Source organism: Zhongshania aliphaticivorans, from assembly GCF_902705855.1.
Lineage (GTDB): Bacteria > Pseudomonadota > Gammaproteobacteria > Pseudomonadales > Spongiibacteraceae > Spongiibacter > Spongiibacter aliphaticivorans_B.
In genome coordinates this window covers 519,043-563,033 of sequence record NZ_CACSIJ010000011.1, presented here as the reverse complement: position 1 = coordinate 563,033, position 43,991 = coordinate 519,043, and the positions used below count along the sequence as shown (strand labels likewise).

Sequence of the window (43,991 nt, the reverse complement as noted above, 5' to 3'; positions counted from 1 at the left end):
ACCCCCATCGGCCCCCCCCCTCCGAATGCCATTAACACCGTATCGTCAGTTATGTCGGTGTAGTGACGGATTCCGTCCGCAATCTTACCCGCCCAAGCATCCATCATTTGGGTACATGCCTGTGGCAAGGAAAGCGAAAGCGGCTCGGCTACGTGACGAAGAATGGCCGCCTCGGCCTTATCGTATTTAAGCGCCAATTTGCCGCCAAAATAGGTCTTAGGATCAAGTAAACCCATCACTAGCAATACATCAGTAATGGTCGCTTTATCGCCTCCCATACCAAAACACGCAGGCCCCGGTGCACCACCAACGGATTCTGGCCCAACTTTAATCATGCCACCTTCAGCGCGGATGATTGAACCACCGCCAACACCGACGCTCACAATCTCTGCGAGGGGATCGCTGCAGCGAACGCCCTCAATCAATCCCAAGCGGCTGGCGATAATTTTGTTATCTTCAACTAATCCGATATCAGTCGTAGTCCCACCTACATCGATGGTAATTACCCGGCGATAGTCGTAATACCGGCTATAGGCTAAGGCCCCTTCTGCACCGCCCCGAGGGCCGGAACTGTATGTTTTAAGGGCAATGGTTTTTGCAACGCGACCGGAATACCCGTCATTCCGATATACCAAGAGTGGATTACGGGTACGAAAATGACTCAGCTCATTTTCAGTGTTGTATAAAAATCGCTCCATTGCTGGATGCAAAAATGCGTTAAATAAAGCCGTCCAAAGTCTCACGTTAGGATTCGCATGCCGGCACAACGCACTTGAATAAAGCACTGGCACCGACCCCAATAAATGACGAGGGAAGGACCGCAGTATTGTTTTACGCAAGGCGCTTTCTTGGTCAACAAAGTCGTCATCACAAAAGGCCACAACTATCCGGCTTGCGCCGGCAGCAGAGAGCCGACCGACAGCTTCAGTCAAACACTTTTGGTAGGCTTGCGGCTCCAAATTCATATCGAGCACCGCCACCCTATCTCCCAGCAGGTCTGCAAATAAAGCCTGCTGATGATCGTCCTCACAGCACCAGTCACGATCAGCCGTATTGAGCAATAGTCCGAGAGACGGGCCCTTGCGCTCAACCAAGGCATTGGTGCCCTGAGTGGTGCTATAGCGAATATGATCCGTAGACTGCAACAAGGCCTTTAGGTCTTCATGACCATAAATATCTTCAGAGATCTTCTTTAAACCTTCGAAAAAGCATTTACTAAGATCAAAGGGCGTTGTAATTGTTTTGGTGTGATAAGAGGTATCACCATCCAAGACCCAAATATCGGTCAGCGTGCCGCCGTTATCAATATTGATAAGTTTTCCCATGCCATATCTCTTCTTATCTGGTTATGTATTGCATTCTCGCCATCAGGGCGCGCTCAGCCAACTACCCAAATGAGCAGTTCTTACATATGCTCCGATCACCCCGAAAACGACTATAGATGCGGGGCATTATGGGCAGGTAAACTAAGGAGAAAGCACTACCCCTATGGGTAGATGATTAAGGTGGGGGTTTAGGGTAAAAATAATGTCCGTGCCAAACCCAGCAACCGTTGCGCAAAGGCATTTAAATTGCAGGTATACGATTCGCTAGACATAAACACCCATCAATACAAATAAGAAATAGGATTACGTTATGAGTAGCCCCACCCAATGCCAGTATTGGCGCTTTGATATTCGCCCAGAAGTTAATATCAGCAATGACACTTTCAGCCTTCAGGAGCGAGCGCTAGGCAGTCTTGAGGAGGGCCAGATTCGGGTCAAAAATATTATTCTGTCTATGGATGCAACCAACCGCCTTTGGCTGGGCGAGCGCGAAGAACTGTATATGGAGCCGGTTAGCTTAGGTGACAGCATGAAGGGCTTTGGCCTGTGCGAGATTGTTGAGTCTCGTAGCCGTGGGTTTAAAGTAGGACAGTTAGTCACGGCACTGACCGAATGGGCTGAGTATTCGACACTTGAAGCCAGCGCAGTGCAGCCCTTTTCCGCACCGACTGATATGCCATTAGATTTGGCGTTTGGGGTAATGAGTATCGCCGGACCAACGGCATACCACGGCCTACTTAATATCGCCCATCCAAAACCAGGCGAAACCGTGGTAGTCACTGCCGCATCCGGCGCAGTGGGATGTATTGCGGGACAAATTGCAAAGCTTAGCGGTTGTCGAGTCGTCGGTACTGCAGGTAGCAACGAAAAATGCCAATACTTAGTTGAAGAACTTGGTTTTGATGCGGCAATCAACTATCGCAGCGCAAACTATGAACAAGCGCTGGCCGCCGCATGTCCAAATGGTATAGACATACAATTTGAAAATGTCGGCGGTAGTATTTTAGACGCCTGCCTAAAACGAATGAATAATGGCGGACGTGTTGTTATTTGCGGCTTAATTTCCATGTATAACTCCACAGAAAATGTACCAGGCCCATATATGTTTCACAATAGCATCATGAAACGTCTAAAAATTGAGGGCTTCGTCATACTCGATCACGCCGCCGACTTTCCCGTGATGCAGCAGCATTTAGCTCGCTGGTTACAAGATGGCTCTGTCAAATTCAAGCTACATTGCCACGAAGGACTTGAACATGCCTCAACTGCATTACAAAGCTTGTATACAGGCGAAAACAACGGCAAGGTATTGGTTAAAATATAAGTGCAATTAAACAGCTAAATTTGTGGCGCCAGCTTAAACACAAGACTAGCAACACGGCTATCTAGTAGCATGCAAGATTAAAATAAACCAAGTAGACTGGCATAGCGCGGCATCAAGCACGATAGTGCCGCTTCACTATACGCTATAAATAATAGTACATTTATGCTGACCAATTTAAGTAACAAGTCCATTGGCTTATCGCATCATAAATTCCAAGCACCGTTGGGCGAGCAGAAACAGGTTCTCCGCAGCGAACTGCTCGCACGTATAAGTAAATTAGAAGCGACACAGTGTGTTGTTATTCAAGCTCCCGCCGGACACGGTAAAACCACCCTCCTAAAACAAATTCTTAGTGCTAGCCGAGCCGATGGGAAATTAACGGCATGGCTAAAAATTGATGAAACAGACAACGATCTTAACCGACTATTATTGCACCTAGACAAAATTGCAGGCGACCTAGAAGAGAGCCATCAAGCTCAGCATGCTGCTGCGCTGAAGGAAAACTCATTACCTAAGGGCCGCGCCGAACGGTTTAATAATAGACTCGCGGAAATTGGCACAGAGATACACCTGTTCATTGATGACTTTCAATTTATTGAAGAACCCGAGATTGAACTACTCTTCCGACATATACTGAAAAGCCTACCGAACTCGGTAAGAATATTTATTGCATCTCGCTCATTACCCAAAATAGGGCTGACTGAGCTACAAGTAGTACAACGTCTCGAACTGCTGCGATTTGAAGAAATTAAGTTCTCCCTTCAGGAAACAAAAGACTTCTTTCAAATTGAACACCAACTGAGCCTGAGCGATGACGATCTATCTATTATTTACAATAGATCCGAAGGCTGGGCCGCAGCACTGCAATTATTTAGGCTCACTCTCGCAAAGCGCAGTGTCAAAGACTCATTAAATAATTTGGAATCTTACACGCCATTTCAAATTACTGAATATCTTGCCAGCAACGTTTTACAGCAGCAAGCAACAGATACACAGGACTTTTTACTGTATTGCTCGCTGCTACCGAAAATTTGTGCGTCGCTGTGCGAAAAAATCACCGGCCGCAAAGATTCCCAAGAAACCTTAGAGAAGTTGGAACATCAAGGCCTATTTTTAAACAATATCGACAACGAAAACCATTGGTTCCAATTCCACAGGCTATTTTCCGACTACTTAAAGGAAGTATTGCGAAAGCGCTCCCCTACGCGCTGCCGACAAATTCACAATGATGCTGCGCGCTGGTTCTTAGAGCACGAGCTCTATGAGGATGCACTATTCCACGCCGTAGAAGCGCAAGACTTTGAGCTTGCAACACATTCGATGGATATTTGGGCAACGGATCAAATAACCAGCGCCTGCCTACACTCCGTTGAACGCTGGGCAGAAAAAATCCCGTTACAACATATTTTTGATCGGCCAAGCCTAATCGTCAAAATAACCTGGGCGCTCACATTTCTAAGACGTCGAGCCAAGGTACTCCCCTATTTAGATGAACTAAAAAAGCTCGGCGAGAAAAAGTTAGATTGGCAATTTTCCATAGAACGTCAAATCACTATGGCGGTAGTTGAAATGGCACTTGATCACCTCGATCAAGCATTTGAAAATGTCGCAAATATCAAAACGGAAAATCACGAAGCCAGAGGGTTCTGGGCGTTTGAACTTGGCGCCGCTGCAAATATACAAGCTTGCCGAAGAATTGCGTATGGTAATTTTTCTGCGGCACGTTATCACATCGCTGTGGGCAGAAATCACAATCATGGCGATAGCGCACCGTTTCTGGCCGGATACAATACTGGTTTAACCATCATAAGTAGCTACCTACAGGGAAGCATCAATGAAGCTTACGAACGCAGTATTTCAGTTCTAAAAACAAAGGGACTTAATATAGAAGAATCATACGCCGCCACAGCGGCAGTCTGCTGCACACTATTCCCACTCTATGAAAAGAACGATTTCGACACGGCCATTAAGGTCTTTGAGCAGTATCACCAAGAAATCAATACAGGATTGCTTCCAGATTTCGTATCTGCGGCCTACCTGCCGATGATTAGGATTTACGACGTAAAAGGTGAACGCAGCAAAGCAAGAGAACTACTAGATACATTAGAAGACATCGCTATCAGTGCAAACTGGCCGCGAATCATCCAACTTTGTAATTGGGAACATATCCGCCGAGAATTACTAAGCGATAGCAGTCAGAAAAATATGGCTATTAGTAAATCAACAGGCGATGCGGAATTAAATTTTGAAGCGCCCCCTTTCCTAAGTTTTTCTGACGCGTTAGAGAATCCATCCATTGCTCGCCTTCGGCTTGAGATCCATACTTGCCCAACTGATGAAACCAGTTCAAAGCTCCAAGATGCTATTCAACAGGCACAAAGCCACAATCTAATTCCAAGAGAAATTAAGCTCCATATTCTCAATGCCATATTAAATATCAACAAGGGAAACAGTGCTCAGTCTAGCAGCGAACTCAAAACAGCGATGACTCTTGCGGCTGAATACGGCGTAGTTAGAAGCATTCTAGACGAGGGACCAAAGGTTATTCAGCTACTTAAATCTCATTTGAATGGAAGCTGGTCGAGCACATTGAATCATTATATAAAATTCTTGCTCAGCCACTGTGAAGAAACCGTAGACATTTCAGAAACAGAAACCGAACTTTTAGAGGCTCTCACATCACGAGAAATGCAAATTTTGTCACTCCTTGCTAAGGGCGAAACCAACAAAAATATTGCTCGCAACCTCTTTGTTTCAGAAAACACCGTTAAATTTCATTTAAAAAATATTTTTAACAAATTGAATGTGAGCACGCGTACACAGGCGATTAATAACGCAACCATGCTGGGGCTTATTTAGCATCTGGTAGAACCCGACCTGAAAGAAAAAGTTATCCAACCCTCCGATTCGTGCATAGATTGGCAGCTACTGTAGAATTGGCAGAAATATTACCCGTGCACGAATCAAGGCAACTGCTCCTTCTTTGAATTTTTTAGAATACTGCTTGTAACTGCATTTCTGTCCCATGATGACACTCCAATAATTGACGGGTATTATCTCTTATTGAAGTGTCCGGTTCATTCAACCAGAACAGTTTCCATTTTACGGCGATTAGCCTTTGTATCCTTAAGGGTGGTTTGTTCGCGACAGCGTGAACCGTTAACCCTAAAGTCAAAAAACAGACAGCCAGTTTCTTCACGGACCCTAACCTTACCCATAGCACTTCCCCCCCGAAGCCAAGGGAATAGCAATGCTATCGCTCTGAGATAACCCCATATCACGCTCAATGTTTTCCCAAATATATAGAATCTTCCGCCCGCCAAACGGACGAATGTAGTGCGTTCCTTCGAATAAAACCGAATCCTTCAGAACACTACGAATTGTCGTAGGCTCATAATGAATCCGCTCAGATAGACCATCAGTAGTAAGGTAGGTATAACTCATGTATATTTCCTTCATCGCAAGTCGATTTTTAGCACCCCACGTCGAGTTTACGCGACGTTTTGGTTTTATACCACGACAAATATCGATAATCAACAACCAATGTCAATTATATTCGACAGGTGTCTATTTTGATTAGAATACGATTAAAAGAAATGCTGGCCGAAAAAGAATTTCGTGATGGGCGAGTCATAACCCTAAACGAAGTATCCAAGGCTACCGGCATACACCGAGCAACGCTTTCTAAGATTGCGAACGAAAAGGGATGTAATACCGNAACTGACAATATTGATGCGCTTTGCAACTACTTTGAGTGCCGTGTTGAAGACCTGTTAGTACACCTTCCTGAGCCAGCGCCCAAGGTCGACTAACTGGTCATTTTTGCTAAATTATCATTTATTTTTATTCAGCACTTGGGCGCAAAATGGGCACGATTTGGGCACAGTATGGGCACAAGGTGGTCACAGACAAAAAGTAGAGACGAAAAAAAAGCGCTGCATATCTGCAACGCTTTGATTTTCTTCGGAATTTGATGGTGGGCCGTGATGGATTCGAACCATCGACCAATTGGTTAAAAGCCAACTGCTCTACCACTGAGCTAACGGCCCCGAAAGAGGCGCTTATAATACGGATTTCTAAATAAAAAACAAGCACCTACGCATAAAAAATGCAGATATATTACTACTTGCTATATCGCGTCGGATCGATTACCCCAGCTTGCTCAAACCCTTCACGCCGAAGGTAGCAGCTATCGCAGCGCCCGCAGGCCTCACCGCTGTCATTAGCGCTGTAGCACGACACAGTTTGTGCGTAGTCTACACCTAGGGCTGCGCCTGCTTTTACAATGTCGGCCTTGCTGAGCTTCATCAGCGGTGTGTGGATGTGCATGCCATGACCTTCCACTCCAGCCTTAGTCGCGACATTCGCCAAGACTTCAAACGCTTCGATGAAGGCTGGACGACAGTCTGGGTAGCCCGAATAGTCCACTGCATTCACACCAATAAAAATATCATCTGCGTCCAGCACTTCTGCCCAGCCAAGCGCTATCGATAAAAAGACGGTATTTCTAGCCGGAACATAAGTAACGGGAATACCTGCTGCGCCAGCGTCAGGTACGGCTATATTCATATCTGTTAATGCTGAGCCGCCAATACTGCTCAGGTCTAGCCGTATGACTTTAAACTCTTTGGCGCCACCCGTTTCAGCAACTTGTTTAGCGGCGACCAATTCTGCGCGGTGACGCTGCCCATAATCAAATGCTAGGGCATAGCACTCGTAGCCCGCCGCCACCGCCTGAGCAAGCACTGTTGCGCTGTCTAAACCACCAGATACCAGTACCACCGCTTTTTTCGCCAAAACTATTCCTCTACTTCTGCTAACACGCTACTCAGGCGTATTTATTTAATGTCCTGCCGCGTCATTCCACAGCAATTTATGTAGTTGCATTTGAAAACGCACGGGCAAGTTATCTTCTACAATCCAATTGGCTAAGTCGGTCGCACTTAGCTGACCAAAGCTCGGTGAGAATAGTACTTCCCCCGCTTTTTCTGACAATTTATTGGCATCTAATTGAAAGCGCGCCCAGTCGTAATCTTCTCGATCACAGAGAACGAATTTAATTTGGTCGTGAGCAGTGATGAAGGCGATATTATCCATAAGATTGCGATGTACTTCACCGGAAGCTGGTGTTTTTAGATCCATCACCTTTGAAACGCGAGGGTCGACTTGGGCAACGCTCAATGCACCACTTGTCTCTAGCGACACTTGATAACCCGCATCACATAATGCTGAAAGCAGTGTATGGCACTCTGGCTGAGCTAGGGGTTCGCCACCAGTCACACAAACATAACGAGGCTTATACGAGGCGACTTCCGTTAAGATGTCGTCCAATTGACGACGCTCACCGCCATGAAAGGCATATTCGGTGTCGCAGTAAACACAACGTAATGGGCAACCCGTCAGGCGCACAAACACCGTCGGCAAGCCCAGGGTACGAGATTCACCCTGAAGAGAATAAAAGATTTCAGTGATGCGTAGGGTATTTGCGTTCATGCAGGCTGGCTACCGGATGCTGGATTTTTACCGGAGATCAGCCGCGCAAGCCTTGCTCCGCGAAAATCAAAAATTCTTACGGAGAAATTCGCGCGATTTATTCACCGCAGAGTTTCCGGTATTACCATAACGATCAATGACATGGGTCAGCATTTCCTGCGATTTTTTCTTGTCGCCATTTAGGAAATACACAGTACCCAATTTATACATGGCTGCAGGGACCTTGCCATGATCGGGATAATCGGTCAGCAGGCGCTGAAACGCTTCGGTAGAAGCGGGTAAATTTTGAGGTTTAATAGCGACGTATAACTCGCCGAGCCAATACCATGCGTTTGGCGTGTAACGCCCCGCAGGATATTTTTCTGCATAGGCTAAAAAAGCCTCAATTGCTTGGCCATATGAAGCGCTTTTCACCAAATCATAGGCTGTTGCGTAATCTGATGACTCATTGCCATCGAGAACAAGTGAAGAACCCGATGCAGCAGCTGTTGCCGCTGGGGCATTTGGATTGCTTGATTCGGCCATTTCTACATCGGTTGTTGCCGACGTGACGCTTGGATCAATTTCAGCTGCATCGCCCATCGCGCTACTGGCACTTCCGCCAGCGCTCAATCGACGGTCAATATCAATATAACGATCTAAACTCTGCTGTTTAAGCTGGCGTAACTGATGCCCTTGTTCTTCCACTGTTCCCCGCAGCGCCATAATTTCCTGGCGCAGGAGTTGCAGCTGCTGATACATCTCCCCTTCCATACCTCGACCCGATTGAGCATCAGACCGAGAGGAACTTACATCAACAACTGGGGCTTGCGCCCAAAGCTGCGCCGACAAGCATGCTGCCGGCAGCAGCAAAAACAGTGGTTTTATAAACTGCATCAGTACGCCTTATTAATTACTTCAGTTCTACACGACGGTTTTGCGAGTATGTTGATTCAGACTGACCGAATGCAACTGGGCGCTCTTCACCGTAGCTAACGGTTTCTATACGGTAGCGTGGAATGCCATTAATTGCCATGTAATCAGCAACTGAAATTGCACGACGCTCAGCCAACGCTATATTGTACTCACGAGTGCCGCGCTCGTCAGCATGGCCTTCCAAACGGACTGGGCCAGTGGTCTTTTTAAGACGTACAATTTGCGCGTCCAATGCTTTACGTGCTTTTACTGTCAAAGTAGCTTGGTCGAATTCGAAATAAAATACAGTTTCGAGGTTCGCCATGTCGTCAGAGTTGTACGAATCATTCATTGAATCAGTAGATTCTGTATACGTACTTACTTTGTCAGCACCTTCTTGGCCGCTAGCATCAGTGTCAGTTGAAGCGCAACCAGCTAACAACGCGCTAAAGAAAGCTACACCCAAAAACATATTTTTTGCTTGGTATTTCATGGCATTTTCCCGTCAAGTTTTGTTTAAACATTTCCAACCATACAATATCCATTGTCTGATCGGTATTTCATTTTCCGGCTTCTACTTCATTGAAGAAAAGGCGACCAAGCCGGTTCGCGCACATCCCCGAATCGCGACGGCAATCTGTACTTCACACCGCCGTCTATCGATACTGCCGCCAAGACCCCCTTGCCATCATACTGCGTAGCGTACAATAACATACTGGCGTTTGGCGCCACACTAGGTGACTCGTCCAAATTAGTCGTAGTGAGAATTTCGACACGGTTGCGCTTTAAATCTAAGACCGCAATGTGATAATTACCATTCTCTCTATGTACCATGACCAATCCTAAGCCATCTGCCAGCACCCTCGCCCTGGCATTATAGTCACCTTCAAATGTAACTCGTTCCACTGATCCGCTACTAACATTAACCTTATAAATCTGAGGCTTACCGCCACGGTCAGAGGTAAATACAATCGACTTACCGTCCGGCATCCATGCTGGCTCAGTGTCGATGGCAAAGTGATTTGTTACGCGCTGCAAATCACCGCTCGCCAAATCCATTACATATATATCGGGGCTGCCATCCTTTGACAGCACCATCGCCATTTTTGCTCCATCCGGTGAAAATGCAGGCGCACCATTTAAACCTTTAAATGACGTAAGTTGTGTACGCGCATTAGTTCGCAGGTCCTGGATATAAATAGCAGGACGCGTTGTTTCAAAAGATACGTAGGCAATTTTCTGACCATCGGGCGACCACGTCGGCGCCATAATTGGCTCTCGACTGTCAAATAACACCGATTCATTGGCTCCATCGATATCGCTTTTCAGCAAACGGAAGCGGGTTCGGTTACCCCCTTCGCGAACAGCGGAAACATAAAGCAATTGCGTACGAAAAGCACCACGAATATTTGTGAGTTTTTCATATATTTTGTCACTAACGGTATGCGCAAGGTATCTAGGCTTATCAATACTGACCGATTCTTTACCGGTCAGTATGACGCGCTGAGTATTCACGTCTAAAAGTTCGTAATTTGCTGTTACCGTACCGGTAACCTCTTGAGAGAGTGTGCCCACTACAACGTAATCAACGCCAAGACTTTTCCAATCGCGATAATACACTTCCGTAGCGTTGCGTGGCCGCCCCAACATATCACTACGACTTAAGGGGGAAAACTGACCGCTACGATGTAGGTCGCTCTCTACTATAGATGCAATATCTTCCGCAACAGTCAAACCTGACTGCCAGCCAAAAGGCACTATCGCTATTGGAACGGGATCATCCTTACCCTTATTTATTTCAATGGTAAGGTCAGCCATAGAAACACTGCTGGCCGCCAAAAATATTAGTGCTGTAATAATCCGTATCAACATTACCGCCTCAAATCTTGGGGTGAGAAATTAATATTAAAACGCCGAAAATTTTTCTCGTAGGCGCCCATATCCTCTGTAGCCAAATTGGCTAGCTCTTCAATCCTACCTAAGCGCGTCACCGCTCTAGTTACCGACAAATCAAATGCCTGATCACCGCTACCTTTAATAATTTGATGACCTACGATTTCGCCTGTAGGTGTCGTCATGATCTGAATTGTAGCCTGCATACCATTACGAGCAGACAATGGTCTCGACCAATTATCTTGAATCAGTTTTTGAATCAAATCGCCATACGTAGACGCGAGTTCTCCCTCATCTACTAAATCGTCTTCCGAGGCCAAGGCATCTGCCAGCTCTTTTTGCTGCTGACGCCGTATCTCCTCTTCCAGGGCACGCTGTTTAGCCTCTTCCCGCGCCTTTTCCTCAGCCTTCTTCTTGCGAATTTCTTCCGGCGTCGGCCCTTTGGGCTTGGGCTTTGGCGTCGGTTTTGGCGCTGGCTTTTTCACCTCTAGTTTGGGCTCAGGCTTTTTCACCGGTTCTGGCTTTGGCGCCGGTTTAACCACAGGCTTAGGTGTTGGCTTTGGCGCCGGAGCAGGCTTAGCAGGACGCGACACCGGTTTCTCAAGCACCAGCTTTGCCTGAATTGCTAGAGGTTTGGCTTTCAGCTCAATAACTCGGCTGTCCTTGGGTATCCCAAATAATAAAAAGCCAATAGCCACGCCATGTAAAACTACCGTTACCGCCGCCGGCACCAATTTAATATCATTCATCGCGCTTATTTCGCTCCGCTGCGCGACTGTGGTTCCTCGGTAATTAAGCCGATAGATGTCGCGCCGGCACCCTGTAGGGCAGCCATTGCAGCAACAACACTCGCATAATCCACCGCGCCATCACCTTTTACCATCACAGGAGTCTTTGGCTTATTGCGTAATATCTTACCTAACTTATCGCCAATTTCTGCAAGCTCTACCGGCTCGCCTTGTTTTTCTGGATCACCAAGCGTTACGTAATATTTGCCTGCTTTATCCACCGAAACCACAATAGGGTCGTCATCGGTTTGCGGAACCGGCTCAGTGGATGCTTGTGGTAAATCTACCTGCACCCCTTGCACCAACAAAGGCGCCGTCACCATAAATACGATCAATAACACCAGCATGACATCAATATAAGGAACCACATTAATGTCTGACATGGGTTTGCGTTTATTTCGCCGAGACATAGCCAGTGCTCCTAATCTCGCGAATGAATCTGGCGATGCAGAATGCTAGAGAATTCTTCAGAGAAGGTATCGTACTTACCTGCAAAGGAGTCCACTTTTGAAGAGAAGCGGTTATAAGACACAACAGCTGGGATCGCCGCAATCAAACCCATTGCTGTTGCCACCAATGCCTCCGAAATACCCGGCGCAACCGTTGCCAGCGTGGCCTGCTGTACTTGGCCAAGGCCGTGGAAGGAACCCATAATCCCCCACACGGTTCCAAGCAAACCGACGTAAGGACTGGTTGAACCAACCGTCGCCAAAAATGGTAAGCCGTGTTCCATGGCCTCTTCCTCACGAGACAACGCAACGCGCATTGACCGCTGACAAGCTTCCATCATGGCGTCGGAATCGAGTTTCTTTTTGGCCAACCGCGTAAACTCTTTAAATCCGGCGCGAAAGACACTTTCCATACCCATAACAACGCGCTTGTCACCGCCCTCGGTATACAGGGTATTCAAATCCGTACCCGACCAAAATCGCGATTCAAAACGGGCTATTTCAGTCTGCGCTTGATTGAAATACATCACCCGCTGGGCAATTTGATACCACGACACTACCGAGGCCAGCAGTAAAATCAGCATAATAAGCTGCACAAACAAACTGGCTTGGCTAACTAAATGCCAAATGGAAAGCTCTTGTCCCACAGTTAACTCCCGTCGTTTCTTGTTTTCACACTATATGTTTTTAAAGAGTAAGCACTGATAACAATGCTTCCGGTATACGCTTTGGTTTTAAAGCTACCTTGTCCACACAAGCCAATTTGACTTGGGCGCTACACAGTACTTCATCACCACGATAAACGTGTTGATCAAAGCTTAATGATGCTTTTGCCGCCGCTATGACCTTGGCGGTAACAATTAGTTGCTCATCTAGCTTAGCTGATCGCAAATATTTTGTAGTTAGGTCCGTCACGACAAACATCAAAGACTCATCAATGAACGCCGCTTTATGAAATCCAAGAGCACGCATGTATTCTGTACGTGCACGCTCAAAAAACTTTAAATAATTAACGTAAAAAACGATACCACCTGCGTCCGTGTCCTCCATGTAGACCCGCAAGGGCATTTTGAATTCCATCAACCCTTACCGCCAATTTCGGTAATATCGCCGCTTTTAGGCAATTCTAAGCCAAAATGCCGATAAGCATGATTCGTGACTACCCGCCCTCTTGGTGTTCGCATAATAAAGCCTTGTTGAATCAAATAGGGCTCTAAAACGTCTTCGATAGTGCCGCGCTCTTCACTTATTGCCGCCGCCAAACTGTCTACGCCTACCGGCCCGCCATCAAAGCGCTCTATCATCGCCAATAATAAACGGCGATCAAGATGATCAAAGCCACTACTGTCTACATTTAGCATATTTAGTGCCTGATCTGCGATGTCCTTACTCACCACACCGTCAGACTTCACCTCAGCATAGTCACGCACACGACGCAGCAAGCGATTAGCGATGCGCGGTGTTCCCCGTGACCGCAAAGCGATCTCATGGGCGCCCTCACTATCTAGCTGCATACCTAAAATATTGGCGGATCTCGCAACAATCGTGGCGATATCTTTTACACCATAGAACTCTAAACGCTGCACGATGCCGAAGCGGTCCCGCAGCGGCGAGGTTAACAAACCCGCACGAGTCGTCGCCCCCACCAAGGTAAACGGTGGTAAATCTAATTTAATCGAGCGCGCTGCAGGGCCTTCACCAATCATTATATCCAGCTGGTAATCTTCCATCGCCGGATAGAGTATTTCTTCTATATTTGGGCTGAGCCTGTGAATCTCATCAATGAACAAGACGTCGCCGGCATCAAGATTTGTCATCAACGCGGCAAGGTCGCCGGCTTTTTCCAATACCGGTCCAGAGGTTGTTTTAAGCGACACCCCCATTTCATTGGCTAAAATATTTGCCAACGTGGTTTTACCCAAGCCCGGCGGGCCAAATATTAAAGTGTGGTCCAATGGCTCATTGCGCATCCGCGCCGCGCTCACAAATATATTCATTTGCTCGCACACCGCAGGCTGACCAATATAATCAGCTAATGTTTTAGGCCGGATAGCCCTATCGAAACGCTCTTCTAATGGTTCGCTGGCATCGGGCGCCACAAGGCGGTCTATTTCTATCATGTCAGATTGCGGTCTTCACTTGATCATGTTTTTTAAAGCGGCACGAATCAACTCTTCGCTACTCGCGTCATCCGTTTTTAGGGCACTAATCGCCTTGCTCGCTTCTTGGGGCTTATAACCCAAGGCCACCAGCGCGGCTTCCGCTTCAGTAATATTCACTTTTGCCGTGATGACTGCGCTAGTGGTATTACTCGTCGACGCAGACAAGTCCCAATCTTTCAAGCGGTCGCGCATTTCAATGACAAGGCGCTCTGCCGTCTTTTTACCCACCCCCGGCAATCTTACCAAGGCAGCAGTATTAGCCTCTTTCACGCATTGAACAAACTCATCGCTGTCGATACCAGACATGATAGTCAGCGCCAACTTTGGACCAACACCGTTAACCTTGATCAAATCGCGAAATAGGCGCCGCGAGGTCACATCGCTAAATCCAAACAACTGCTGAGCATCTTCGCGAACTATAAACTGGGTGTAAAGTGACACCACTTGCCCAAGTGCGGGCAAGCCATAAAGTGTCGTCATAGGCACCTGCACCTCATAACCTACGCCATTCACGTCTATTACGATTTCTGGAGCTTGCTTTTCTATCAGTACGCCACGTAATCGGCCAATCATCGATATTTCCTGTTATTTAAGGCGACCACGGCGCAGACGCATCGCCGGTTCAGCAGCCATACTTTGCAGTCCTTGACGCGCATTGGCATGACAAATTGCTGCGGCCAAAGCATCGGCGGCATCTTCTTGCGGCATCGCAGGCAGCTTGAGTAATATTTTAACCATATGCTGTACTTGCGCTTTGTCTGCAGCGCCGGTGCCGACTACTGCCTTTTTAATTTGCCTTGCGGTGTATTCCGCCACCAGCAATCCGTTACTAACACAGGCGACCACGGCGGCGCCCCGCGCCTGCCCTAGCTTAAGCGCCGAACCGGCACTTTTAGCCATAAAGACTTCTTCTACCACTGCCTCAACGGGAGAGTATTCAGCAATAATAGTGCATAAACTTTTAAAAATAATATCTAGGCGCGCAGGTAAGGCACCCTGAGGCAGCCGAATAACACCGCTGGTGATGTAGCGGTGATGATTACCATTTACCTCTATTACACCGAAACCAGTTTTCTGTGATCCGGGGTCGACCCCCAAAATAATAGCCATAGATCCTAATGCATTCGCTTCTTACTGACACAAGGAAGGAATGAGCACGCTATTCATACCCTAGGCGCAAAACCTAGCAGCACAGATAAGCTGCACATCTATTAATCCTGAAAATTGGGGTCAACAAATACGCGCGTACAGCGCAGGCCGTCCCCGCGAGTATTATGCACAGATTTAAAGGAATAATGACACGCTAGTAACAGTGGCGTGTGAATGACATTTTGGTTATCCCCACTGCCACACAGGCAGTGGGGGCAAGTACTGCTTGCTGTCAGCGCTATTATTTTTCTTCTAATTTACGCAAACGGATATTTAACTCACTTAGCTGCTTAGCCTCTACCACACCCGGCGCGTCGGTCATAACGCAGGCTGCACTCTGGGTTTTTGGGAAGGCGATCACGTCGCGAATCGATTTAGCTCCCGTCATCAGCATCACCAAACGGTCTAGACCAAAGGCCAAACCACCGTGTGGTGGCGCACCGTATTTCAGAGCATCTAACAAGAAGCCGAATTTCTCTTCTGCTTCTTCAGGCCCAATGCCCAATACACGGAATACCGCTTTCTGCATATCGCTGCGATGAATACGGACTGAACCACCACCCAGCTCGGTGCCATTCAGAACCATGTCATAGGCGATAGACAAGGCTTCGCCTGGCGCTTTTTCAAGTTCTTCAGGCGTGCACGACGGCGCAGTAAATGGATGATGCAAAGACGTCCAGTTGCCACTGCCATCCTGCTCAAACATCGGGAAGTCTACAACCCACAGTGGCGCCCACTGGCAGGTGTATAATTGGAGATCTTCGCCCAATTTACAGCGCAGAGCACCAAGGGCTTCATTTACAATCTTGGTGGTATCAGCGCCGAAGAAGATAAGATCGCCGTTTTCCGCCTCTAAGCGTTCCAAAATTGCCGCGCGCACTGGCTCAGGCAAAAACTTCACAATCGGTGATTGCAGACCGTTTTCCAGATCAGATTTATCGTTAACCTTGATGTACGCCAAGCCCTTGGCACCGTAGATACTAACAAACTTCGTGTATTCATCGATTTTCTTACGTGTCAGCGCCTCATTACCACCTGGTACTTTCAGCGCAGCAACACGGCCATCGGCACTCTTGGCTGGGCCTGAGAACACTTTAAATTCAACGTCCTGCATCAGATCGCCGACATCAACCATTTCTAATGGAATACGCATATCCGGCTTGTCGCTACCAAAACGCGACATCGCCTCTGCGTACTTCATGGTTGGGAAGCTACCGAGATCGATATCCATCACTTCTTTAAATAGATCGCTAATCATACCTTCGGTGACGGCCATGATCTGCTTGTCATCCATAAAGGAGGTTTCAATATCGATCTGGGTAAATTCCGGCTGACGGTCTGCCCGCAAGTCTTCGTCACGGAAGCACTTGGCAATTTGATAATAACGGTCGAAACCAGACACCATTAATAACTGCTTAAACAACTGTGGCGACTGCGGCAAAGCAAAGAATTTGCCTGCATGAGTACGGCTAGGCACCAAATAATCGCGAGCACCCTCTGGCGTGGCGCGAGTCAAAATAGGGGTTTCGATATCGAGGAAGTTCTGGCTGTCTAGGTAGCGGCGCAATACCGAGGTAATCTTTGCACGCAAGCGCAATTTGTCAGAAATCTGCGGCCGACGTAAATCTAAGTAGCGGTAACGCAGGCGTACATCCTCACCTACGTTAGTGTGGTCATCTAGCTGAAATGGCGGCGTTTCTGACTCATTCAGAATTTCCAGCTCTTTACCGAGTATTTCAATCTCACCGGTTTTCATATTGGCGTTAACGGTCGCGCCGGCACGCGCACGAACTCGGCCGCGAATACGCAGTACATATTCACCACGAACACGGTCAGCCGTGCGGAAATGCTCTTCGGTATCAGGATCAAATACGACCTGAACAATACCTTCGCGGTCGCGCATATCGAGGAAGATTACCCCGCCATGATCTCGACGACGGTCAACCCAGCCACACAGAGTGACCTCTTGATCTATATGTTCGCTACCCAAGCTGCCGCAATAATGACTGCGCATGTGTTCTATTCTCTCTATATCAAAATGTATCTAACTTATTCCATCAGCACTTTACTTTCGGTGCCAATCACTCGGTTTTGCAAGCACTGATGTCAACGCTCGCTAATTTGACCTCTAGGCCTCTGACGCTGACGACGAACCACCAGCAGAGCCTTCGCCCGCTAAATTTTTCTTTTTGGCACCGCTTTTAAAATCAGTCTCGTACCAGCCGCCGCCTTTTAGACGAAAACCCGCTGCCGAGATCTTTTTCACCAGCTCGGCAGCACCGCATTCTGGGCAATCTGTCAAAGCAGGATCACTCATTTTTTGCAGCGCCTCATGCTCATGCTGACAGGCCTTGCACTGATATTCATAAATAGGCATTGGAAAACTCCCAAAACTCAAAGCACACAAAAGAAGTCATATCGAGCCAAGCGGCGCAAAAGGAGCCGGATTATAACGCAAAGCAGGGCTGGCAATAAATGCAGCTGTGAATATGAAGGGGAAATAAACTGTTAGAGTGGGAAAATCAGCCCCGAGCACATGAAAATATGCCGAGGCTGAAGAAGATTTAGCTTAGATAGCGAAATCTTTCAGTTTTTTCAATGGACGAACCTTAACCGCAACACTCGCGGGCTTGGCTTTAAACATCGTTTCTTCACCAGTAAATGGATTAATCCCTTTACGAGCTTTGGTCGCAGGCTTTTTAACCGTCGTAATTTTCATCAAGCCTGGGATAGTGAACTCACCCAAGGCACGTTTTTTCACACTGCGCTCAATCAGTACTTCCAGCTCTTCTAAAACATCACCTACCTGCTTGCGAGTTAGGTTGGTGTTTTCTGCGATCTCGGTGAGAATTTGAGTTTTGGTCATTTTCTCAGAGATAGCGGTAGTTTTGCGCTTAGGTGCGGCAGCAGCGGCAGCAACCTTCGCTTTAGCTGGAGCTTTTTTTGGGGCAGCTTTTTTGGGAGCAGCTTTTTTAATCGCCATTAGAGTTTTCCTGTATCACACGTTAAGTTTTATTGGCCTAAAACAGTTATAAGCACCAACCAGCAATACCGCATGCCAATCACGAATCTGTGCCTGCGACTATCTATAGTAGATTGTGCCCACCAATACAAGATTATTACGGTATTTTTCGTTCAAAACACTGTAAAAAAGGCGTTTTTTGTATGCCACGCCAAATTATTAAATTTCGACCGAAGCTTTTTACGCTCTGACTTACTCAACCATCAGCGCCAAACCACTATTAGCATAAGCTCCACGGAGCTGTATTAAGTGCTCATTCAAGGTATCTACCGCATACGGTATGGCGGGATGCAGCCCCCAAACGGGTTTTGGCCACGCCACATCGGTGGAAAATCTAGCAATATGGTGGATATGCAGCTGCGGCACCATATTGCCAAGCGCGCCGACGTTAAGCTTTTCTGCGACAAACTCACGGCGTAACACCGCACAAGTTATATTAGATTCTTGGAGATATAACTGCTGATCCGCTGCGTTCAAATCGCAAACCTCACGCATTCCCTCCCGCTTTGGCACCAAGATCAACCACGGATACTGGCAGTCATTCATTAACAACACTCTGCACAGCGGCAAATCACCCACCACAGCACAATCTCGCGCTAATACTTCATGCAATTTGAACATCACTCCCCCTGCGCCCTGTACCGCGCTACCGATCAATCGTAAAATGCGCAAACTCTGATAAACAAGGCCAACATCACACCATGCGCGCTAGCCAATTTCTGATCGCAACTCAAAAAGAAACTCCAGCCGACGCTGAAGTCATCAGCCACCAACTTATGTTACGAGCGGGCATGATACGCAAGCTCGCGACAGGTCTCTATACATGGCTGCCGATGGGCCTGCGGGTGCTGCGTAAAGTTGAAAATATTGTTCGCCAAGAAATGGACCGCAGCGGCGCAATGGAAGTGATGATGCCGGTTGTTCAGCCCGCCGAGCTATGGGAAGAATCTGGCCGCTGGGAGCAATACGGCGCTGAACTACTGCGTATTGGTGACCGCCACAACCGCGCTTTCTGCCTTGGCCCCACCCACGAAGAAGTTATTACCGACCTAATCCGCAATGAAATTAAAAGCTATAAGCAGCTGCCAGCTAACTTTTACCAAATTCAAACCAAGTTCCGTGACGAGATTCGCCCCCGCTTTGGCGTAATGCGGTCACGGGAATTTATTATGAAAGACGCCTACTCCTTTCATAACGACCAAGAGTCACTGCAAGCCACTTACGACGTTATGCACGCCACCTATACCCGCATATTTACCCGTCTCGGCTTAGATTTCCGTCCCGTCATTGCCGATACCGGCTCTATCGGCGGCAGCGGTTCCCACGAGTTTCACGTTCTGGCCTCGTCGGGCGAAGACGATATCGCCTTCTCTGACACCTCTGACTATGCCGCTAACGTCGAAATGGCTGAAGCACTCGCCCCCGCCGGCGAACGCCCTGCACCAACTAGCACTGTCGAGAAAATTGCCACCCCCGGCGCGCATACTATTGATGAAGTAAGCGCAGCCCTGAAGGTCGCCGCAGCACAAATTCTGAAGACATTAATTGTATACAGCGACGCTGACGAAAACGGCAATAAGGAGCTCGTCGCATTAGTAGTGCGTGGCGATCATAATTTAAACGAAATAAAAGCCGAGAAAATTGCTGGCGTCGCCTCGCCGCTCACATTTGCTAGCGAAGAAGACATTCAAGCCAAACTGAGCTGCAAACCCGGCTCTATCGGACCTGTTGGTTTAAGCATTCGCGTTATTGCCGATCGCAGTGCTGCACATAGCGCCGACTTTGTTTGCGGCGCAAACGAAGATGGCTTCCACTTGAGCGGCGTGAACTGGGATCGAGACGTAAGCTTTAATGAAACTGCAGATCTGCGCGACGTTGTCGAGGGTGACCCTAGTCCCGATGGCCAAGGCAGCTTACTCATTAAGCGCGGTATCGAAGTCGGCCACATTTTCCAACTTGGCACCAAGTACTCAGAGGCAATGAAGGCCACCGTACTCAATGAAAATGGCAAAGATCAAACCATGATCATGGGCTGCTATGGTATTGGCGTCACCCGTGTTGTCGCTTCAGCCATTGAACAAAACAATGATGACAAAGGCATTATTTGGCCAGCCAGCATCGCGCCATTTGAAATCGCCATCGTGCCATTAAACATCCAAAAGTCAGAGCGCGTTCGCGAACACGCTGAACAACTCTATGCCACGTTACGTGGACTGGGTTACGACGTATTGCTTGACGATCGCAACGAACGTCCCGGTGTTAAATTTGCTGACATGGAGCTGGTAGGCATCCCCCACCGCATCGTGATTGGCGACCGTGGTTTAGACAATGGCATGCTGGAATATAAAAACCGCAGCGCAAGCGACAACGAAGATGTTGCGATTGACGGTATCGTGGACTTTATTCAGCAGCAACTGCCGCGCTAAATGAGCGAATCGCGGGGCGCACTAGGCAAGCTCGATGTATTAGCATCGAGCTTGCTCCTGCTAGTATTAATTACAAACCCAGTACTAAGCCATGCCAACACCGAGCCTAACACTGCATCGGCGACATTGACCGCTGAGCAACAAGAGCGCGAAGAACTACGTATTTTTCTGAAGCAAGCCATCGCCGAAGCGGGCAGCTTTAAAGACCGCTTCGACGCTGAGGTTTGGCTATTCGACATGTCCAGCCGTATGACAAGATACGTCGGTGACCCGCAAGAACGACTAACTTTTTTGCGCAGTGTTCATCGCGAGGCGAGTGCCGCGGGACTAAGCCCAGAGCTGGTATTGGCGCTGATTGAAGTAGAAAGTTATTTTGACCGCTTTGCGGTATCTCGCGTTGGTGCACAGGGCCTAATGCAAGTGATGCCGTTCTGGAAAAAAGAAATCGGCCGTCCCGACGACAACCTAACTAATGCCGACACGAATTTACGTTACGGCTGTCAGATTTTGCAGTTTTATTTACAGAAAGAAAAAGGCAATCTTCACCGCGCTCTGGCTCGTTACAATGGCAGCCTAGGTAAAAGCTGGTATCCAGAGCGGGTGTTTGATCGATGGCGACGCCATTGGTATAACGGCGAATTACCAAACTACTAGCGTGGTGGTCTCTCGCCATTACGGTCAGGGGAGTCAGGTCTTGGTGGTTTCTTTTGCATCCGCCCCAATTCCCGCAGCGCAAATTTCAATCTTTGCTCTGGCGGTAATGTCGCTAACACCGTCGCCAATACTTCATGGCTCACCTGCTTTAAATTATTATCTGCAATACGAATAGCTTTAAAACCGCTTTTAATATCGACCTCGGTCGCACTATCTTGCTTTAGAATATCGACCATATCTCGCTTAGCGGAACGTAGTTTTCGATACGCCCTCGCCATGTCTTTGCGATGCATTTCGAGCACCTGACGCATAGGTTCAGCCAGTTCTTTTGGCTCGTCCTTTAAAAGCTGTTTGGCCATGCCGTGCATAGCATGACGCTCTTCACCCATTAAACGGTGCCCAGCATACAAACCAAGTAAAACGCCGTTTAGCACCAGCGACACAAACAGGGCAATAACAACACCTTTACGCACACTCATAAATCCGTACCTGCAATCCAATTACTCACTTCGTAGCTAGTCGAAACGTCGAAGGTATACGCATCATCGGGATCTGTGTAATCAGCAAAATATCCACCAGCACCCAACACAACCCCCAGCAAAGCTGAGGCCATTGCCGCGGTAAAACTCAAACGCCAAACCGGCATAAAGGACTCGCGCACTGGCTGTCGTCGTGGGCGAGCAATTGCCGCCAAGCGCGTTTGTAAGGCCGCGCTTGGTTCAAGCTCAGGCAACTCATCCTTATACAGACCACGCAAACGGTTTTCATCTAGCTGCGCTTCACGCCACAGTAGCAAACACGCCTCTGAACCTAAAAAAACAGGCAATAACAATCGATAAATAAATGGCCAGCGTGCAGTATCCGCCCCATGTCGTGCTATCAACGCAGAGAATATTCGTTCTGTCAGTATCATTCCCGACCTCCCAATCGCGTTTTAAGCTGCTGCTTCGCTCGACCAATTAATGACTCAACTGCCTTGGCAGACAATCCCATAATCTTCGCAATATCTTTCACTGATGTATCTTGATAAAAACGAAATGCCATCACTGCCCGCTGATTGTCTGGCAGCGCCTTCAAAGCGTCGAGCACTGCGGTATTGTCATCTTCATTTGCTGGTCCATCTGGCACCGCACTATCTACGATAAATTCAACCAAGCCATCGTCAAGTACATGCCGTTGCTGAACGCGCTGACTGTAATTAAGCGCCAAATTGCTCGCCACTCGATGTAACCACGTTGTTAATTTAGCGTCATCTCGCCACGTTGGAGCCTGAGTCCAAAGCCGTTCAAATACTTCTTGGCAGAGATCTTCAGCATCGTCCCTCGACAATACAATACGGTACGTAAGGTTCAACACCATTTTGCTATGACGATCCAACAGTGTTGAAAACGCATATTGGTCACCGTCCGCGACTCGCCGCATCAATTCAAAGTCAGATAACTGCACGCTGAATCCTATTGAGTTGGCGAGAGGGGACGGGAGTCAATTATACTCCTTCCTTACCTTTACGGTGTTCGCCATCATGACGCCCACCGTGGTCACGCATTGACTTAAACATTTCACGACGGCCAATGGTTCCGTCACCGTTGCGATCCATTCGTTTTGCCATGCCATCCGAACTCGCGGCAAATTCCTCAGCAGAAATCTGGCCGTCTTCATTTGCATCGGCACGATCAAAACGATCTTTCTTATTTGCCTCGCGCTCTGCCTTCATCTTTGCCTTGTATTCGGTCATTTCTTCGCGGGTCAAATTACCGTCGCTATTTAAATCCATTTTTGCAAACATGGCCTGACGGTGCTGAGACAACTCTTCGGTACTTACCGAACCGTCGCCGTTCAGATCGAAATTAGGACGTTGCTTTCCCTCTTCGCCAGCGATAGCCGACATTGCAGCCAAAGAAACGATAACGCTTAATACTTTTTGTGCTGTATTCATGATGGGTACTCCCAAGAATCATAGTTCAGAATTTTGCTTCATTGTTACGGCCGTTAATGATTAAACACGGCAAACAAAAAAATCCTTCGCAGGGAGTTAAAAATAATTTTTAGCTATAAGTACTTTGCTATTAGCTAGCACTGAAGTCATAGCGCCACACACCATCCTCTAAATAACAGCGGTTCCGTGGACCATCCGCATTGGGATCAGTGGTATCGTAGCCCGCATCCCCACCATATAGCATGCAAATCACATCATTGTGTGACGATATTCTAGGCTCAAAATACGGTACAGCGCGGCTGGTATAGAACTGCTTCGCGCCTATTAATGTCACACAACCGGCCAGCTCGGTAAGCGTAACAACCGTGGGCGGCATAAGCGCCAATTCCCCTTGACGATGAAGGTCTAGAAAATAACTCGGCGCCCCCCAGCTGTAGTCGTCCATCTCTTCACCGTCGACAACGACGTCTGCTTGATTTCCTTCAACGAGATAAAACCACGTGGCAAAGCGCCGCCCCATTGTTGGGGGCGTCGTCCAGTGCGACAGTAGTAACATATCCTCAGCGCGCAACTCGATACCCGCCTCCTCCTGCGTCTCTCGTACTGCCGCCGCTCGTGCTGCCTGCTCGTCGGTTTCGGTGCCGACAGTGTCTTCAGGGTCTACTGTGCCACCAGGAAACACCCAGTGCCCGCCACCAACCTTAAGCTGCGTATGTCTGCGCAATAACAAGGTTTCTATGCCCTTATCACTGTCACGAACCAGTATTGCGGTTGCTGCTGCTCGAATATCTGTTGTCATATATTAAAACCTATCCCGCTATACCCACGCTTGGTCTAGCGTATCTATTAATGTTTCTGCACGCGGCCGAATTCGGAAATTATCCGTTAGATCGACATAAATAATGTTGCCACCCTCATCCGTCATCAATACGGTAGGCAACACGGTATCTTGGCCGTAACCGAGTATTCCCAACGGCACGCCGTAACGATGAACAATGCCGAGGCTTCGCGCAGCCTGATTATCCACATCTGCGTAGAATTGCATCGGCACACCAAGGCGCGCCTGCTGCTCGGCACTTTTCGCGCGGCTTTGAGGACTGATTAGTACGACTTCAACACCGCGCTCACAGAGCGCATCGTATTGTTTAGCCAAATCTGCTAATTGTGCCTGACACATCGGACACCAATTACCGCGGAAAAACACCCATAAAACTTTTCGGCCTAAAAAGCTCGATGCAGAAATCGACTCGCCACCCATAGTCGTCAAGGTAAAGTCCGCTAACTGAGCACCTTTTCTTAGTAAAACATTGTCACTGCGATCTAAATAGGTATACCAAAACACGTATACCAACACGCCACCCAGCCCGAAAAACAAGGTATAAAATGTCGGCAGAGGTCTCATTTCGATGACCGTCAACACCGAACCCAGCAGCGCCATAACGACAGGAAGGGCAATAAAACGCACAACTCGCGTGTATGGCAAGGAATAAACCACACTCATAAACAGCACTAATGGCCCAACAGCAACGGCGGCCCCCAACCAAGACACGCTAAATACCGCGTCAGTCAAAAGGTGGTAAATACTTTGAATGGAAACCGCAATACACAAAAACAGATAGGGAATTGCATACCAGCGCTTAAGCCGAGATATCAGACCCTTTATCATGCGTTCTTATTCCTGTTATTCACCAAACATCTAGCCTTTCGCTATGAAACTTACTTATTGTGTTGTAGCGTGAGCTTACATAAGAATAATACTAAGCAATTGACCGAAAATTATCGCTGCCAAAAAATCCGGCAATAGCCAATAAAAATATTAAGACATAAACTAATTCGTATCCAATTGCATAGCTTACGCCTCAGCGAATTAAAAAAACACAACAACGCTAAATATATCAAATAGTTGCAAATACAGGGTGTGGAAACAAATGGCAAAACTTTCAGTAATGGATTTAGCTTTTTTTCTAACCGAAACCGACGCGAGCCCCAAGCATGTTGGCGGCTTGCTCATGTTTCGCAAGCCAGCAAAGGCGCCCGCCAACTATGTTGAGCAACTCGTTGACGAGTACGCGGGCAATATCGATGAAATTCGCGCCCCCTTTAATCAAATAATTCAGTTCTCCGTCTTTAGTGCACCGCGCTGGAAATGCGACTTAGATTTCGACATCAATAACCATGTCTTTTTTCACGCTATAGAGGGCGACGACTTTCGTGAGAGCCTTTACGATTTAATCGGCAATTTACACAGTGTTCGTATGGACCGCGTCCGCCCTATGTGGGAAATGCATGTTATTCAAGGTATTGATGACGAGCGCTTTGCGATCTATACCAAGCTGCACCACGCCTATGCCGACGGCGTCACCATGTCGTCATGGCTGGTAAATAGTTTAAGTAAATCTGCACGAACTAAAGCGGTTACACCAATCTGGTCTGTACTACCCCAGAAGCGCCTGCAAAATACAGCAGATAGCATTTCCATCATGAAAGTACTAACTCAGCTCGGCGGGCGTTCTGGCGACTATATAAAAGCGGTCACCGGCCTCACCAAGCTCAGCGCACAATTGGCTTTAGAGACATTAAACCTTACCAAAAACGCAGTTGCAGTGCCGTTTAAAGCCAATAGCTCAACGCCATTAACCGGGCAAGTCAGCGCTGGCCGGCAAATTGCCACCGCCGCAGTTGATATGGAGCGCGTGCATCGCCTGCGCAAACTCACTCGGTCTACCCTCAACCACATTGCCTTAACGTGTATTGATGGCGCACTGCATCGCTACCTACAGGACTGCGGAACCGACATTAACGAACCCATCACTATCCAGATGCCGGTAAATTTGCGCCAGAGCGGCGATGATAGCTTCGGCAATAAAATCGGCATTGTCTTGGTCGAGCTGGCCAATAAAACCACCGACCCCTATGAAAGACTACGTGAAATCGGCTTTACACTCCGCAACGTACGCTACCAAATCGATGGCGTGCCGCCCGCATCAGTAATGGCTTACACGGTATTACTTGGGGGAGTATCGCTGATTGGCGAAGCACTGAAACTTGGCGACGTGTTACCGCCGCTAGGCAACACATTAGTTTCGAATGTACCCGGTCCGGCGAAGGCGCTTTATTTGAAAGGGGCAAAATTAGAAGAAATGTACCCTATTAGCGCCTTAACACCGAGCAACCATCTCAATATTACGCTATACAGTTATGACGGCCGTTTACAATTTGGCTTGGTTGCCACTACCGCCATGCCAAATCTTGAAGTTCTCGGCAACTATATACACGATGCCTTTGACGACCTCGAAGAGGCCGTCTCGCCATCTGTGCTTGCAAAATCTAAAAAATAACAAAGCCATAGATACATAGCATTCAAAGAAACCTGGAGATTTACCATGAGCTATTTTGTCACCGGCGGTACTGGTTTTATTGGCCGCTTCTTAATCGAGCGTCTCGCCAAACGCAAAGGCACTATTTATGTTTTAGTGCGCCGAGGCTCAAAGCAAAAATACAAAGACCTTCTTGAGAGAACGGGACTTAGTGCTGACCGCTTAGTCGCAATAAATGGCGACCTGTCAAAACCGCGCCTAGGTATTAGCACTAAAGATATGACCACACTAAAGGGGTCGGTTAAGCACTTTTATCATCTTGCAGCGATTTACGATCTAAAAGCTGACACTGCAAGCCAAGAGATTGCCAATGTACAGGGCACTAAAAATGCCATCGCCGCTGCTGAGGCGATGTCTGCCAAATGCTTCCACCTAGCAAGCTCAATTGCTGCAGCCGGTTTGTACCGAGGTACATTTAGAGAAGACATGTTCGAAGAGGCCAAAGGCCTTGATCACGCTTACTTCCGTACCAAGCACGTGTCAGAAGGACTGGTACGCAACGAGTGCAAAATACCTTACCGCATTTATCGCCCCGCGATGGTGGTGGGCGATTCTAAAACCGGCGAAATCGACAAAATCGACGGCCCGTATTATTTCTTTAAATTACTTCAAAAGTTGCGCAACCGTATTCCGCAGTGGGTGCCGCTGATTGGCGTAGAAGGCGGACAAATGAATATTGTCCCCGTTGACTACGTTGCTGACGCAATGGATTTCTTATCGCATAAAGCTGGGTTAGACGGCCGCTGCTTCCACTTGGTTAATCCTGAGTCGCAGCAAGTGGGCGAAGTACTCAATATTTTCTCACAAGCAGCACACGCGCCCCGCTTCGCGCTGCGTATTGATATGCGGATGTTTGCCTTCATCCCCGCTTCTATTCTTAACCTTTTAAAAGGACTGCCACCGGTTCGCCGAATCATAAACGCCATCTTAGCGGATTATCATATCCCGCAAGACGCCGTTAGCTTTATGAATATGCCGACTCGCTTTGACACCCGCGATACCCTCAAAGCCCTTAAAGGAAGTGGTATTTCACCACCAGCTTTAGAAGATTACGCGCACAAAATTTGGGATTACTGGGAGCGTAATCTCGACCCTGACTTATTTAAAGACCGCTCATTGCGCGGCAATGTAAAAGACAAAGTCATTGTGATTACCGGCGCCTCGTCAGGTATCGGTAAAGCCGCCGCGTTTAAACTTGCCAGTGCCGGTGCCAAGGTCGTTCTCGTTGCCCGATCACTCGAAAAATTAGAAGAAACCCAAAAGGAAATCGCTGACAAAGGCGGTACCAGCTACGCCTACAGCTGTGACGTGTCTGACTTGGAATCTTGCGATAAATTAGTCGCGACCTTGCTAGAAAATCATGGCAAAGTCGATGTGCTTGTTAACAATGCCGGACGTTCAATTCGTCGCTCACTTGAGTTAACCTTCGACCGCTTCCACGATTTTGAACGTACCATGCAGCTCAACTACTTTGGCGCAATTCGTTTAATTATGGGCTTGGCGCCGTCGATGCTAGAACGCAAAGCCGGTCATGTGATCAATATTTCTTCTATTGCCGTTATAGTTGGTACATCGCCACGCTTCTCTGCGTACGCGGCTTCAAAATCGGCGTTAGATGCATTTTCACGATCGGCGGCAGCTGAGTTCTCTGACCGCAATATCGCCTTTACCACCATTAATATGCCACTAGTTAGAACGCCAATGATTGGGCCAACCTCAATCTACAACTCGGTGCCCACATTGTCGCCAGACGAAGCCGCAGATATGATCTGCGATGCCATTATTCGCAGACCAAAACGTATTGCGACTGGCCTTGGTATCACCATGCAAGTACTTAACGCCATTATGCCCAAAGCCGTAGAAATCATCATGAACACTGTTTTCCGCACCTTCCCAGACTCTTCTGCCGCCAAAGGGGACGGCGAGGAGAACAAAACTGAGGTATCTTCTGAGCAAATGGCACTAGCTGCTGTACTCAAAGGTATCCACGTCTAAGTCTCGCGCACATTAGGTAACAAGAGGCCTTAGACCTCTTGTTACCTACCCTTCGAACACTCCTCTCGCTGCACTATTGATCAAAACTCAAAATTAACGGATTTCTATTGGCAGTAACTTAGTTTTGTCAGTTAGGATTAGTCCCTTCATAAAAATACGACACGCTAAAAGTACCTAGGAGCACTTCATGGTCAGTATGATCGGCTTAGTCGGCGGCTTACTGTTGCTGACAACTCTCGCGCTACGCGGATGGAATCTGTTCATTGCCGCGCCCCTATGCGCACTCATTGTGGGTTTAAGCGGCGGCATCCCAGTATTCCCCAACGATGGGCCGAACGCCTTCGTCACTACCTACATGAATGGATTTGCAGGCTTTGTAGGCGCATGGTTTTTAATGTTTTTACTGGGCAGCTTGTTCGGCAAATTCATGGAAGATACCGGTACCGCCGACAGTCTCGCCCGCTGGATTATTGGCAAAATAGGTATGAAGCACGCCGTTGCGGCGGTGGTTTTGGCGTGCGCGGTATTAACCTACGGTGGCGTGAGTGTTTATGTCGTCGCGTTTTCTGTTTACCCAATGGCCTTAGGTCTATTTAAAGACGCCAATTTGCCACGGCGCTTTATTCCCGGCGCTCTCGCGTTTGGCTCTATCACCTTTACAATGACCACCGCCGGCTCGCCAGAAATCCAAAACTGGATTCCAGTTAAATTTTTGCACACCAGCCCCTACGCCGCGTGGGAAGTTAGCTTTATTGTGGCGATATTTATGGCCGTCTGCGGATTTTTCTGGATTAACCGAATGATTCGCAAGGCCGTTGCCAACGGCGAACACTTTGAGCATCGTGCAACTGACCCTGATATTCCAGAGCGGGATTACCCTAATCCAATCACCGGCTTACTACCGTTATTGGTTGTACTTGGTGTGTCGTTTTTCTTCCATGAGTCTCTACAGCAATATGCACTGATACTCGCCTTACTCAGTGGCTGTATATGTATCATAGTCATTAATTTCAAACACTTTCACAATATGAACAAGGCGATAAATGAAGGCACCACGGGTGCACTGATCGCCATAGGTAATACCGCCGCCGTGGTGGGATTCGGCACTATGGCAAAAGCGTCTCCTGCCTTTGCCGTTGCTGTAGATGCAATGACAGGCATTCCGGGTAATGAGCTAATCGGTGCCGCAATCGCTGTCACTACCATTGCCGGACTTACTGGCTCGGCATCTGGCGGTCTATCTATCGCGCTGCCCGTATTGGGCCCGCACTATACTGACTTAGGTGTAAATCCAGATCAGCTCCACAGAATCTCATCCATCGCCTCTGGCGCGCTAGATTCACTGCCTCACAATGGGTATATCGTGACTACAGTAAGAGCAATTTGCGGTGAAACCCATAAGAGTGCGTATTGGCCCATCGCCGCCTTAACAATAGCGATCCCTACGGTAGGTTTAATCCTCGCAGTGACACTAATGCAGTTTTTTTAATCGATACAGAGAGGAGCTTGCTACCTCTATGAGTGAATCAAGCTTTAGAACTCGAAGCGTCTAATCACTTATAGAGAGGGTTGAGCAAAATTAGTGGATGCCGCTCATCCAGGCTAACAACAAGGCACCGGCCGAAATCGTCGACACCATAATCAGTAAAATACCAAGCAGCTTTAATGGTCGGTAAGGCTTGCGCTCAACATTGTTATAACCCTGCTTTAAGTAGGCATCTACCTTGGCCTGATCTTCTGGGTACAATTTATTGTGTTCGTTTTCCATTATTCCACCACAAGCAATTAAAAATGGCATTACCTGCGCTTTATTCAGGCAATAAAAAAGGCGGCACCATTATCGCAAGTTGCCGCCTTATTCACCAGTTTTACCGTGGCTATACCAAATTAGGCAAATGCCTCCTCAGGAATATCCATCAAGCTGGCACTGCCGTTGCGGATTGACTCGCTCAAACCCTTTGCCTGCGGCAGTAAACGTTGAATAAAGAAGCGCGCCGTGTGCAGCTTGGCTTGCGAGAACGCTTCACCCTGCTGGCTTTCTCCACTTAGCACGGTACGCGTCATCATTGCCCACATATAGGTGTAGAGCGTAAAGCCCATCACATGCAGAAACTCAACCGATGCAGCGCCAATGGCATTTGCATCACCGGCTTGCGCCTGCGCCAAAACAAATTCAGACAGCGATTCAAGATTTTTAACCGCTTCATTTAATGGCACTAAAAACTCATCCATGCCATTTACTGATGCCGCAGAGCCCGCAAATTCACGCATCTCCGCTATCAATACATTAAGGTTCTGCGCGCCATTGGCTGCGATTTTGCGGCCCATTAAATCAAGCGCTTGAATGCCGTTGGTACCTTCGTAAATCTGGCTAATACGCACGTCGCGCACTAACTGTTCCATACCCCATTCACGAATATAGCCATGTCCGCCAAATATTTGCTGGCCCGCTACAGTACCTTCTAAACCTTTATCAGTAAGGAAAGCTTTAGCGATAGGGGTTAGTAACTCAACCATACCCTCTGCTTTAGCTTTAACCTCACCGCTGCCGAATTTAGACTCATCTAGCTGCTTACCAACATAGACGGCAAAGGCACGACCAGCCTCAACATACGCCTTTTGAGTTAATAACATACGGCGAACATCAGGGTGCACAATAATAGGATCAGCTGCGCCAGCACTATTAACCGGCCCAGACGGAGCACGACTTTGCAGACGCTCACGTGCGTATATTGAAGACCATTGGTAGGCGGCCTCTGCTGCGCTCAAACCTTGAATGCCCACCGACAGGCGCTCGTAGTTCATCATGGTAAACATACCCTGCAAACCACGATTGATCTCGCCGACAAGATAGCCCTGCGCACCATCGAAATTTATTACACAGGTTGCCGAGGCATTGATACCCATTTTGTGTTCTATGCTACCGCAGTGAACACCGTTGTTTTCACCGCTGCTACCATCTTCATTGACCTTCATTTTAGGGACAAGGAATAAGGAAATACCTTTGGAGCCAGCAGGCGCATCTGGCAATTTAGCTAACACCAAATGAATAATATTCTCAGTTAAATCTTGGTCACCACCAGTAATAAATATTTTAGTACCTGTGATACTGTAACTGCCATCCGCTAACGGCTCTGCTTTAGTACGAATCATACCAAGATCCGTACCCGCATGGCTTTCCGTTAGGCACATGGCTCCAGCCCACTTACCAGAATACATATTGGGTAGATATTTAGTTTTAAGCTCATCCGTCGCATGACTGGCAATGGCCAAAGCCGCGCCGGACGTCAGTGTTAAATATAGGCCCATCGCAATGTTTGAGGAGTACAACATCTCTTCAAACAAGAGAACCAACATTTTCGGCATAGTCTGACCGCCGTACTCCGGCGCACCAGATAAACCACCCCAGCCGCCCTCGGCTAGTTGGCGAAATGCTTCAGGGTAACCTTTAGGCGTAGTAACAACACCATCTGTCCACTTCACCCCTTCTTCGTGCCCAGGCTGACTGAGTGGCGCAACCAAGGTTTCATTGATTTTTGCACCCTCTTCGAGGATGGCATCAGCAAGTTCTCGGTTTACATCTTCCATAGCAGGCATGGTTTGCCACAGGGTTTCAGCTTTAAAAACCTCGTGTAAAACAAACTGCATATCACGGAGGGGGGCTTTATATTCAGGCATGAGTTGCTCCTTTAAATCAGCACGACGGCCTATAGGCCGCCGTTAATCTACTCGACACAATATATTAAAACGCGAACGACTCTTCAGGCATCGCCATCACACTGTCTGCCCCATTAAGCATCGCGAGCTTATGAGATTCAGTGCGCGGCAAAATACGCTGGTAGTAGAACTGAGCGGTTTGGATTTTTGCTTTAAGGAAAGCATCATCGGCGTCACCGTCTAAGGCAATAGACGCCATACGCGCCCACATAAAGGCTAGTGATACATAACCTGAGTACATCAAATAATCGACTGATGCAGCGCCAACTTCATCGGCATTACTCATGGCTTTTTCACCCAATTTACCGGTGATGTCGCCCCACTCTGCGTTCAGCGTTTGTAATTTCTCAACAAATGGCGCCATGCCAGGCTTGTCTTGCTGTTCTTTGCAGAATTGGTGAATAATTTTAGTAAACACCATTAACTGCTTACCACCGCTACCCATCACCTTACGACCGAGTAAATCTAATGCTTGAATACCTGTCGTGCCTTCATAGAGTGTAGAGATACGTAAATCGCGGACGATTTGCTCCATACCCCACTCAGAAATAAATCCATGACCACCAAACACCTGCATACCGTAGTTAGCAGACTCTAAACCAGTTTCAGTAACAAATGCCTTCGCAATTGGCGTGAGTAACTCAGAAAGTTCTTCGGCCTTATTGCGCTCTTCTTCATCACCTGAGAAATAGAAGGTATCAACAAGCTGCGCCACCCAATAGATAAACGCACGGCTACCCTCAGCAAAGGCCTTTTGGGTTAACAGCATGCGACGGACATCTGCATGAACAATCAACGGGTCAGCAGGACCATCAGGATTTTTTGGCCCGCTCAGTGAACGCATTTGCAAACGATCGCGCGCGTATGCCAAAGCACCTTGGAACGATGCTTCGCCTGCAGACAAGCCTTGCAAGGCAGTACCTAGGCGAGCCGAGTTCATCATGTGGAACATGGCATTAAGACCGCGATTTTCTTCGCCGACTAAAAAGCCTTTCGCGCTGTCAAAGTTCATCACACAAGTTGCTGATGCCTTGATACCCATCTTATGCTCGATACTGCCGCAGTGAACGCCATTACGCTCACCCACTTCGCCGTTTTCGTCAGGTAAGAATTTGGGCACTACAAATAATGAGATGCCTTTTGTACCAGCCGGCGCACCTTCTACACGAGCCAATACAAGATGGATGATATTTTCCATCATGTCGTGCTCGCCACCAGAAATGAATATCTTGGTACCGGTAACGTTATAGCTACCATCGGCATTCATATCGGCTTTAGTTCTTAGCAAGCCGAGATCGGAACCGCAATGCGACTCGGTTAAACACATTGTGCCGCCCCAAGTACCATCGGTCATTTTAGCCAGATAGGTTTCCTGCAACTCATCACTGGCATAAGCCTCGAGTAAGCGCGCGGCAGACTGTGACAAACCGGTATACATACCCCAAGCCCAACAGGCTGAACTCACCATCTCAGTTACAACTAAACCCAGCGAATTCGGCAAACCTTGGCCGCCAAATTGTGGATTAGCCGTCATGGNGGGCCAGCCACCTTCCGCAAACTGCTGGTAAGCTTCTTTAAAGCCTTCTGGCGTAGTCACGCCCGATTCTGACCAAGTACAACCCTGCTGGTCACCAATTTGATTTAAGGGTGACAAGACATTTTCTGAAAATTTGGCGCCTTCGGAAATAATAGCGTCCATCAAGTCTTCGCTTACCTCTTCACGGGTTGCAAGACTGGCAAAGTGTTTATCGCAATTAAGTACTTCTTTCAGCACAAAATTGATATCGCGAAGTGGCGCTGTATATTGCGGCATGACAATGACCTCATGAACAAGAATATCGCGGGCAGCTAAATACCCACCAATGTTGACAGTGACAACTATAGCGTTTTTATTACGTCTTGCAAGTTATTTTGGATTTACCTAATAAAGGAAAATACCTATACCTCAAGCCATACAAACTAAAATTGTCTTTTAAATCAAATAATTAAAAATTTTAAGTACAAACCCGAAAGACCAACAATACTGCTCCCTTAAAAGTGGCACGCCCCTACCAGCAACGGTGGTAAATTGAGCTAGGCTTTCGTGATATTAAAAGTTCCATGCAGAAAAATGCCATCGCGCTACGAAGCAAGAAAGTTAGTTTATCAGGAGTTGTGGGGGCTACTATTGCGCCATAACGTGATTCGCCGAGAAGCCTCTATAGCGGCGGTGAGCTTCGATCGGTTCCAGCGGATATCCGCTTTTTAAAGCCGGTATATGACTATATTGCGGCACAGCTCATTGTGATGGCGGCATCAAATCCGCTATCCGATAAATCGCAATGCTGCTCCTCTTAAGTGAACAGCATTACAGAAGACCGAGGCTTTTATTTACCTTTTTCTTATTACATGCTGAACTCAGTAGCCAGTAAATCCTCCAGGAAATTGAGAATGGAAATTGGATAAAACTTCACAAACATAAAAGCACACCATTAATGTGCACTATCGACACAGATCACAATATTGAGATATCTAGACTGGCCGAGACAACATCAGCTTCTCGCTCACTTCCTAGCAAGTATGGCACTACACCAAGGCAGGGCGCTCCTAACATAGCCTTTAGAGAAGAAAGGTTTTCATCAAAATACGACATTTGCGGATCGATCTGATTCGCTACCCAACCGGCAATACACAGACCATCTGCACGAATGGCATCAGCCGTTAGCAATGCGTGATTAATACACCCAAGTTTCATACCCACCACAAGAATTACCGGTGCTTGCAGCTCAACCGCCAAACCAGACAATAATTCATATCGATTTAAGGGGACCCGCCAACCACCGGCGCCTTCAATTAACACTATATCTGCTGCCCGCATCATGGCCCCACGACATAGTCCCGCTAACTGAGACACCGTTATTCTTTTACCTGCCTGTTCAGCCGCGATATGCGGCGCTATTGGCGGTTCCAGCAGCACAGGATTGACTTGATGATAAGGTAGTGTTTCCGTCATTGCCGCCATTAGCATAACGGCGTCTTGATTCCTCAGCCCCTCGGCCGTATGTTCAGCACCTGCTGCAACTGGCTTTATCGCAAGTGTTCGCAAGCCCCGCGCTTCTGCGGCTTTAAGTATGCCGCAGGCAACCAAGGTCTTACCAACATCCGTATCTGTACCTGTGACGAAGAAATGCCGACTACTCAACATAAAAAACACCTACGCATAAATCGAGCTAAAGTTAATATTATTTAGCGGACACACCAAAGGTTTGCCATGCCTCACGCAAACGCTCTTGGTTAGCTCGAATATAAGCGGGACTCAAGCGATCGCCATTAAAATAGCCATTGCGGAGATTAAAAAACTCAGTAGGGATGATATTCGGACCAAAAACGAGGCGATTGCCTTGCTCACCTAAAATTGTATTCACATCATAACGCCAACTCGGCGTACCAGTTAGCTGCACGCCGGCGACTCGCCCAAAGTCTTTGCGCGGAGTAAGCGGTATAGTAAAACCTATTCCCGCAAAGGCGTTGCCCTCTGACTTTTTATAAATAAGATGCAAGCGTGTATCACCAATATGCTGGGTAAAATCAACTTTGTAGCCGGAGTCTTCGTTATAAAACTCACCACCAGTAATATTCACCTCACTGTTAGTGCTCTGGAAAAAATACCGCCAGGACGCTAATCGCGCGTTCCGAGTTATACGAGGATCAAATTTGTCTTCAAAGTCTGTCAAAATCACCCGAAAACGATTCCGCCCATCCCCAGGCTCCCAACGACTTTCCAACGAGATCCCGTCATTAACCGAAAAAAACCGGCCGTACGAAATCATTGTTGTAAAACCTTGGCCCAAGCGAAAAGTCTGACTAATCACTCGGTCTTTTACACCGTCAGGCACACGTTGCGCTTTAAACACACCGCCATAAATGCCATCTCTTGTAAAATCTTCGGTCTCATGCATTGACCAATCTTTTGAGATATTAAATGCTGCCCCCTGCCATAGTGGGACAACAACATCGGCGCGAGCCGCTAACGAGTAATCAAGTACTCCATATTCAGTACCTAAGGTCGATGAAACAATTGGCCTTAACATTACTGTCGGGCGAAAAGCGAGGTACTCTTTAACGTCATTGAACGTAGATTTAATGACGCCACCATCGCCACTGCGACGACGTAATTTATTTGTAGGCGCAGCAATCATCACAGACTCAGGCAATCCACCCCAGCCATTCATAAAGGTGTCCCAGGCACCTACTTCGCCCCCGAGACCAAACACTGGGATACCATACTTTTCAAGCTGTAAATAAAACCGATCGCCTTCCGGTAAGATAGATGCAGCAACACCAATTGCTACCGCCAAACCATCAATTGCATTATTGTTATAACTCAGATTTTCAAACGCGATAATCCATTCTTTACCGTAGCGCTGAATGCGTACTTTTTCTAAATTTGCCGCTACAAGCTCGCGCTTTAACTGCGCTTCATTTTCTATTCGGGCGCGTACTTTCGGATCGTTAATATTAGTATCCGGCGGATACAATAATGGATTTCTTTCAAGCTCCGAATCCAGACCATACGGCTCCACTATAATATCAACCGCACTCGTGGCCGCTACGCGAGGCTGTTTTGAAGGTAATACACGCTCATATTTTTGACCAAGTGGGATCTTTACGTTAAACCCATACCAATCATTTCGACCGTCAACGCCCTCTTCATCTGAAAGCATCCACAGCATTGACGCCGTCCAACCCTGCGGCAATAGATAATCAGGCGTTGACAAACGAATGCCGGAATTTTGCGAATGACCATCATCTTCAATAAGAACACTCAACCAATCAGTGGCTGCATATTCAATACCGCCAAAAACACCATCTAATCGCAAGGTTTGTCCAGCGCGACCATCATATTGACCGAAACCCAGAGTCGAGCGAAATTTCCCATACTGCCAAGTTGTTACCGCGTACTTGGTATCGTACTCATTTACTGAGCCACCAAAATCCTGCTCGCCTATTGCAAAGGACACGCCATGCAGCAGCTCCCAGGGTAGCTGCAGCTTCACATTGAAGGATAAATCTGACCCCCCAGTGGTAGTTCGACCAGTCACATTACGCCCAGCAATTTCGACGTGTGGGAATATACCCGCACCAATATTGATATCATTACCGCGATCATTTAGTTGATGATCCCTTGAAAAACGCCCATCAATCTGAGCATCCCAAGCAACGACTGCACTACCGTACTCCAGTACGGACGCATCTGGAACATTAAATAAGCCGCTCATACCCTGCATGTTCATATTACCCTGTGCTTGTACCGCTACCGGTAACGCAAGCATCAAGATCGAAGCAAAAATATCTCGTTTCAATGAACACCTCTCTTTATTCTGCAGGCTATAAGATTAAATCTCAGCATAACGTAACGAGCTCAGCCAAGACGAGGCAAAAATCAGCGAAAAAGCACAGTTTACTGCAGCAAATGAGCATTTAAGCTGATTTTTCACGCTGTATTGACGAGCGCAGTAGTTATGCTGGGGTCTCAAGATATAAATGCGCGAACATATTATATACACATAAAAAAGGGCGACTGCTTAGCCGCCCTTTTAACTCTTTATCGCTAGGAAATATTAGTTTCCACCGCCAGTGCCACCTGTACCGCCAGTGCCACCCGTACCTGTAGTTGGAGTAGGCTTCACAGCAATACCACCTGCACCGGTATCACCTGTTAAAGTAAAACCTTTGCCTGTAGCAAATGCCGCCGCTTTAGCAATTAAGTTACTTACAGTGTCCGCATCAATCGCAGTGCCGTTGGCTATCTGCCCTGCCAATAAAACACCTAAGGCCTGAGGAGTTATCGCCTTATCGTCAGCAATTTCAGCCAAACCCGCCAAATAAGCTGCATAAATACCAGATGGCGTATTAGGTACTACTGTATCACCAGCAGTAACAGGAGTAGGTGCTGCTAGAAGATTTGCTGCACCGCCATTCTCAACTAGGCTTGGCGCCAGAATACGACCAATCTCTTCTAGCGACTCAAGCGCGGTTTCAATTGTCTTATCACCAGCAGGCAAGCTGTTATATAACTCTACAGCTAAATCCGTGAATGTTGTAACAGCAACATTGCCACCGACTGAAATAAGTGTAGCCAAATCAGGAACAATAGATCTAATAGTCCCTGTATTAGAAATTAAAGGATCCGTTGGATTCGCCTCATCGAAATAGCTGCCACCGGTACAAGAAATAATTAAGGGGAAATCACTACCTACTGTTTCGATATCAAATGGAACCGTACCGTCAGCTAAGGTCTCCACCGTCAGTTTCGTATCGCCTGCGGCATTTTTCACCACGCAATTAGCATTAGAGAGCGCACCCAAAGCCGCGGTAAGATTGCCATTTGTTACAACCGGGCTGTCAGAGTCTGCTGATTTATCACTACCACAACCAACCATGACACTTGCTGACAATAAACCTGCCACAAGTAACTTACTATTAAACATTTTCATATTAAACTCCATTTCCATTCCGAAGACAGATTATTACCAGCATTAACAGCAAATCGCCGCCCGCCCACTGTGTGGCGTAAGACTAAAAGACCTCACCCTAACATTCAATCGCTCCATCTTGAATATTTTGCCATTAACGCACCTTTGCTAGCAGCAATGACACTACTAGCAGTATTTAGCGCAGTAATAAGTTAATTTCACAACGCCGAAAGTTGGAATTACTAGCAAAACAATATTATCGCAACCGAGCACGCCGACAAAACCCACCTGCAAGTAGCAAATATTAAATGAAACATACAAGGTACAGTAAAAAAAATACACTGCCCCAACCTAGACAACCGTCTCTATAAAAAGTGCCACGTAAATTATCGAGAGTGGATACACTTCGCTTCGTATTTAACGATGCTCACACGACAATAAAGTAGACACACCTTTCGCGCAGATAAAACAACTACCCCAACTTCACACACCGCACGTACCAAACTTGATAAGTGGCTGGCAAAAGGCCACTCTGCCCTCTAAATTGCTCATAGCCGCTAGCCAAGGCTTTGATGCGCGCACGGCTAGTCAAACCATTTGGGCGACCACTATTTACATTATGTGCGCCGATATTCTTTAGCTCTCTCGTCAATTCAGACAACTGCTTGTATTCCATTAACTCAATATGCTCCTGCCACTCGTCGACGCAGAGACCTGTATTCTGAATAGCCGACTGGATTTCAGCTCGTTCTGAAAACTCGTTCACGTGAGCATAGGCATCTACGTGCCGCCACGATTCACGCAACTCATACAAGGTGTCCGGCCCCAGCGTTGCGATAACGGCGGCGCCACCCGGCTTTAATACACGTTCGATTTCGGCGTATACCGCTGGCAAATTTTCACACCATTGCAGAGCAAGGCTGGAAAAGATAAGCCCAACACTATTATCTGCTAAAGGCAGATCTTCGGCATCGCCGCACAGCCAGCCATCGACTGTATCCAGATGATGTTCTTTTGCATAAATAAGCATACCTGGAGCGAGGTCCGCCGCAAGCAACTCCCCCTCCCCCATATATTGTTTTAAAGCTGGCAAACTGTAGCCCGTGCCACACCCCAAATCCATTAATGGCGCATTTTTTATCTCTGGCATCAGGCTTATCAAATGATCTGCAATTCGACGCTGTAGCATAGCGGCGCCGTCATAACTCGCTGCAGCTCGACTAAAAGACCGGCCAATATCTGTTTTATCAAGATAGTGAGGTTTGGCTTCGCAGAGCATTCCTTTCGAGCGAATAAACTCAAACATCAGCGAAACAAACTCATCGGGTGAGGACAAAAAGGGTAAATGACCACAACCCGACATAACTTTGCATTCATGATCGGGGTAATAATTGGCAAACATTGCCGCAGCCCGACTTGGCACAAGTGCATCCTCAGCGCCAAAAACATGTATGGCCGGACACTCTATATTAGATAACGCCGAGCGATTATCCATGTCATGCAAACAATGCAGGCCTTCAACAAGCGCCAAAGCGTTCAATGGTAGTTTTTGATCGCGTAATACAGCTTGCACCGAACTCGCACGCTCTTCGCCATGAAGCTGGAGTAAATTAAAGCGACGTAAACCTTTGACGGAATTTTTTTCAAGCACGTTCTGAAAAGTAGAAAAATCTCCCGCCGGCATTGCCGCCGACCATGCGTCATCTGCAACAAAGATCGCATTACTGGCAATCGTCATTAAAGCGCGCACTCGCTCTGGGTAGCTTGCCGCAATGACCGTAGCTAGCATGCCCCCCAAGGACCAGCCGCAATAGACAGCCGACTCAGGAAGAGTTGGCAAGAGCTGCTCAACTACCAAGACCGGATCACGACGAAACTCACAGGCAGCACTGCGACCAAAACCAGGTAAATCCACTAAAGTTACATGGAAGCGGCGGCGCAATGTTGGCACGAGGCTTCGCCAAATTTCGGAGTCGCTGCCCCAACCATGAAGCAGCACCAACTCAGCAGCGCCACTGGTATATGAGGCAAGGCGTTCACGATAAATTGCCGTCATAATACCTGGGACACCACACGCAGGGCCGTCGGAACCACTTTATCTAGGGCATCAAGCAAACGATCAATATCAGCCTCGGAATGCGCCGCCGACAGGGTAATTCTAAGCCGCGATTGACCTGCAGCTACGGTAGGCGGGCGAATGGCAGACACCAAGATCCCCTCAGTCTCCAAGCCTTTACTGATTGCCATCGCTTGGGATTCTTCACCCACGAGTAATGGCTGAATGGCGGTTTCTGAACTCATCATTGGTAAGGCGAGCGTAGCGGTGCCATCGCGGAAGCGTTTAATCAAGCCTTGCAAATGTTCACGACGCCAAGGCTCACTCTGTAAAATATCTAAACTTGCCAAACTCGCAGCAGCGACGGCTGGTGGCATAGCGGTGGTGTAAATATAAGGCCGGGCAAACTGAATCAAACTCTCAATCAACACATCACTGCCGGCCACAAACGCACCAAAGCTGCCAATCCCCTTGCCTAGTGTGCCCATCAATACCGGCAATTGATCTTGATCTAAATCGAATAGTTCACTGCTACCCGCGCCAGTCACACCAAGCACACCAAAACCATGAGCGTCGTCTGCCATTAGATAGGCATTGTAGCGCTTGGCCAATGCAGCTAATTCAGGCAGCGGCGCGACATCGCCATCCATACTAAAAACCGCATCAACCACAATCAATCTTAATCCCTCAGGCGGCAATTTTTTTAGGCGGCGTTCGAGGTCATGTAAATCATTGTGGTGGAAACGCTGGAATCTTGCCCCGCTCAACAGACCGGCATCGAGTAATGAGGCATGGTTTAAGCGATCTTCAAGAATATGATCACCTTTGCCCATTAGCGCGGTAACGGTACCAAGATTGGCCATATAGCCAGTAGAAAATAATAGGGCGCGATCTCGCCCAGTAATGCCTGCAAGACGTTCTTCTAATTGATGATGCAGGATTGAGTGCCCGCAAACCAAATGCGACGCGCCGCCACCAACACCGTATGTTGCGGCAGCGTTTTGCATAGCAGTAACAAGCTGGGGATGATTGGCTAAACCAAGATAGTCGTTGCTGCAGAACTGCAAATATTCGCGCCCATCAACAGCAATTCTCGCTCCCTGCGCCGAGTCCAGCACGCGGCGGCTTCGATAGCGAGATTGCTCGTGGCGCTCTGCCAGCCTTCGCTGCAGGGCCTCAGTCAACATAATTATCTCAACAGATGATTAAGCTGTGGCGTCATAGAAGAAGCGGTCATTTTGAGCCTGCTCTACCGCGCCTAATAAAACCTCGCTTTGCGTGTCATCGTCATGCTCGACATGGCGCTCTTCAGGCTTTATTCCCAAGCGCCCGAACAATTCCATGTCTTTATTTGCTTTAGGATTTGGCGTGGTCAGCAGCTTTTCACCATAGAAAATGGAGTTAGCACCAGCAAAATAGGCCAGCGCATGCATTTCTTCATTCATAGACTCACGGCCTGCTGACAGGCGAACATGAGACTTCGGCATAATAATCCGCGCAACGGCAATGGTGCGGATAAAATCAAAGGGGTCTAAGTCAGCGACATCAGCCATCGGCGTGCCTTCAACTTTCACCAGCATATTAATCGGCACACTCTCTGGCTGCACAGGCAAATTCGCCAGCTGTATTAATAGACCGGCGCGATCTTTAATCGACTCGCCCATGCCGACAATACCGCCACTACACACTTTAATACCGGCATCACGAACATTACCCAAGGTGCCCAGACGGTCTTGATAGGTACGAGTGGTAATAATCTCGCCATAGAACTCTGGCGAGGTGTCTAGGTTATGGTTGTAATAGTCTAAGCCGGCCTCAGCAAGCTCGGCGGCCTGCTCGCCCGTCAACATACCCAAGGTCATGCAGGTTTCTAATCCCATTTCCTTCACGCCACGGACCATCGCCGTCACATAAGGCATGTCTTTCTTTTTAGGTGAGCGCCATGCTGCCCCCATACAAAAACGAGTCGTACCAGACGCTTTGGCGGCACGCGCCTCAGCCAGTACTTTCTCGACTTCCATCAATTTTTCTTTCTCAAGCCCCGTGTCATAACGATTGCTCTGCGGGCAGTACTTACAATCTTCTGGACAGGCGCCGGTTTTTATCGACAATAAAGTACTAACTTGAACCGCATTGGGGTCAAAATTTGCGCGGTGCACCGTTTGGGCCTGAAACAACAAATCATTAAACGGCTGAGCGAATAAAGCCTGAACCTCTGCACTGGTCCAATCGTTACGAATTGTCGTTAAAGCGGCGTTAGTCATGATAAAGTCCAGCGTAGAGTTTGTGTCATTTCAAAGTGACAATGATAAAGGCTTATCGCAAGCTGTCAACCAGCAAGGATGCTCATGGTTAACAGATTTCATATTCCTGGGATAAAAAACCTTAGCTATCGTCTAATACACGGCCGCTGTATCTTATGCCAAACCCCCAGCAGACGGGACATAGATCTCTGCCACCCCTGCGAAATCGAACTCCCCTGGCTCATTAACCAATGCTCGTGTTGCGCACTACCTCTGCCAATGAATCACATCCAAAATCGCTGCGGACGGTGTTTGCGTAAGCCGCCCGATTTTCACCAATGCATCGCCGCTTTGTGCTACGACTTTCCTGTTGACCGCCTGATTGCCGGCTTCAAACACCAAAAGAAGCTCCATTACGGCGCTGTATTAAGCAAACTCTGGCTAGACCACTGCCGCGATCAGCTGGGAACACTCCCCGACGCACTTATACCAGTACCAATGCACTGGCGGCGACGCCTGCAACGCGGCTTCAATCAATCGATAATACTCGCGAATGATTTTGGCAACGCACTCAATATTCCAGTGCACCATGCCATCAAGCACCCTCGCGCCACTCACTCCCAACAAGGGCTG

The 43,991-nt window shown here is 47.8% G+C and carries 42 protein-coding genes, 1 tRNA gene and 1 pseudogene (1 of these 44 running past the window's edge); 10 read left to right on the top strand and 34 right to left on the bottom strand.

What is annotated here, in order from left to right:
• The coding region (locus GVJ32_RS07055; RefSeq protein ID WP_159239320.1) for a hydantoinase/oxoprolinase family protein at positions 1 to 1,325 on the bottom strand (1,325 nt) is incomplete at its 3' end.
• Positions 1,326 to 1,635: 310 nt separating this feature from the next.
• On the opposite strand from GVJ32_RS07055, the gene GVJ32_RS18400 reads away from it, so the two are divergent.
• Positions 1,636 to 2,649: an NADP-dependent oxidoreductase gene (locus GVJ32_RS18400; RefSeq protein ID WP_159239319.1), complete on the top strand. Its 1,014-nt coding sequence runs from the start codon at positions 1,636 to 1,638 to the stop codon at positions 2,647 to 2,649.
• Positions 2,650 to 2,811: 162 nt separating this feature from the next.
• Positions 2,812 to 5,508, top strand: coding sequence for a LuxR C-terminal-related transcriptional regulator (locus GVJ32_RS07045; protein WP_159239318.1), 2,697 nt, complete (start codon positions 2,812 to 2,814; stop codon positions 5,506 to 5,508).
• 218 nt (positions 5,509 to 5,726) lie between these two features.
• Here GVJ32_RS07045 and GVJ32_RS18455 read toward each other — a convergent pair whose 3' ends face one another.
• Positions 5,727 to 5,867: an Arm DNA-binding domain-containing protein gene (locus tag GVJ32_RS18455; protein WP_159239317.1), complete on the bottom strand. Its 141-nt coding sequence runs from the start codon at positions 5,865 to 5,867 to the stop codon at positions 5,727 to 5,729.
• A 378-nt stretch (positions 5,868 to 6,245) separates the two neighbouring features.
• Between GVJ32_RS18455 and GVJ32_RS07030 the strand changes: the two genes are divergently transcribed.
• Complete coding sequence (locus tag GVJ32_RS07030; RefSeq protein WP_435808070.1) at positions 6,246 to 6,461, top strand: helix-turn-helix domain-containing protein; 216 nt, start codon at positions 6,246 to 6,248, stop codon at positions 6,459 to 6,461.
• A gap of 162 nt (positions 6,462 to 6,623) precedes the next feature.
• Here GVJ32_RS07030 and GVJ32_RS07025 read toward each other — a convergent pair.
• The 17 genes from GVJ32_RS07025 to GVJ32_RS06945 all read right to left on the bottom strand — a co-directional run bounded on the left by GVJ32_RS07025 (position 6,624) and on the right by GVJ32_RS06945 (position 19,120).
• Positions 6,624 to 6,698, bottom strand: a tRNA-Lys gene (locus GVJ32_RS07025).
• A gap of 73 nt (positions 6,699 to 6,771) precedes the next feature.
• Complete coding sequence (gene queC, locus GVJ32_RS07020; protein ID WP_159239315.1) at positions 6,772 to 7,446, bottom strand: 7-cyano-7-deazaguanine synthase QueC; 675 nt, start codon at positions 7,444 to 7,446, stop codon at positions 6,772 to 6,774.
• 45 nt (positions 7,447 to 7,491) lie between these two features.
• Positions 7,492 to 8,142 carry a 7-carboxy-7-deazaguanine synthase QueE gene (gene queE / locus GVJ32_RS07015; protein WP_159239314.1) on the bottom strand — a complete coding sequence of 217 codons (651 nt, stop codon included), beginning with the start codon at positions 8,140 to 8,142 and terminating at the stop codon, positions 7,492 to 7,494.
• A gap of 66 nt (positions 8,143 to 8,208) precedes the next feature.
• Entirely contained in the window at positions 8,209 to 9,018 is an 810-nt protein-coding gene (ybgF, locus tag GVJ32_RS07010) for a tol-pal system protein YbgF (RefSeq protein ID WP_159239313.1), read from the bottom strand.
• Positions 9,019 to 9,034: 16 nt separating this feature from the next.
• Positions 9,035 to 9,529 carry an OmpA family protein gene (locus tag GVJ32_RS07005; RefSeq protein WP_159239312.1) on the bottom strand — a complete coding sequence of 165 codons (495 nt, stop codon included), beginning with the start codon at positions 9,527 to 9,529 and terminating at the stop codon, positions 9,035 to 9,037.
• Between the two features lie 86 nt (positions 9,530 to 9,615).
• Entirely contained in the window at positions 9,616 to 10,908 is a 1,293-nt protein-coding gene (gene tolB, locus GVJ32_RS07000) for a Tol-Pal system beta propeller repeat protein TolB (protein ID WP_159239311.1), read from the bottom strand.
• Positions 10,908 to 11,678: a cell envelope integrity protein TolA gene (locus GVJ32_RS06995; RefSeq protein ID WP_159239310.1), complete on the bottom strand. Its 771-nt coding sequence runs from the start codon at positions 11,676 to 11,678 to the stop codon at positions 10,908 to 10,910. Before GVJ32_RS06995 ends, tolB begins: the two co-directional genes overlap by 1 nt.
• Before the next feature lie 5 nt (positions 11,679 to 11,683).
• Entirely contained in the window at positions 11,684 to 12,127 is a 444-nt protein-coding gene (gene tolR / locus GVJ32_RS06990) for a protein TolR (RefSeq protein ID WP_103685520.1), read from the bottom strand.
• 11 nt (positions 12,128 to 12,138) lie between these two features.
• The gene (gene tolQ, locus GVJ32_RS06985; protein ID WP_159239309.1) at positions 12,139 to 12,813 is read right to left on the bottom strand and encodes a protein TolQ; all 675 of its coding nucleotides are present in this window, start codon (positions 12,811 to 12,813) and stop codon (positions 12,139 to 12,141) included.
• Positions 12,814 to 12,853: 40 nt separating this feature from the next.
• Complete coding sequence (gene ybgC / locus GVJ32_RS06980; protein WP_159239308.1) at positions 12,854 to 13,246, bottom strand: tol-pal system-associated acyl-CoA thioesterase; 393 nt, start codon at positions 13,244 to 13,246, stop codon at positions 12,854 to 12,856.
• Positions 13,246 to 14,286, bottom strand: coding sequence for a Holliday junction branch migration DNA helicase RuvB (gene ruvB, locus GVJ32_RS06975; RefSeq protein WP_159239307.1), 1,041 nt, complete (start codon positions 14,284 to 14,286; stop codon positions 13,246 to 13,248). Before ruvB ends, ybgC begins: the two co-directional genes overlap by 1 nt.
• 15 nt (positions 14,287 to 14,301) lie before the next feature.
• Complete coding sequence (gene ruvA, locus GVJ32_RS06970; RefSeq protein ID WP_159239306.1) at positions 14,302 to 14,901, bottom strand: Holliday junction branch migration protein RuvA; 600 nt, start codon at positions 14,899 to 14,901, stop codon at positions 14,302 to 14,304.
• Positions 14,902 to 14,913: 12 nt separating this feature from the next.
• Positions 14,914 to 15,438 (bottom strand): crossover junction endodeoxyribonuclease RuvC, encoded by a 525-nt coding sequence (gene ruvC, locus GVJ32_RS06965; protein ID WP_159239305.1) that lies wholly within the window; start codon positions 15,436 to 15,438, stop codon positions 14,914 to 14,916.
• A 280-nt stretch (positions 15,439 to 15,718) separates the two neighbouring features.
• The gene (gene aspS / locus GVJ32_RS06960; RefSeq protein WP_159239304.1) at positions 15,719 to 17,491 is read right to left on the bottom strand and encodes an aspartate--tRNA ligase; all 1,773 of its coding nucleotides are present in this window, start codon (positions 17,489 to 17,491) and stop codon (positions 15,719 to 15,721) included.
• Positions 17,492 to 17,605: 114 nt separating this feature from the next.
• Positions 17,606 to 17,854 (bottom strand): FmdB family zinc ribbon protein, encoded by a 249-nt coding sequence (locus GVJ32_RS06955; protein ID WP_159239303.1) that lies wholly within the window; start codon positions 17,852 to 17,854, stop codon positions 17,606 to 17,608.
• Positions 17,855 to 18,046: 192 nt separating this feature from the next.
• Positions 18,047 to 18,460, bottom strand: coding sequence for an HU family DNA-binding protein (locus GVJ32_RS06950; RefSeq protein ID WP_159239302.1), 414 nt, complete (start codon positions 18,458 to 18,460; stop codon positions 18,047 to 18,049).
• Positions 18,461 to 18,691: 231 nt separating this feature from the next.
• Entirely contained in the window at positions 18,692 to 19,120 is a 429-nt protein-coding gene (locus GVJ32_RS06945; protein WP_159239301.1) for an HIT domain-containing protein, read from the bottom strand.
• A gap of 80 nt (positions 19,121 to 19,200) precedes the next feature.
• On the opposite strand from GVJ32_RS06945, the gene GVJ32_RS06940 reads away from it, so the two are divergent.
• Both GVJ32_RS06940 and GVJ32_RS06935 read left to right on the top strand, forming a co-directional pair.
• Entirely contained in the window at positions 19,201 to 20,925 is a 1,725-nt protein-coding gene (locus GVJ32_RS06940) for a proline--tRNA ligase (protein WP_159239300.1), read from the top strand.
• Positions 20,926 to 21,579 carry a lytic transglycosylase domain-containing protein gene (locus tag GVJ32_RS06935; RefSeq protein WP_159239299.1) on the top strand — a complete coding sequence of 218 codons (654 nt, stop codon included), beginning with the start codon at positions 20,926 to 20,928 and terminating at the stop codon, positions 21,577 to 21,579.
• Here the strand turns inward: GVJ32_RS06935 and GVJ32_RS06930 are convergent.
• From GVJ32_RS06930 to GVJ32_RS06905, 6 genes are all read right to left on the bottom strand, one after another.
• A complete protein-coding gene (locus GVJ32_RS06930; protein ID WP_159239298.1) occupies positions 21,576 to 22,058 on the bottom strand; it encodes a periplasmic heavy metal sensor in 483 nt (160 codons plus the stop codon). The two genes, GVJ32_RS06935 and GVJ32_RS06930, sit on opposite strands and share 4 nt — an antisense overlap.
• A complete protein-coding gene (locus tag GVJ32_RS06925; RefSeq protein WP_159239297.1) occupies positions 22,055 to 22,492 on the bottom strand; it encodes a hypothetical protein in 438 nt (145 codons plus the stop codon). The genes GVJ32_RS06930 and GVJ32_RS06925 overlap by 4 nt, the downstream gene beginning before the upstream one ends.
• Positions 22,489 to 23,025 (bottom strand): RNA polymerase sigma factor, encoded by a 537-nt coding sequence (locus tag GVJ32_RS06920; RefSeq protein WP_159239296.1) that lies wholly within the window; start codon positions 23,023 to 23,025, stop codon positions 22,489 to 22,491. The genes GVJ32_RS06925 and GVJ32_RS06920 overlap by 4 nt, the downstream gene beginning before the upstream one ends.
• 40 nt (positions 23,026 to 23,065) lie before the next feature.
• Complete coding sequence (locus tag GVJ32_RS06915) at positions 23,066 to 23,515, bottom strand: EF-hand domain-containing protein (protein WP_159239295.1); 450 nt, start codon at positions 23,513 to 23,515, stop codon at positions 23,066 to 23,068.
• Positions 23,516 to 23,645: 130 nt separating this feature from the next.
• A complete protein-coding gene (locus GVJ32_RS06910; RefSeq protein WP_159239294.1) occupies positions 23,646 to 24,314 on the bottom strand; it encodes an NUDIX hydrolase in 669 nt (222 codons plus the stop codon).
• Positions 24,315 to 24,332: 18 nt separating this feature from the next.
• Positions 24,333 to 25,181, bottom strand: coding sequence for a peroxiredoxin family protein (locus tag GVJ32_RS06905; protein WP_159239293.1), 849 nt, complete (start codon positions 25,179 to 25,181; stop codon positions 24,333 to 24,335).
• A 262-nt stretch (positions 25,182 to 25,443) separates the two neighbouring features.
• Here GVJ32_RS06905 and GVJ32_RS06900 point away from each other — a divergent pair, with 262 nt between their 5' ends.
• The 3 genes from GVJ32_RS06900 to GVJ32_RS06890 all read left to right on the top strand — a co-directional run bounded on the left by GVJ32_RS06900 (position 25,444) and on the right by GVJ32_RS06890 (position 30,376).
• A complete protein-coding gene (locus GVJ32_RS06900) occupies positions 25,444 to 26,853 on the top strand; it encodes a wax ester/triacylglycerol synthase family O-acyltransferase (protein WP_159239292.1) in 1,410 nt (469 codons plus the stop codon).
• A gap of 45 nt (positions 26,854 to 26,898) precedes the next feature.
• Positions 26,899 to 28,887, top strand: coding sequence for an SDR family oxidoreductase (locus GVJ32_RS06895; protein ID WP_159239291.1), 1,989 nt, complete (start codon positions 26,899 to 26,901; stop codon positions 28,885 to 28,887).
• Between the two features lie 187 nt (positions 28,888 to 29,074).
• Entirely contained in the window at positions 29,075 to 30,376 is a 1,302-nt protein-coding gene (locus GVJ32_RS06890) for a GntP family permease (RefSeq protein ID WP_159239290.1), read from the top strand.
• 90 nt (positions 30,377 to 30,466) lie between these two features.
• Here the strand turns inward: GVJ32_RS06890 and GVJ32_RS06885 are convergent, their stop codons facing one another.
• From GVJ32_RS06885 to GVJ32_RS06875, 3 genes are all read right to left on the bottom strand, one after another.
• Positions 30,467 to 30,655 (bottom strand): DUF3094 family protein, encoded by a 189-nt coding sequence (locus GVJ32_RS06885; protein ID WP_159239289.1) that lies wholly within the window; start codon positions 30,653 to 30,655, stop codon positions 30,467 to 30,469.
• A 119-nt stretch (positions 30,656 to 30,774) separates the two neighbouring features.
• Entirely contained in the window at positions 30,775 to 32,565 is a 1,791-nt protein-coding gene (locus tag GVJ32_RS06880) for an acyl-CoA dehydrogenase C-terminal domain-containing protein (RefSeq protein ID WP_159239288.1), read from the bottom strand.
• 64 nt (positions 32,566 to 32,629) lie between these two features.
• The gene (locus GVJ32_RS06875; protein WP_159239287.1) at positions 32,630 to 34,417 is read right to left on the bottom strand and encodes an acyl-CoA dehydrogenase C-terminal domain-containing protein; all 1,788 of its coding nucleotides are present in this window, start codon (positions 34,415 to 34,417) and stop codon (positions 32,630 to 32,632) included.
• A 221-nt stretch (positions 34,418 to 34,638) separates the two neighbouring features.
• Here GVJ32_RS06875 and GVJ32_RS06870 point away from each other — a divergent pair.
• Positions 34,639 to 34,902: pseudogene (locus tag GVJ32_RS06870) on the top strand (IS4 family transposase); the annotation flags it as partial.
• 196 nt (positions 34,903 to 35,098) lie between these two features.
• On the opposite strand, the gene bioD reads toward GVJ32_RS06870, so the two are convergent.
• From bioD to bioB, 6 genes are all read right to left on the bottom strand, one after another.
• Positions 35,099 to 35,788 carry a dethiobiotin synthase gene (bioD, locus tag GVJ32_RS06865; RefSeq protein WP_200841354.1) on the bottom strand — a complete coding sequence of 230 codons (690 nt, stop codon included), beginning with the start codon at positions 35,786 to 35,788 and terminating at the stop codon, positions 35,099 to 35,101.
• A 37-nt stretch (positions 35,789 to 35,825) separates the two neighbouring features.
• Positions 35,826 to 37,946 (bottom strand): YjbH domain-containing protein, encoded by a 2,121-nt coding sequence (locus GVJ32_RS06860; RefSeq protein WP_159239286.1) that lies wholly within the window; start codon positions 37,944 to 37,946, stop codon positions 35,826 to 35,828.
• A gap of 258 nt (positions 37,947 to 38,204) precedes the next feature.
• Positions 38,205 to 39,080, bottom strand: a complete 876-nt coding sequence (locus GVJ32_RS06855) for a hypothetical protein (protein ID WP_159239285.1) — start codon at positions 39,078 to 39,080, stop codon at positions 38,205 to 38,207.
• A 451-nt stretch (positions 39,081 to 39,531) separates the two neighbouring features.
• Positions 39,532 to 41,115, bottom strand: coding sequence for a malonyl-ACP O-methyltransferase BioC (bioC, locus tag GVJ32_RS06850; RefSeq protein ID WP_159239284.1), 1,584 nt, complete (start codon positions 41,113 to 41,115; stop codon positions 39,532 to 39,534).
• A complete protein-coding gene (gene bioF / locus GVJ32_RS06845; RefSeq protein WP_159239283.1) occupies positions 41,112 to 42,302 on the bottom strand; it encodes an 8-amino-7-oxononanoate synthase in 1,191 nt (396 codons plus the stop codon). Before bioF ends, bioC begins: the two co-directional genes overlap by 4 nt.
• 18 nt (positions 42,303 to 42,320) lie before the next feature.
• Positions 42,321 to 43,379: a biotin synthase BioB gene (gene bioB / locus GVJ32_RS06840; RefSeq protein WP_159239282.1), complete on the bottom strand. Its 1,059-nt coding sequence runs from the start codon at positions 43,377 to 43,379 to the stop codon at positions 42,321 to 42,323.
• A 291-nt stretch (positions 43,380 to 43,670) separates the two neighbouring features.
• Here bioB and GVJ32_RS06835 point away from each other — a divergent pair, with 291 nt between their 5' ends.
• Positions 43,671 to 43,991, top strand: the 5' portion of a protein-coding gene (locus GVJ32_RS06835; protein ID WP_159239281.1) for a ComF family protein. 192 nt of this gene lie beyond the right edge of the window; only the first 321 of its 513 coding nucleotides appear in the window; its start codon is at positions 43,671 to 43,673; the stop codon falls past the right edge of the window.

Bases quoted from the DNA above. Each gene is read 5' to 3' on its own strand.
- GVJ32_RS18400 (WP_159239319.1), top strand. From the start codon at position 1,636: ATGAGTAGCCCCACCCAATGCCAGTATTGGCGCTTTGATATTCGCCCA.
- GVJ32_RS07045 (WP_159239318.1), top strand. From the start codon at position 2,812: ATGCTGACCAATTTAAGTAACAAGTCCATTGGCTTATCGCATCATAAA.
- GVJ32_RS18455 (WP_159239317.1), bottom strand. From the start codon at position 5,867: ATGGGTAAGGTTAGGGTCCGTGAAGAAACTGGCTGTCTGTTTTTTGAC.
- queE (WP_159239314.1), bottom strand. From the start codon at position 8,142: ATGAACGCAAATACCCTACGCATCACTGAAATCTTTTATTCTCTTCAG.
- ybgF (WP_159239313.1), bottom strand. From the start codon at position 9,018: ATGCAGTTTATAAAACCACTGTTTTTGCTGCTGCCGGCAGCATGCTTG.
- GVJ32_RS07005 (WP_159239312.1), bottom strand. From the start codon at position 9,529: ATGAAATACCAAGCAAAAAATATGTTTTTGGGTGTAGCTTTCTTTAGC.
- tolB (WP_159239311.1), bottom strand. From the start codon at position 10,908: ATGTTGATACGGATTATTACAGCACTAATATTTTTGGCGGCCAGCAGT.
- GVJ32_RS06995 (WP_159239310.1), bottom strand. From the start codon at position 11,678: ATGAATGATATTAAATTGGTGCCGGCGGCGGTAACGGTAGTTTTACAT.
- tolR (WP_103685520.1), bottom strand. From the start codon at position 12,127: ATGTCTCGGCGAAATAAACGCAAACCCATGTCAGACATTAATGTGGTT.
- ybgC (WP_159239308.1), bottom strand. From the start codon at position 13,246: ATGGAATTCAAAATGCCCTTGCGGGTCTACATGGAGGACACGGACGCA.
- ruvB (WP_159239307.1), bottom strand. From the start codon at position 14,286: ATGATAGAAATAGACCGCCTTGTGGCGCCCGATGCCAGCGAACCATTA.
- ruvA (WP_159239306.1), bottom strand. From the start codon at position 14,901: ATGATTGGCCGATTACGTGGCGTACTGATAGAAAAGCAAGCTCCAGAA.
- ruvC (WP_159239305.1), bottom strand. From the start codon at position 15,438: ATGGCTATTATTTTGGGGGTCGACCCCGGATCACAGAAAACTGGTTTC.
- aspS (WP_159239304.1), bottom strand. From the start codon at position 17,491: ATGCGCAGTCATTATTGCGGCAGCTTGGGTAGCGAACATATAGATCAA.
- GVJ32_RS06955 (WP_159239303.1), bottom strand. From the start codon at position 17,854: ATGCCTATTTATGAATATCAGTGCAAGGCCTGTCAGCATGAGCATGAG.
- GVJ32_RS06950 (WP_159239302.1), bottom strand. From the start codon at position 18,460: ATGGCGATTAAAAAAGCTGCTCCCAAAAAAGCTGCCCCAAAAAAAGCT.
- GVJ32_RS06945 (WP_159239301.1), bottom strand. From the start codon at position 19,120: ATGTTCAAATTGCATGAAGTATTAGCGCGAGATTGTGCTGTGGTGGGT.
- GVJ32_RS06940 (WP_159239300.1), top strand. From the start codon at position 19,201: ATGCGCGCTAGCCAATTTCTGATCGCAACTCAAAAAGAAACTCCAGCC.
- GVJ32_RS06935 (WP_159239299.1), top strand. From the start codon at position 20,926: ATGAGCGAATCGCGGGGCGCACTAGGCAAGCTCGATGTATTAGCATCG.
- GVJ32_RS06930 (WP_159239298.1), bottom strand. From the start codon at position 22,058: ATGAGTGTGCGTAAAGGTGTTGTTATTGCCCTGTTTGTGTCGCTGGTG.
- GVJ32_RS06925 (WP_159239297.1), bottom strand. From the start codon at position 22,492: ATGATACTGACAGAACGAATATTCTCTGCGTTGATAGCACGACATGGG.
- GVJ32_RS06915 (WP_159239295.1), bottom strand. From the start codon at position 23,515: ATGAATACAGCACAAAAAGTATTAAGCGTTATCGTTTCTTTGGCTGCA.
- GVJ32_RS06910 (WP_159239294.1), bottom strand. From the start codon at position 24,314: ATGACAACAGATATTCGAGCAGCAGCAACCGCAATACTGGTTCGTGAC.
- GVJ32_RS06905 (WP_159239293.1), bottom strand. From the start codon at position 25,181: ATGATAAAGGGTCTGATATCTCGGCTTAAGCGCTGGTATGCAATTCCC.
- GVJ32_RS06900 (WP_159239292.1), top strand. From the start codon at position 25,444: ATGGCAAAACTTTCAGTAATGGATTTAGCTTTTTTTCTAACCGAAACC.
- GVJ32_RS06895 (WP_159239291.1), top strand. From the start codon at position 26,899: ATGAGCTATTTTGTCACCGGCGGTACTGGTTTTATTGGCCGCTTCTTA.
- GVJ32_RS06890 (WP_159239290.1), top strand. From the start codon at position 29,075: ATGGTCAGTATGATCGGCTTAGTCGGCGGCTTACTGTTGCTGACAACT.
- GVJ32_RS06885 (WP_159239289.1), bottom strand. From the start codon at position 30,655: ATGGAAAACGAACACAATAAATTGTACCCAGAAGATCAGGCCAAGGTA.
- GVJ32_RS06880 (WP_159239288.1), bottom strand. From the start codon at position 32,565: ATGCCTGAATATAAAGCCCCCCTCCGTGATATGCAGTTTGTTTTACAC.
- bioD (WP_200841354.1), bottom strand. From the start codon at position 35,788: ATGTTGAGTAGTCGGCATTTCTTCGTCACAGGTACAGATACGGATGTT.
- GVJ32_RS06855 (WP_159239285.1), bottom strand. From the start codon at position 39,080: ATGAAAATGTTTAATAGTAAGTTACTTGTGGCAGGTTTATTGTCAGCA.
- bioC (WP_159239284.1), bottom strand. From the start codon at position 41,115: ATGACGGCAATTTATCGTGAACGCCTTGCCTCATATACCAGTGGCGCT.
- bioF (WP_159239283.1), bottom strand. From the start codon at position 42,302: ATGTTGACTGAGGCCCTGCAGCGAAGGCTGGCAGAGCGCCACGAGCAA.
- bioB (WP_159239282.1), bottom strand. From the start codon at position 43,379: ATGACTAACGCCGCTTTAACGACAATTCGTAACGATTGGACCAGTGCA.